The sequence below is a fragment of the Allochromatium humboldtianum genome (assembly GCF_013385175.1).
In the GTDB taxonomy this organism is placed as follows: domain Bacteria; phylum Pseudomonadota; class Gammaproteobacteria; order Chromatiales; family Chromatiaceae; genus Thermochromatium; species Thermochromatium humboldtianum.
On record NZ_JABZEO010000010.1, the window covers coordinates 1 to 56,600 of the forward strand.

At 66.9% G+C, this 56,600-nt stretch carries 57 protein-coding genes (1 of these 57 running past the window's edge); 26 read left to right on the forward strand and 31 right to left on the reverse strand.

Features of this window, described 5'->3' with window-relative positions:
* The first annotated feature begins 251 nt into the window (after window positions 1–251).
* Window positions 252–1,610 carry a tyrosine-type recombinase/integrase gene (locus tag HW932_RS14340; RefSeq protein WP_176977182.1) on the forward strand — a complete coding sequence of 453 codons (1,359 nt, stop codon included), beginning with the start codon at window positions 252–254 and terminating at the stop codon, window positions 1,608–1,610.
* A gap of 26 nt (window positions 1,611–1,636) precedes the next feature.
* On the opposite strand, the gene HW932_RS14345 is transcribed toward HW932_RS14340, so the two are convergent.
* The 28 genes from HW932_RS14345 to HW932_RS14480 form a co-directional block, all read right to left on the reverse strand.
* Window positions 1,637–2,164, reverse strand: coding sequence for an RES family NAD+ phosphorylase (locus HW932_RS14345; protein ID WP_176977183.1), 528 nt, complete (start codon window positions 2,162–2,164; stop codon window positions 1,637–1,639).
* The gene (locus HW932_RS14350; RefSeq protein WP_176977184.1) at window positions 2,161–2,529 is read right to left on the reverse strand and encodes a DNA-binding protein; all 369 of its coding nucleotides are present in this window, start codon (window positions 2,527–2,529) and stop codon (window positions 2,161–2,163) included. Before HW932_RS14350 ends, HW932_RS14345 begins: the two co-directional genes overlap by 4 nt.
* 227 nt (window positions 2,530–2,756) lie before the next feature.
* The gene (locus HW932_RS14355) at window positions 2,757–3,794 is read right to left on the reverse strand and encodes a DUF7146 domain-containing protein (protein ID WP_176977185.1); all 1,038 of its coding nucleotides are present in this window, start codon (window positions 3,792–3,794) and stop codon (window positions 2,757–2,759) included.
* 133 nt (window positions 3,795–3,927) lie between these two features.
* Window positions 3,928–4,434 carry a JAB domain-containing protein gene (locus HW932_RS21895; protein ID WP_425485122.1) on the reverse strand — a complete coding sequence of 169 codons (507 nt, stop codon included), beginning with the start codon at window positions 4,432–4,434 and terminating at the stop codon, window positions 3,928–3,930.
* 320 nt (window positions 4,435–4,754) lie between these two features.
* Entirely contained in the window at window positions 4,755–6,665 is a 1,911-nt protein-coding gene (locus HW932_RS14365; protein ID WP_176977187.1) for a VWA domain-containing protein, read from the reverse strand.
* Between the two features lie 117 nt (window positions 6,666–6,782).
* Window positions 6,783–7,859 carry a DUF3150 domain-containing protein gene (locus HW932_RS14370; protein ID WP_246296848.1) on the reverse strand — a complete coding sequence of 359 codons (1,077 nt, stop codon included), beginning with the start codon at window positions 7,857–7,859 and terminating at the stop codon, window positions 6,783–6,785.
* A gap of 95 nt (window positions 7,860–7,954) precedes the next feature.
* On the reverse strand, window positions 7,955–8,329 hold the full coding sequence (locus HW932_RS14375; RefSeq protein WP_176977188.1) for a hypothetical protein: 375 nt from the start codon (window positions 8,327–8,329) through the stop codon (window positions 7,955–7,957).
* Entirely contained in the window at window positions 8,326–9,279 is a 954-nt protein-coding gene (locus HW932_RS14380; RefSeq protein WP_176977189.1) for an AAA family ATPase, read from the reverse strand. Before HW932_RS14380 ends, HW932_RS14375 begins: the two co-directional genes overlap by 4 nt.
* A 275-nt stretch (window positions 9,280–9,554) precedes the next feature.
* Window positions 9,555–10,652 carry a YqaJ viral recombinase family nuclease gene (locus HW932_RS14385; RefSeq protein ID WP_176977190.1) on the reverse strand — a complete coding sequence of 366 codons (1,098 nt, stop codon included), beginning with the start codon at window positions 10,650–10,652 and terminating at the stop codon, window positions 9,555–9,557.
* Between the two features lie 91 nt (window positions 10,653–10,743).
* Window positions 10,744–11,679, reverse strand: coding sequence for a phage recombination protein Bet (gene bet / locus HW932_RS14390; protein WP_176977191.1), 936 nt, complete (start codon window positions 11,677–11,679; stop codon window positions 10,744–10,746).
* 110 nt (window positions 11,680–11,789) lie between these two features.
* On the reverse strand, window positions 11,790–12,272 hold the full coding sequence (gene ssb, locus HW932_RS14395; protein ID WP_176977192.1) for a single-stranded DNA-binding protein: 483 nt from the start codon (window positions 12,270–12,272) through the stop codon (window positions 11,790–11,792).
* Between the two features lie 646 nt (window positions 12,273–12,918).
* Entirely contained in the window at window positions 12,919–14,238 is a 1,320-nt protein-coding gene (locus tag HW932_RS14400; RefSeq protein ID WP_176977193.1) for a sigma-54-dependent transcriptional regulator, read from the reverse strand.
* Between the two features lie 13 nt (window positions 14,239–14,251).
* Window positions 14,252–15,691 carry an ATP-binding protein gene (locus HW932_RS22130; protein WP_176977194.1) on the reverse strand — a complete coding sequence of 480 codons (1,440 nt, stop codon included), beginning with the start codon at window positions 15,689–15,691 and terminating at the stop codon, window positions 14,252–14,254.
* A complete protein-coding gene (locus tag HW932_RS14410; protein ID WP_176977195.1) occupies window positions 15,688–16,539 on the reverse strand; it encodes a substrate-binding domain-containing protein in 852 nt (283 codons plus the stop codon). The genes HW932_RS22130 and HW932_RS14410 overlap by 4 nt, the downstream gene beginning before the upstream one ends.
* A gap of 49 nt (window positions 16,540–16,588) precedes the next feature.
* On the reverse strand, window positions 16,589–17,488 hold the full coding sequence (locus HW932_RS14415; protein WP_176977196.1) for a hypothetical protein: 900 nt from the start codon (window positions 17,486–17,488) through the stop codon (window positions 16,589–16,591).
* 14 nt (window positions 17,489–17,502) lie between these two features.
* The gene (locus HW932_RS14420) at window positions 17,503–18,018 is read right to left on the reverse strand and encodes a rhodanese-like domain-containing protein (protein ID WP_176977197.1); all 516 of its coding nucleotides are present in this window, start codon (window positions 18,016–18,018) and stop codon (window positions 17,503–17,505) included.
* A complete protein-coding gene (locus tag HW932_RS14425) occupies window positions 18,005–18,736 on the reverse strand; it encodes a beta/alpha barrel domain-containing protein (RefSeq protein WP_176977198.1) in 732 nt (243 codons plus the stop codon). Before HW932_RS14425 ends, HW932_RS14420 begins: the two co-directional genes overlap by 14 nt.
* Window positions 18,737–18,738: 2 nt before the next feature.
* Window positions 18,739–20,886: an Mrp/NBP35 family ATP-binding protein gene (locus tag HW932_RS14430; RefSeq protein ID WP_176977199.1), complete on the reverse strand. Its 2,148-nt coding sequence runs from the start codon at window positions 20,884–20,886 to the stop codon at window positions 18,739–18,741.
* Window positions 20,877–21,158 (reverse strand): hypothetical protein, encoded by a 282-nt coding sequence (locus tag HW932_RS14435; RefSeq protein ID WP_176977200.1) that lies wholly within the window; start codon window positions 21,156–21,158, stop codon window positions 20,877–20,879. The genes HW932_RS14430 and HW932_RS14435 overlap by 10 nt, the downstream gene beginning before the upstream one ends.
* 15 nt (window positions 21,159–21,173) lie before the next feature.
* A complete protein-coding gene (locus tag HW932_RS14440; RefSeq protein WP_176977201.1) occupies window positions 21,174–22,346 on the reverse strand; it encodes an ATP-binding protein in 1,173 nt (390 codons plus the stop codon).
* On the reverse strand, window positions 22,340–22,783 hold the full coding sequence (locus HW932_RS14445) for a methylglyoxal synthase (RefSeq protein ID WP_176977202.1): 444 nt from the start codon (window positions 22,781–22,783) through the stop codon (window positions 22,340–22,342). The genes HW932_RS14440 and HW932_RS14445 overlap by 7 nt, the downstream gene beginning before the upstream one ends.
* A complete protein-coding gene (locus HW932_RS14450) occupies window positions 22,783–23,916 on the reverse strand; it encodes a glycosyltransferase family 4 protein (protein ID WP_176977203.1) in 1,134 nt (377 codons plus the stop codon). The genes HW932_RS14445 and HW932_RS14450 overlap by 1 nt, the downstream gene beginning before the upstream one ends.
* Window positions 23,917–23,940: 24 nt before the next feature.
* Window positions 23,941–24,690 carry a TorD/DmsD family molecular chaperone gene (locus HW932_RS14455; RefSeq protein ID WP_176977204.1) on the reverse strand — a complete coding sequence of 250 codons (750 nt, stop codon included), beginning with the start codon at window positions 24,688–24,690 and terminating at the stop codon, window positions 23,941–23,943.
* 108 nt (window positions 24,691–24,798) lie between these two features.
* Window positions 24,799–27,495, reverse strand: coding sequence for a molybdopterin-containing oxidoreductase family protein (locus tag HW932_RS14460; RefSeq protein ID WP_176977205.1), 2,697 nt, complete (start codon window positions 27,493–27,495; stop codon window positions 24,799–24,801).
* Between the two features lie 18 nt (window positions 27,496–27,513).
* Window positions 27,514–28,401, reverse strand: a complete 888-nt coding sequence (nrfD, locus tag HW932_RS14465; RefSeq protein WP_176977206.1) for an NrfD/PsrC family molybdoenzyme membrane anchor subunit — start codon at window positions 28,399–28,401, stop codon at window positions 27,514–27,516.
* Between the two features lie 13 nt (window positions 28,402–28,414).
* Window positions 28,415–29,137, reverse strand: coding sequence for a 4Fe-4S dicluster domain-containing protein (locus HW932_RS14470; protein ID WP_176977207.1), 723 nt, complete (start codon window positions 29,135–29,137; stop codon window positions 28,415–28,417).
* A 394-nt stretch (window positions 29,138–29,531) separates the two neighbouring features.
* On the reverse strand, window positions 29,532–31,580 hold the full coding sequence (locus HW932_RS14475; protein ID WP_176977208.1) for a methyl-accepting chemotaxis protein: 2,049 nt from the start codon (window positions 31,578–31,580) through the stop codon (window positions 29,532–29,534).
* Window positions 31,581–31,591: 11 nt separating this feature from the next.
* Window positions 31,592–32,431, reverse strand: a complete 840-nt coding sequence (locus tag HW932_RS14480) for a phosphate ABC transporter substrate-binding protein (RefSeq protein ID WP_176977209.1) — start codon at window positions 32,429–32,431, stop codon at window positions 31,592–31,594.
* 143 nt (window positions 32,432–32,574) lie between these two features.
* Between HW932_RS14480 and HW932_RS14485 the strand changes: the two genes are divergently transcribed.
* From HW932_RS14485 to HW932_RS14540, 12 genes are all read left to right on the forward strand, one after another.
* On the forward strand, window positions 32,575–33,120 hold the full coding sequence (locus HW932_RS14485; protein ID WP_176977210.1) for a sigma-70 family RNA polymerase sigma factor: 546 nt from the start codon (window positions 32,575–32,577) through the stop codon (window positions 33,118–33,120).
* Between the two features lie 32 nt (window positions 33,121–33,152).
* A complete protein-coding gene (gene moaA, locus HW932_RS14490) occupies window positions 33,153–34,139 on the forward strand; it encodes a GTP 3',8-cyclase MoaA (protein ID WP_176977211.1) in 987 nt (328 codons plus the stop codon).
* Between the two features lie 739 nt (window positions 34,140–34,878).
* Window positions 34,879–35,814 carry an MBL fold metallo-hydrolase gene (locus HW932_RS14495; protein ID WP_176977212.1) on the forward strand — a complete coding sequence of 312 codons (936 nt, stop codon included), beginning with the start codon at window positions 34,879–34,881 and terminating at the stop codon, window positions 35,812–35,814.
* Between the two features lie 59 nt (window positions 35,815–35,873).
* On the forward strand, window positions 35,874–36,821 hold the full coding sequence (locus tag HW932_RS14500; RefSeq protein ID WP_176977213.1) for a sulfurtransferase: 948 nt from the start codon (window positions 35,874–35,876) through the stop codon (window positions 36,819–36,821).
* A 155-nt stretch (window positions 36,822–36,976) separates the two neighbouring features.
* Window positions 36,977–37,612, forward strand: coding sequence for an FmdE family protein (locus HW932_RS14505; protein ID WP_176977214.1), 636 nt, complete (start codon window positions 36,977–36,979; stop codon window positions 37,610–37,612).
* The gene (locus HW932_RS14510; protein WP_176977215.1) at window positions 37,609–38,355 is read left to right on the forward strand and encodes a sulfite exporter TauE/SafE family protein; all 747 of its coding nucleotides are present in this window, start codon (window positions 37,609–37,611) and stop codon (window positions 38,353–38,355) included. Before HW932_RS14505 ends, HW932_RS14510 begins: the two co-directional genes overlap by 4 nt.
* A gap of 29 nt (window positions 38,356–38,384) precedes the next feature.
* Window positions 38,385–39,335, forward strand: coding sequence for a cation diffusion facilitator family transporter (locus tag HW932_RS14515; protein ID WP_176977216.1), 951 nt, complete (start codon window positions 38,385–38,387; stop codon window positions 39,333–39,335).
* A complete protein-coding gene (locus tag HW932_RS14520) occupies window positions 39,329–39,847 on the forward strand; it encodes a disulfide bond formation protein B (protein ID WP_176977217.1) in 519 nt (172 codons plus the stop codon). Before HW932_RS14515 ends, HW932_RS14520 begins: the two co-directional genes overlap by 7 nt.
* 15 nt (window positions 39,848–39,862) lie before the next feature.
* On the forward strand, window positions 39,863–40,408 hold the full coding sequence (locus HW932_RS14525; RefSeq protein ID WP_222932390.1) for a rhodanese-like domain-containing protein: 546 nt from the start codon (window positions 39,863–39,865) through the stop codon (window positions 40,406–40,408).
* A 15-nt stretch (window positions 40,409–40,423) separates the two neighbouring features.
* The gene (locus tag HW932_RS14530) at window positions 40,424–40,804 is read left to right on the forward strand and encodes a rhodanese-like domain-containing protein (protein WP_222932391.1); all 381 of its coding nucleotides are present in this window, start codon (window positions 40,424–40,426) and stop codon (window positions 40,802–40,804) included.
* 24 nt (window positions 40,805–40,828) lie between these two features.
* Complete coding sequence (locus HW932_RS14535; RefSeq protein WP_246296852.1) at window positions 40,829–41,935, forward strand: efflux RND transporter periplasmic adaptor subunit; 1,107 nt, start codon at window positions 40,829–40,831, stop codon at window positions 41,933–41,935.
* On the forward strand, window positions 41,932–45,021 hold the full coding sequence (locus HW932_RS14540) for an efflux RND transporter permease subunit (protein WP_176977219.1): 3,090 nt from the start codon (window positions 41,932–41,934) through the stop codon (window positions 45,019–45,021). Before HW932_RS14535 ends, HW932_RS14540 begins: the two co-directional genes overlap by 4 nt.
* An 80-nt stretch (window positions 45,022–45,101) precedes the next feature.
* On the opposite strand, the gene HW932_RS14545 is transcribed toward HW932_RS14540, so the two are convergent.
* Window positions 45,102–45,437: a metalloregulator ArsR/SmtB family transcription factor gene (locus HW932_RS14545; protein WP_176977220.1), complete on the reverse strand. Its 336-nt coding sequence runs from the start codon at window positions 45,435–45,437 to the stop codon at window positions 45,102–45,104.
* A 135-nt stretch (window positions 45,438–45,572) separates the two neighbouring features.
* Here HW932_RS14545 and HW932_RS14550 point away from each other — a divergent pair, with 135 nt between their 5' ends.
* The 13 genes from HW932_RS14550 (at window position 45,573) to arsA (ending at window position 55,691) form a co-directional block, all read left to right on the forward strand.
* On the forward strand, window positions 45,573–46,559 hold the full coding sequence (locus tag HW932_RS14550; protein ID WP_246296849.1) for a permease: 987 nt from the start codon (window positions 45,573–45,575) through the stop codon (window positions 46,557–46,559).
* Between the two features lie 13 nt (window positions 46,560–46,572).
* On the forward strand, window positions 46,573–47,850 hold the full coding sequence (locus HW932_RS14555; protein ID WP_176977221.1) for an MFS transporter: 1,278 nt from the start codon (window positions 46,573–46,575) through the stop codon (window positions 47,848–47,850).
* Between the two features lie 169 nt (window positions 47,851–48,019).
* Entirely contained in the window at window positions 48,020–48,193 is a 174-nt protein-coding gene (locus HW932_RS14560) for a hypothetical protein (protein ID WP_176977222.1), read from the forward strand.
* A gap of 208 nt (window positions 48,194–48,401) precedes the next feature.
* A complete protein-coding gene (locus tag HW932_RS14565; RefSeq protein ID WP_176977223.1) occupies window positions 48,402–48,896 on the forward strand; it encodes an arsenate reductase ArsC in 495 nt (164 codons plus the stop codon).
* Between the two features lie 94 nt (window positions 48,897–48,990).
* Entirely contained in the window at window positions 48,991–50,037 is a 1,047-nt protein-coding gene (locus tag HW932_RS14570; protein WP_176977224.1) for a permease, read from the forward strand.
* Between the two features lie 19 nt (window positions 50,038–50,056).
* A complete protein-coding gene (locus HW932_RS14575; protein WP_176977225.1) occupies window positions 50,057–50,299 on the forward strand; it encodes a thioredoxin family protein in 243 nt (80 codons plus the stop codon).
* A gap of 53 nt (window positions 50,300–50,352) precedes the next feature.
* On the forward strand, window positions 50,353–50,766 hold the full coding sequence (locus HW932_RS14580; RefSeq protein ID WP_176977226.1) for a thioredoxin family protein: 414 nt from the start codon (window positions 50,353–50,355) through the stop codon (window positions 50,764–50,766).
* Between the two features lie 5 nt (window positions 50,767–50,771).
* The gene (locus HW932_RS14585; protein ID WP_222932392.1) at window positions 50,772–51,446 is read left to right on the forward strand and encodes a cytochrome c biogenesis CcdA family protein; all 675 of its coding nucleotides are present in this window, start codon (window positions 50,772–50,774) and stop codon (window positions 51,444–51,446) included.
* Window positions 51,447–51,634: 188 nt separating this feature from the next.
* A complete protein-coding gene (locus tag HW932_RS14590) occupies window positions 51,635–51,958 on the forward strand; it encodes an ArsR/SmtB family transcription factor (protein WP_176977228.1) in 324 nt (107 codons plus the stop codon).
* Between the two features lie 65 nt (window positions 51,959–52,023).
* The gene (locus HW932_RS14595) at window positions 52,024–52,458 is read left to right on the forward strand and encodes an arsenate reductase ArsC (RefSeq protein WP_176977229.1); all 435 of its coding nucleotides are present in this window, start codon (window positions 52,024–52,026) and stop codon (window positions 52,456–52,458) included.
* A 4-nt stretch (window positions 52,459–52,462) separates the two neighbouring features.
* On the forward strand, window positions 52,463–53,566 hold the full coding sequence (arsB, locus tag HW932_RS14600; RefSeq protein WP_176977230.1) for an ACR3 family arsenite efflux transporter: 1,104 nt from the start codon (window positions 52,463–52,465) through the stop codon (window positions 53,564–53,566).
* Complete coding sequence (arsD, locus tag HW932_RS14605) at window positions 53,563–53,943, forward strand: arsenite efflux transporter metallochaperone ArsD (protein WP_176977231.1); 381 nt, start codon at window positions 53,563–53,565, stop codon at window positions 53,941–53,943. The genes arsB and arsD overlap by 4 nt, the downstream gene beginning before the upstream one ends.
* On the forward strand, window positions 53,913–55,691 hold the full coding sequence (gene arsA, locus HW932_RS14610) for an arsenical pump-driving ATPase (RefSeq protein WP_343047369.1): 1,779 nt from the start codon (window positions 53,913–53,915) through the stop codon (window positions 55,689–55,691). Before arsD ends, arsA begins: the two co-directional genes overlap by 31 nt.
* A gap of 155 nt (window positions 55,692–55,846) precedes the next feature.
* Here the strand turns inward: arsA and HW932_RS14615 are convergent, their stop codons facing one another.
* Window positions 55,847–56,350, reverse strand: coding sequence for a DoxX family protein (locus HW932_RS14615; protein WP_176977232.1), 504 nt, complete (start codon window positions 56,348–56,350; stop codon window positions 55,847–55,849).
* A 6-nt stretch (window positions 56,351–56,356) separates the two neighbouring features.
* Window positions 56,357–56,600, reverse strand: partial view of a hypothetical protein gene (locus tag HW932_RS14620; RefSeq protein WP_176977233.1) — the 3' portion only. It continues 233 nt past the right edge of the window; the window shows 244 of its 477 coding nt (coding positions 234–477); the start codon falls outside the window, past its right edge — the gene reads right to left on this strand; it ends in the stop codon at window positions 56,357–56,359.

Below are 56,600 nucleotides of genomic sequence, written 5' to 3' on the forward strand. Positions count from 1 at the left end.
TTTTATTGGTCGGGGCGAGAGGATTTGAACCTCCGACCACCTGAACCCCATTCAGGTCAATAGCTGTTTTTTCTTGTTTCACCTTGTTCCTCAATTCTCAAAAAATATATAATTAACAGCATCTTCAGTTGAATCTGTCGCGCATGTTGTTGCATCCGGCTGTACTGAATCGCATGTTTTACGCGACTACAGACGCGACTACAAGAGACCACCTGAATCCACCCTCTCCGGCCCAGCCAGGATGGATCGCTATGCTCAGCGACCGCCAGATCAAGAACCTCACGGCCACAGGCAAACCGTATCGATTGCGCGAGAAGTCGACCGATCCAAGCTTACGCGGGTTCGGCGTACAGGTTTCCGCCGCCGGTACCAAGACCTTCTACGTCGAGTACAGCTTCGGCGGTCAACGAGGACATTTCTATCGCCTGGGAGCCTATCCCAGCCTGTCTTTGGCGCAAGCGCGTGAGCGCTGTCGGGACGTCCGCAATCTCGTCGATCAGGGGATCGATCCCAAGGCCGAACTCGATCGGCGACGCACATCCGAAGTCCTGGAGCGCAAGGCTCAGGAGCAGCAGGCACAGCTGGCACGAGCGACGGCGACTTACGAAGATCTGGTGCGCGTCTATCTGGCATCACTCGACAACCCGACGACGCGCGACGAAATCGAGCGGCTGCTACAAAAAGATGCCCGTCCGATCCTGAAAGACAAGCGCGTCACCGAGATCGAGCCGCGCGATATCCGTGCTGTGCTGGACAGAGCCCGCAAGCGGGGCGCGAAGCGGGTCGTCTTCATGCTGCACAGCTATCTGCATGCCGCCTTCGTTCATGCCATCGGCGAGCAGGAGATCGATGGCCTGCTGTTCCCGTTGACCACGAATCCGGTCGCCGCCGTGAAAAAACCGGATTCCGGTATGACCCCTTGCAGTCGGGTGCTCTCCAAGGAGGAGATCGGCACACTCTGGCAAGCACTCACGATAGAGGCCGATCGCCTGAGTCCCATGACCATTGGGGCCATCCGCCTGATGCTGCTCAGCGGACAGCGTCTACAGGAGATTTTGCGCACACGTTGGGATCAGCTCGATTTTACCGACGGCACTTGGTCGTTCGCGCGTGAGCAGACCAAGACCAAGCGCCCGCACCTAGTGCCTCTGACCCCGATGATTCATGAAACGCTCATGGCGATTCCGCGCTTGGGGCCGCTGGTCTTTCCGCATTCCCGTCCATCTGACAAGACCCCTGAAGCGATAGCGATCATGCCCTTTCGTTCGATTACTCAGGCCATCGAACGTCTCTGCGCACGGCATGCCCTGGAAGCCTTCACGCCCCGGGATCTACGCCGAACCTGCACGACGCATTGGGCACGTCTCGGCATTCAGCCAAGTGTGCGTTTTCTGCTTCAGAACCGAGCCGTGAACGACATCGAGGAAACCCACTACAACATCTACGACGGTCTTCCGGAAAAGCGACAGGCCCTGGAGTGCTGGGAGCAGGAGCTTCGGGGGCTGTTGGATACCGCTTCGATGATCAGCCTGGGTTCGTCGCCGTCGGCCATACAATCGGCATCTGCTCCAAGCCAGGCCGGCCTGACGCCCAGCCGAAACCGAGTCTGAGGTCGTCCTCATCGCCAGAGCGTCGATCAGCGCGACCAGCTGGACAGGTCGCGGGGGAGTCGCCCATCGGGGTCGTTGACAGTGACGGAGTTGCCATCCTTGAGCCGGTCTGAGTAAACGACGACGTTCGTTCCGCCCTCGTGCGCCTGGCTCGGAAAGAGGATGCCGGTATAGCCATGGGCCAGCACCATATCGGCGAGAACCCAAGTCGGGGGTTCGATGTGAAGCTCGAACCTCAGGTGGCGCCAGTCTTCGCGCCAGTCATGCCATAGCTCGTCCCAAGGCTCTCCATGGTGGAGCCGACGCAGGTCGACCAGGTTGCGCAGCGACACGGTGTACGAGCACATCGTGCAGGGCGGAAGGAAGGCTGAGGTCTGCTGGTATTCGCGCAAGGCGGTCATTTCATCCAACGACAGGTACAGCGCCTCGACGCCTTCGCGGTTGAAGCGCCCACCTCGGGCCGCGGCACCGGCGCCGCTGGTCGGCCGGCTGGCCCATTGTGGGGTATGCGCGCGGAATACGGTGGTGTCGGGCGGCAAGTCGGAGAGGATCATCCGACGAACCCGGCGCGGATCGACTCCAGATAGTCAATCGCGTCCTCGGTTCGGCCTTGCTGGACCAGCTGCAACAGGGTCTGGTGACGAAACGCCGCAATAGGCTCGTTCTTGATCAGGAAGATGGCGCGCTGCTGATCCGGCTGTATCGCCGTGGCGGCCGACAGCACACGCATCAGGTCGCGCAGTGCCGATTGCAGTCTCGGCGATTCCGGGTGGGTGCGCAGGGTGTTGCGATGGACGCCGGCCAGCTCGGCCAGATCCTGCTGTTGCAGGCCGAGAATGTGCGCGACGCCTGAGGCTGAGAATCGCGACGTACCCGGTTCCCGCGTCGATTCAAGCACGTCGGCGAAGAGGGCGACCATGGCGTTTCTCCTGAGTGCGCCTATTAGAGATGCACATATTACGCACAGTATAGGCATCGCTCAAGCCCAGTCAGCGACGCCTGGCCGTTTGGACCTCCAGAACCGGCCGACATCGACCGAACCCGCTTCAACTGCATCTGATCTGAAGTCGGACTCCAGCCAAGCACGCCGGGAACGACGGCCCGCTCCAGTCGAGACTGAAACGGGCCGCCCTCGGTGGAGACCGCTCAGGCGGCCTGTGAACGTCCCCGCGTGGCCAACCAGACATCGGCCCAGTCCACACCCGAGCGTTCGGCCGGAATCGGGCCGGGCGGCAAACGCACCTCAGCCTCAATCCCGCGCGCTAGCAGCCGGGCCTGCAGTCGCCCGGCGGCGCGCTGTCCGGCCCCATGGCGATCCCGGTCGGCCCAGATCGTGACCTGGGTGAGGCCGGGTGGCGGGACGAAGCGTTCCAGAAGCGTCGCGTTGAGCGCCGCCCACACCGGTTGTCCGCTCAGGTGATGGGCCGCCAGCGCGGTTTCCACGCCTTCGGCCACACCAAGCGTGGTGGTGGCCGCATACAGCCGAATGGCCGCACCGGCCAGAGGCGCCACCGGCGGCAGCAGCTTGCGCGCACTGGCCACCGGGGCCTTGCCCCGCCCATTGGTGGCCAGATAGGTGCGGTGCAGCGTCAGACGCTGACCGTCCGCGCCCTGCACCACGCTCAGCAGCGCCGGGAACGCTCCCCGGTTATCACCGGCCTCGAAATACGCGAGCTGCGGATGCAGACGCAGGACGTCCGGATCGGTGTCCTCCAGCGTCAGCCCGCGCGCGGCCAGATAACGCCACAGCGGCCAGGCCAGCGCGGCGTTGACCGGGCAGGCGGCCTGCCAGAGACGCTCGATCCGGCGTCGGGCCTGAGCCGATGTGCGGTCAGTAGCGTGACCAGACGGTATGGAACCCTGCTCAGGCGGATACCGTCCGGCGACCGCCTCCAGTCCCAATACCGCACTGACGGCGGCCAGCGCCTGTGGAAAGCGCCAGTCGTACAGCCACATCAGCAGCGCAAAGCCGTCGGGAAAGGCGCCACAGGTATTGCAGATGCCGCCCCCGGTGTCGGCCACATCACGAAACAGCCGAAAGCCGTCCCGTCCGCCGTGACGCGGACAGGGCCCATGCCGTCCGGCGCGGGCCAGAGCCGGTTCCAGGGCGGGGGCCAGGGCAGCCAGCACCGACGGCCAGCGTCCCCGCACCCGAGGACGAATCTCGGTGATCTCCAAACGCATACGAACCTCCAGCCTGTGTCAGGTGTGATGGCCCGCCACCGCGCCATCCCTTATCAGGGCGGCGGGCGCGATGGGGAGCCGGGATGTGGCCCCGGATGACGGGGCCGGTGGTGAGGACGGCGGACGCCGTCGGTCAGAGCAGGCCGCGTTCGGCCAGCGAGAGACAGGTGTCACCGACGATCAGGTGATCGAGCAGCCGGATGTCGACCAGGGCCAGGGCCTCGCGCAGACGCTGCGTCATGCGCAGATCGTCCGCGCTCGGTTCACTGACGCCGGACGGATGATTGTGGAAGGCCAGAGCGGCGGCGCCATTGCAGCGCAGCCCGGCCTTGACCACCTCGCGCGGATAGACCGAGGCGCCATCGATGGTGCCGCGAAACAGCTCCTCGATGGCCACCACCCGGTGGCGGTTGTCGAGCCAGAGTATCCCGAACACTTCGTATTCGAGCTGACCCAGACGCAGTTGCAGGTAGTGGCGCGCCGCGTCGGGCGAGGTCAGCGCCGGTTCGTCGGCGGTGCGCAGACGTTCGGCCAGAATGGCCAGGGCCTGGGCAATGATGGCGTCCTCCTCGGCACGCTGCGGATCATCGGCCTGTGGGTCGGGCGTATCAGTGCAAACGGGAACGGTGGTGGTGTACATGGTCGTCTCCAGAGGCCAGGCACGCCGTCCCCGTGGGGTCCGAACGCCCCGGCGGGTCGGTGGTGGAATCAGCCGTGCAAGGTCGACGGCTGGGGATGACCGGCTGGGCCGGTGGATGGTGCGCGGGGTGGTCATCGCCCCCGCCGGCGCTGGTCGGCGCGTCCCGCTCGGGACAGCACCGGACACCTCTCCGATCGCCACCCCGAGTCCGGGATGGCGGCGGGACAGGCGCCGGGACCACGGGCCCCGGCCGTCGTTATGGTGGGTGGTGGTGGCGCCCGACGACCGCACGCGAGGGGCGCACGGTCGTCGGGACGGACTCAGCCGCTGATCAGCAGTCGTTCAGCCACGCCAAACAGGGCCTGTTGCAGATCCCCCGCGTCCTGGATGCGGAGACTGACCGGAAACAGCCAGGAGACATCGTAGGCAATGCCGACCCCAATCGTTTCCAGACCTTGATCCCGGCACAGCGCCAGGATCTCGTGGGCGGCAGCCCGATCGTTGGGATCGCCATCGGTCATCGCCAGAATCAGGCGTCGGGGTTCAGGCCGCAGCGACAGATCCGCCGCCGCATACCACAGCGCCTGAGCCAGCGGGGTGCCGCCGCGCGGCCCCTGATCGAAGGCATCGGCCCGCCGGCGCACCGACTGTCCGTGCCGGATCAGCCGGCTCACCCGTGTGTCCTCGCCCTGCTGACCGGGAAAGGCCGTGACCGCCACCGAGACGCCGGGAATCGGCTCCAGGGCCAGGGCCACGGCCAGGGCCGCCTCCAGCGCGACCTGGAACGACGGGCGCCCCGCCTCGGTGCGCCTGTTCATCGATCCGGAGAGATCGACCAGCAGATGCAGCGCCGTGTTGGGGGCCGGACGGCGGTGTGGACGCGCAAACAGCCGCGTCTCCCCCAGCCCGACCCGATGCAGCCGTCGTGACAGCAGGGTTCGGCCCTGCCAGGTGGCGCCCGGCCGGTCCATCCGGCTGGCCTGCACCAGTCCCTGGAGCCGGGTCGCCAGCGCCCGCGAGGTGGCCGCGACCCGTTGGCACGCGAGGTGGTTGAGATGTGGATCACTGAAGGCCTCCTCGCCCACCGGCAGCCGCAGGGTCTCGGGGTCATCGGCTCCCGCCGCCTCGGCCAGGGCCTGACGCGCCTGCGCAAACAGATCGCCGGCCAGATCGTCCTCACCGGCCGCCAGCGCCTGCCGGAGTGCCCCGTTCGGTGTTTCGGACGGGTCCAGGACGCTGGCCGAATCGGCGACCGGGGTCGCGGCCTCGGGTGCTGCACCGACCTCAGGTTCCGGGTTCGGGGCGTTGGACTCGGGTCCATCATCAGTCCCCGCCGCCGCCTGTGGCGCGGCGTTCGGATCGCCGCCGGAGTCCGGTGCCTGTGCCGCGCCCGTCTCGTCCGTGGTCGCCGGCCTCGGTGCCTGACCGCCCTCCTCCACCTCCGGCGTTTGGCTGGAGGCTGTCGGCGGATGGACGTCATCGGCCCCGGCACCGTCCCGGGGCGAACCGTCCGCATCCGGGGTCTCGGCACTGGCCGCCCCGTTTGCTTCGGCCTCACCCTCGGCGCCACGTTCAGAGGCCGTAGACGGCGTGGTATCGGGCGACGTGGCCTCAGCGTTCAGCCACTGCTCCAGGCGTTCGGCCAGCGCCGCCGCCTCGGCGGTCGAACCCAGTCGCCGCACCTCGGTGAGCAGTCCCCAGAGCCGATGCACCAGGGAGGCGGAGAAGGTCTGACGCAAGACCTGTTCGGCCTCGTGTGCGGCGGCGGCCAGGGCCGTCTGTCCCAGCACCTGATGGCGCAGCCGCAGCAGCAGCGTGGCCGTCAGGATCCGGGCCGGATGGTCCTCCGTGGCGGGCGGCTGGAGCTGGCCGGTGGCCTGCATCCAGTCGATCACCCGGGCCAGGGTGGTCTCGGTTCCGGGATAATCCTGGCGGATGGCCCATTCGATGCGGATGTCCTCCAGGATGTTGAGCAGCGTGCGCCGCAGCGGCGACTGGGCCTGGACGGCCTCGAAGACGGCCATGTCGGTATGACGCACATGACTGGCTTCATGCGCGAGTAGCCCCCAGGCCACTGGGCGCAGCTCCGAGGCCGCCGGCAGATCGGGCAGCCAGATGGTGTGACCGTCGGTGGCCGCCTGGGCGCCGCCGACCTGAACCTGCACGCCGAAGCGGCGGCCCAGAGCGGTGGCGACGATCGGCATGGCGTGTTTGAGGGTGTGGGTGTACATGATCGAACTCCAGATGCATGGGCACACCCGCCCCAGCGGGGCGAAGCGTGCCCCGGTGGGGAATGGCCGGTCCGCAGACCGGCCGGTGGATGTGGCCCCAACGGGGGCCGGGTGTGATCAGAAGAAGCTATCCTCCACGAACACCTCCAGGTCCATGGGTGGCTCCACCGTCGGCGGGAGTGCCGGCCGGTCGAAGGCCGACAGCGGCTCGGGGACAACAGGCCGCGTCACCGGCGCCGGCACAGCGGCCGCCACGTCATCCGGCAACGGGTCGGTTGAACGCTCCACGTCCGGCTCGCCAGCGGCCTCCAGCGCGTCAAGCGCCTCGGTTGCATCCGCGTCCTCCGGCGGCTCCGCCGCCGTGCCGGCCAGCAGTCCCGCGCCATGGCGGGCCAGCCGGGCCTCATCGCGCAACAGCAGCCACAGCCCGAAGCCCTCGCGGAACAACGCTCCGCTGACGGGCCCCGAGCGCGGCGCCCGCTGCAGGAACCCCTCCAGGGGTTCGAGCACCGGCGGGATGCGCGGATCGACGAACGACAGCACCGCCAGCTTGTCGCGCACGCGGCGGAAGGTGCCGAGCGCACGCTGGCTCAATTGCGTCTGCCCGATCAGGCTCTTCTCCAGATCGCGGGCAATCTGCGTGACCTCGTGGAAGATGGTTCCGCCCAGCTCGGCGGCATCCTCGGCCAGGGTGCCGGGATGGGCCTCAGCGGGACGAATCACCAGCGGGCGATAGCGGAAGGCAAACCGGGTGGCCACGCGGCCGGCCGGTTCCACCGCCTCGCGCAGTTGCCGCTCCCACTGGGGATGACGGGTGATCCAGTCGGCGATCTCGGCGTCATACCCAGCGAGAAAGGCGTCGACTTCGTGCTCGAAGCGGGTCTTGAGTCCTTCGAGTTCGGCACTGAGTCCGGCGACCTGGTCATTGGGCACCAGAAAGCCGCCGAGAAACCGTGTGCCGACCTTGAGACAGGCCCGCTCGGCCTGGCCCTTGAGGGTGTGGAAGATGCGCAGCGCCTCGGGATTGCAGATGCGCTTGGATCCCCAGTGGACCAGATCCGCCGTGGGTCTGTCGGCCGCCGCCAGCCCCAGATCCTCGGGGCGCAGTGTCTTGCGCCCGCCCCAGATCGGGATCGACAGCGAGATCAGGGTCATGGCTTCGGTCAGTGTGATGATGGGTGTGGTGGTGCTCATGGGCGTGTCTCCAGGCCGCGGACACGCCGGCGCCGCCCCGTGGGGACGACGCCGGATGCCCGGCGGCCGCTGGTGGTGGATGGACGGTGGTACGGTCAGAACCAGTCGTCGGCGATGGCACTGTCGATCCGGGACAGATCGATCGCCGGCCGCGCGGCGACAGGTGGTGTCACCGGCGCAGGCGCCGGGGATGGCGGGGCGGGGTTTGGCCACACCCCCCGCGGGTCGAGCAACAGCCCCTGGTCATCGAGTCGGTGTTCCCCGACCCAGCGATAGCCCTTGCGTTGCTTTCCATGCACGGCACGCTTCAAGCGGTCGGCGGCCTCGGCGGGATAGGTCTTGTGCTGAAGCAGCCGTCCGGCCGGTCCCCAACGCACCGTCAGGGTACCTTCGGGATCGCGCCGCCAGGCCCAGTCCTTGGCCCGGCCGTTGCCGTGGTAGAAGCGGTAGAGCTGAAACGGCGGGGTCATGCCGCCGAACTCCCGGTCCACAGATCCCCCATCACATCGGCGGCCACCCGATGGATGGCCTCGCGCTGATCGGGATCGGCCCGGGCGGTGAGCGCCTGCTCCAGGGCAAAGCGGATCGGTTGCGGGGCGCCGCGAAAGGTCAGCGCCAACCGTGCCCAGCGCACCAGGGTGCGGGTGGAGAGCGTGATGGTGAGTTGGGCCGTGCTTTCGCCCTCGCCCACGAACAGCCGTCGCACCTCATTGGCCACGGCGATGAGCTTCTCACCGACCTCCGGCGGCAGGCTCGGCACCGCGCCGGCCAGCACCCCCAGTTCCACCTCGGGTTCCAGATAGCCGACCGGCAACACCCGGAAGCGGTCGAGGAAGGCCAGGTTTTGGCGCAGCACGCCCTGATACAGCCCGGTGGTATCGCCGGCTCCGGCCGAGTTGCCGGTGGCGAATACCCGGAATTTCGGATGGGGTCGGATGACCTCCCCGCCGTTCTGGGCAATGACCAGGGGCTGACCCTCGATCACATCGTTGAGTCCGGCCAGCTCAGCCGGGTCCATCAGGTCGATCTCATTGAGCAGCAGCAGATGCCCCTCACGCAGCGCCACGGCCAGCGGGCCATGGACGAAGCGCGTCGAGCCGTCGATCAGCACGAACTGCCCGACCAGATCGGAGAGTTCCAGGCGCCCGTGACAGGTCACCGACTGCACCGGCCAGTTGAGCCGGGCGGCGACCTGGCACACCAGCGAGGTCTTGCCGCTGCCGGTCGGACCGGTGAGCAGAAAGGCATCGCCGGCCGGATCGCGCAGAAACGCGATGAGCGCGGCCAGCCCCTGGCGAAACACATAGGGCGTGGCCGGTGGAATCAGCGGGTGGTCGGTGGCACTGAAGCCCTCGATGACGAGTCCCGCCGGGGCCTTGACCCCAAAGGTCTGGCCGACATTGAACAGTTGCGTGGTCATGCGTCGTCTCCCGTGTCGTGAGAGGCGACGCCACCCGGTGCGGGGGACGAACTCGCCCCTCGGGGTGGTGGTGATGAAACCGGACGGCGGGTCCGGACGGTGAAGCGCGCGTGCTTGTGGATCGCCCGCGCCGGCGATGTGGTGATCACGCGGTCAGCGTGAGCACGGAAAGCCTCTCCGCCCAGGGTCCGGACGGACCCTCGGGGACAACCCTCCCGTGCCTGGGGATGGTGAGGGAGTGTGGAAGCCGACCGGCTTCCGCACTCCAGGGTGGTTCAGAAGTAGCCGCTGATGACCTCAGCGGTGGAGGCGGTCTCCTCCGGTCCGGGGGCCGCTCCTGACGGAGCGGTGCCGGAGCGGCGCGACCGCTTGGGACGCGCCGTCGTATCCCGAAGGGCGACGGACGCCGCCACGGATGTAGCCGACGGTTCCGGCGCATCCTGCCGCGTCACCCGGACCCGGAGCGTACCGGGTCGCCGGTAGGCCTCCAGGCATTGTGGATCGAGATCCGGGAGCAGCGCCGCCAGGGCCGCGTTGTAGTCGACGCTGCCGCGTTGCTGGTAGCGGCGCAGCCGCAGTCCGGCGTGCTCGGCCAGGAGGTAGTCGCCCATCAGGGCCACCAGTCCCTCCTGCGCCGCGTTCAGTGCGCTCCGGGCCTCCTTGAGCGCCGCGTCGAGCGCGCCGGCTCGTTGCTCGGCGGCCTGATACTCAGCCGCCAGCTGTACCCAGCGTCCACGGGCCTCGCCGTCGGGGACATAGGTGTCGCGCGCCGGGTCGGGCGTGGGTTCCTGACGGGTGCGCACCGCCTCGGCGAAGGCCAGGCAGGCGGGCACCAGTTCCTGCGCAATGAAGGCCTCATCACGCGCGATGACGAACTCCAGCGCCACCCGCCCGGTCTGGACCGGATCGAACACCAGCCAGCCACGGTCGGCCTCGGCGATGAACAGCTGGAACTGCACCTGGATCCAGTAGAGCCGGAAGGCCAGGCTTGCCTCGCCCTCACGCTGGAGCGTCTCCCAGGTCTTGACGGCGGGAACTTTCAACTCAACCGGCTCGCCGGTGTCGGTGAGACCGTCGAAGGAGCAGCGCAGCACCGGATGCCGCGCCGATTCGGCACAGACCGGCAGCAGCCAGGTCTGATGACGGGTCTCGAAGCCCTGACGGGCGGTGTCTTCGTACTGTAGGCCCCGTTGCACGAACGGGTTGTCCGACAGATCCGCCGGCGCACAGAGGCCGGTTTTCTCCGCCCACAGACGCCAGGGGGTCTGATAGGGCGAGCGGCCCAGGATCACGGCCGCTTCCGAGGCGGTGACGCCACGGGCGCGCCAGGCCTGCCACTCAGAACTGCGCTGAACCAGATCGATGATGTGCATGAGGGTGTCTCCTGCAAGCGGAGGGACACCGTCCCGGAGGACGGGCGTCCCCCGGGGGTTGGACCGGCGCGGGCCGGTCGTGGGTTGGGTTTCAGGCGGCCTGCGCCGCCGGGGCGTCGAGCTGTTCGGCCCGGGCCAGTTCGGCCAGCGCGTAGTCGAGCACGGCGCCGGTGAAGCGCTGGCGGACATAGTCCTGGGCCGTGGCCCAGGCTCGACTCTGTCGGGCACGCTCGACCAGATGGGCGATGTGCGCCTGGGTCGCCGCGTCGAGATCCGCGGCGGCCTCGGCCGTCTCGGGGTCAGGTTCGGACACCGCTGTCGCTGTTGTCGATACCGGTGCCGATGCAGCGACCGGCGCCGTCACCAGCTCGGCGTCCAGACTGCGTCCGGCCATCTCCTCGGCGGTATAGCTGGCCTCTTCGGGAAAGGCGGCACGCAGGCTGGCGGCCTTGGCGCATTTGAGCAGCTGACCGCGCGGGCGCTTGACCCACATCGCGGTGGGGACGTCACCGCCGCCCAGGCGGGCGTAGGTCTCCTCCCAGAACACGGTTTCGGTGAAGGGGCAGCGCACGCCGCCGATCAGCCGGTAGACCGTCACCTCACACCAGGCGGGAAAGGTCACGCTGACCTGATGCTCCTGCCACTCCTTCTGAACCTTGACCCGTCCCTGGAAGGTCTGGTTCAGCTCAGGACCGAAGCGCGCCGGGTCCATGCCGGCCCACTGTCCGGTACGCGCGGCGGTGGTCTGCACCTCGGCGATACCGGGCCAGACGGTTTCCACCTCGCGTCCGAGCGCGCGGTTCCACATCGGCACGATGTGCACCGGGCGCTTCATGACATCGAGACCGCGCGCCTGGCAGTAGCGCACCGCCAGTAACACGCCCTCAACCGTCTGGGCGGCGGGGAAGATCGAATCGACCAGGACTTGCCAGCTCGCCGGATCCAGGCCCAGCTCGGTGAGCGCCTCGGGATGGATGGCCAGCCGGCAGGCCGGCAGCGTGCTCGGGGATGGATGGGATGCGTTCATGGTGCCTCCGAAAAGCGGGGCTCCGTTCCCCGGTGTGGGGCAACGAGGCCCCAGGGGGGTTGAAGACGGACAGCGTGTCGCGAGACTCTTCAGGAGCGGGACACGGAGCCTCAGAACGGAATGGCCTCCTCCTCGAAGGCCGGAACCGGTGTCGGGGCGCGTGACGCCACCGGTGTGGCCCGGCGTCCGGTGGGGGCTGTCGCCGGCGGGCGTTCAGTGCTCTGGGCCGGCGGGGTGTTGGCCTCCGGGCGGCTGTCGAGCATCTGCAGGGCGCCGGCGAAATCGACGAGGATCTCGGTTACGCGCCGCTCCGCGCCGTCCTGGGTCTGGTATTGGCGTGTGCGCAGCTTGCCCTCGATATACACCCTGGAACCGGTGTGCAGGTACTGCGCAGCGATCTCGGCCAGACGGCCAAAGAGCACCACACGGTGCCATTCGGTGCGCTCGCGGCTCTCGCCGGAGGCCTTGTCGGTCCAGTGCTCGTTAGTGGCCAGTGACAGATTGGCCACCGACTCGCCACTGGGCAGGGTGCGCACTTCAGGATCGGCACCCAGGTGGCCGATCAGGATGGCTTTGTTGATGCCTCGGGACATGGGTCGGCTCCTTCATTTGGAATGGACGGAGAGACGACCGACCCCGGGCGGGGAACGGAACGCTCCCCGGTGGAGGATGACCGGTAGCAGACCGGTCGGTGATGCGCGGAGGTTTATCGATCGCGTCCGCTCGCGATGGCACGACTCGTCGTTGGGTGAGTCGTGTCGGAAGCCGTGTGGCCGTCTGGTCCGGGCGTGGATCCCGTGATCGGGACGGCGCGCTGGACAGGTCGAACCTGGAAGTACTGTGGCACAGACGGTGCTCCGAGGCGAGGGATCAACGGTCCGCCGGGACGCAGACCGTTTGACCCAAGGTCGGCCACTGGGACTGGATCAAGACATAGTGCGCGCGCAGCGGATCGTCCTGAACCCGCCTCTCCAGCAACGCCAGTGATGGTGAAGCGGTGTGTGGACCGCAATGGGCCGATCTTTCGGATTCCAGCATCCGCCATAGCGTCTGGCCTTTTCCACACTGAAAGATTGAGTGGCGAATCTGGCTGTGCTAATGCGCCAGGCCATGCATGTGTCTGGTGCTATCAGGCAAAGACCCCATGCTTGATGCGCCCCAGCGTGTCCAAGACAGGATCGGCCCCGATTTCGGTGTCCAGCAGGGATGGTGCCAACAGAATGCCGTAAGATTTTCAACTCAACCTGCACCCCCAGGTCGTGACAGTCCATACCGTTTCATCTTCTGCCACAGCGTCTTTCGGCTGATGCCAAGCCGGGCGGCGGTCTGGGTCATGTGGTAGTCCTGCTCGACGAGCGCGGCCAGGATCGCGGCCCGTTCGCCAGCTTCGGCCTGCTGTCTGAGGCCGGTCTCCGCAGGTGTGACGTCGGACGCTTCCAGGCGCAATCGCTCGCCCTGCCCGAGGATGCAGGCGCGCTCCAGGGTATGCTGCAACTCGCGCACATTGCCCGGCCAGGATTGATTCAGCAACCACTGGCGATCTGCAGCCCCGAGCTGGCGACGCTCATCCAGAAAGCGCGCGCCATGCTCGGCCAGGAAACGCTCGGCCAGCCACAGGATATCTTCGGGCCGCTCGCGCAGCGGCGGGATCGCGATCTCCAGCACCCGTACCCGGTAGTAGAGATCCTCGCGAAACTGCCCGGCGCGCACCAGGGCGGCCAAATCGCGATGGGTGGCGCACACCAGACGCGCGGTGACCGCGACCGGCTCGACGCCGCCGATCCGGGTCAGTTGACGCGACTGCACCACCCGCAGCAGACGCGATTGCAGGGCCAGCGGCATGTCGCCGATCTCATCGAGAAAGAGCACGCCATCGCCCGCCTGCTCGAAGACACCTGGACGACGGCGCTCGGCCCCGGTGAAAGCCCCGCGCTCGTGACCGAAGAGTTCGGCCTCGATCAGGGTCTCGGGCAGTGCGGCACAGTTGACCGCAACGAAGGGTGCCTGTGGGCACTGACGCCGATGCAGGGCACGGGCTACGACCTCCTTGCCCACGCCCGATTCGCCGCTGATGAGAACCGGCGTCTGTGGATGACGCGCCAGCCGATCGAGCTCGGATTCGAGGCGGCACATCGAAGGCGAGATCCCCAGGCGTTCGTTCTCGCCGGCCTCTCGGCGCACGTCGCGGGGAGGTGCGTGCGTGGCGGCGAGCGCACGCAGCTTGTCGATGAGCGCGCCCGGATCGAGCGGCTTGGTCAGATAGTCGGCCGCGCCGAGCTTGAGCAGACGCACCGCGTCCTCGATGGTGCCGTAGCCGGTGATGAAGAGCGTGGGCGGCCGCGCGATACGCGACTCGATCAGCCGCTCGAACAGGGCGATCCCGGACAGGTCGGGCAGATTCACGTCGATCACCGCCAGCCCGACCTCGGTCTCAAGCAGCGCCGCCAGGCCGTCCCGCCCCGTGCGCCGCCAGTCCACCTCGAATCCCTCCAGGGTGAGCCGCTCCACCAGCGCCTCGCCCATGATGGCATCGTCCTCGATCAGACAGACCCGTGTCATATCACGCACTCTCTTATGCAACCGGCCGGTCCAGCGGCAGACTGACCTGGAAGGTCGTCAGCTCGCCCTCGGACGCAACCTCGATGACGCCGCCGAGCTGGGAGACGATCTGATAGCAGATCCATAGCCCCAGTCCGCGCGCATGGGGTCGAACCGCCGGATAGGGTTCGAACAGATGGGCGAGCTGATCGGGCGGGATCGGTCGGCCGCGATTGCGCACCCACAGCCGCAGGCGGTCGCCCTCGCTCAGCAGCCGCACCCGCACCGCCCCGCCGTCGCGTGCGGCCTCGATGGCGTTGAGCAGCAGGTTCAGCAGCAACTGACGCACCGGCGTCGCCGGCAGTGTGGTCGCCACATCGAAGGCATTGTGCCAGATCAGCCGCACGCCGGACTTGGCCAATCGCGGTTGAGCCAGGGTGCGCACATCGTCCAGATCGCGCCCTGTCAGCGGACGCGGATCGGCGCGCGCCTCGACCAGCAGTGCCGAGACCGAGTCCTGGATCTGACGCAGTGCGCGCTCCAGCAGATCGAGCAGGCGGGCCGTGCGTGCGTCCAGAGGCTGGGCACAACGATAGGCGTCGATCGCCATCAACATGCCGCCGAGCGGGTTGTTCACCTCATGTGCGACTCCGGCGGCCACCCGCCCGACTGCGGCCAGCCGCTCGGACTGGAGCATCTGGTCCTTCAGCGCCTCCTGTTCGGCCAGGGCCGCGACCATGGCGGCGAACTGGCGTCCAAGCTGACCGATCTCACTGTCATCGCCAGGCAGTGTGCAGTGCAGCCGACGCGGATCCTCCTTGCCGACCCGGCTCATGCAGCCGCTGAGCTGGGTCAGAGGGGCAACCAGGCGCCGTCCCCACAGCCAGCCGAGCGGCAGCAGCAGGGCGAGCACGCCGACCGTCACCAGCACGCCGCCGACCAGGATCTCGCGAAAGCGCGGCAGATAGGGCGTGTCGGACAGCAGGGCGATCAGTTCGCCGACCGGTGTGCCGTCGCTGAACAGCGGCAGGCGCAGCAGACGCTGGGCCTCGGCCTGATCGACCCCGTTCGCCCGTGCAAGCGGTTCGATGCGATCCGGCTCGACGGTCGCCGGCAGCCAGGGCAGCGCCTCGTTCAGCGGCTGATCGAGCCGATAGCGACGCGGCCGGTTGCTGGCGAAGACGCGCCCGGCGGCATCGACCAGGATCCATACGGCTTCCCCGGCTTCAGCGCCTTCGGGACCGCGCAGCAGCGCATAGGCCAGCCAGACATCCTCGTTGCGCAGCGCCTGGATCAGCATCTCGGCCCAGGCATGGGCCAACATTGATGCGTTGCGCCCCTGATCCTCGCGCAGATTAACCAGGGTCTGTCCGCCAAGTGCGAGCGCCAGACAGAACGCGGTCAGTATCGCCGAGACGCTCAGACTCAGCGGCAGGCGGACGCGATAGCTCGCCCAAAAGCGGCTTATGTTCACCCGCTTCGCCCCAATTGGCGCGCCATGGCGGCGATATCCGTGAACAAGGCCGGCTCGGCGGTGACGAAGCCGTCGAGGTTGAGTTCAGCCAGCAGCGCGCGGCCGGCGGCGTCTCCCGCCTGCCCGATCAGGATCTCGCGCAACCGGGTGCGATCCGCCGCCGGCAGGTCACGCGCGGCCACGATCGGCGGAAAACCGAACAGGGGCGAGCGCAGGATGATTTGCGTCTGCCCGGTCAGCGCCGGATCGCGCCGTGCCAGGGTCTCCCAGACATAGCCATCGACCGCCGCGCCGTCGGCCAACCCCTCGGCGACCGCGACCACGCTGCGCGGGTGTCCCCAGGTGAAAAACGTCCGTCGAAAGAAGTGATCCGGATCGCGCCCGAGGCCAGCCAGATGCGACCTCGGGTAGAGATAGCCGGAGTTGGAGTCGGGATCGGCCCAGGCGAAGAGTCGGCCCGCGAGTTCCTCGAAGGATTGGACGCCGCCCTCGGCGGCGGCGATGACATAGGCGCGGTAGAGCGGCTGCCCCTGGAAGGACGGCACCGCGATCAGTTCCAGTGCGTCCTGATGCTGAACATAGGGATAGCCGCAGATCCAGGCCAGATCGAGCTGACCGCCCAGCAGTAGATCGAGGATCTCGCGATAGCGTGCGCGCTGCACGAAAACCACCGGCCGCCCGAGCCTTGCACCCAGCCAGGCCGCCCAATCGTTGAGAAAGCCGACGCGATCATCGAGCATCACGGCGGTGACGCCAAAGCGTACCGGCGAAGCCCCCAACACGGGCCAGGCCGCGCCGAGCGTCGTGGCGACCAGGTGGCGGATGAAACGGCGGCGATTCAGTGTCATCAAGGGTTGTCGATTCGGTGACGGATCCATGAAGGCGCTTTGCAATGAATTATCGCCGATCTGCCGGAACCGGGGACGGCAGATCCAGCTCGACCGCATCCAGCAGCCGGGCGCGCGGATCTGGTGTGGCCAAGTCCCCGGCTGCGAAGCGGTACCAGAGCTCGGCGCGCAGACGGGTCGTCACCGTGTGGGTGGGAAGCGCGATCTCGATCGACGTCGGCGGGCCGGGGGGCAGGGTGCGGTCCTGCCATTCGTTCTCGCCGTGCCGCTCCCAACCGAAGCGCACCGTTTCGCGCCAGACGGTGATGCCCTCGGCATCCAGCCTGCTGACTGTCAGCCAAACCGCGCGTCCCGTGGTTCCGCCCGGCAGGGCGTGGCCGGCGCGGTGGCTGATCCGGATCAGGACGATGGCGCCGTCATTCGGGGTGTGGCGGAGCGACAGCCGCAGCCGGGCAACGTCGTCCAGGAAGCCGGCGACCGAAGGGCCGATAAAGCCATGCCCAGCCTTGGCTCCACCCGGCGGCAGGTGGCAATCCAGACAATCCTTCCCCTGAAGCGCGGCCGGGTGCTCGCGAAAGCGGCGAACGGTACTCTCGCCGGGAGCATCGTGACAGCGGGCGCAGATGTCGGGTACCTGGAGTCTGGGATAAGGGTGCCCTGCCCGGCCATGACAGTCGTTGCAGCTCAAGCCGGCACCTCCGGAGGGCGCGTGGCAGACGAGACAGCCCTCAGGCGTGCCTTGCTCCATCCATTCACGGCGGAAGACCTCGCCCTCGGCCCCCTGCGCCATCCGGGTCGCGGCGAAGGTCTGCACGATCGCTGCGTGACAGTCGGCGCAGGGGCGCGACTCGCGATCCGTCACGTCTGAAGCGGCCACGCCAGGAGACAAGACGGCCAGCAGCCATAGGATCGGCGGAAGCGGCCCGATTCCATCGACCAGAGGACTCACGAGCGTCCTGATGCTCAATGGAACCGATCGGCCGGGGTGTTCATCTCGCACAGTCCGCGCGGGATGACGAAAGGGCGGCTGCCGGGTATGGCGAAGCCGGCCTGTGGATTCACGACCGGCAGGCCGGCGGCGCGCCAGGCAGGCAAACCGCCGGCCAGTACCTCGACTCGATAACCGAAGCCCAGGAGCCGGTTCATCCAGGGCGCCGGGTCGGTGCCGGGTTCGACGATCAGCACCGCGTTTCCACCACGGCTGTCGGGCAGATAGCCGGCAGGGTCGGTTCCGGCGTCCAGCGCGCCGGGGATGGTGCCTGTGAGGTAGGCCGTGCGGCCACGGGTGTCGAGCACCAGCGGCGGTTCGTTCTGGACGAGCCGGCTCGACAGCGTCTCGGGGCTCAGGGCCGGTGTGGGCGGCCCACGGTCCTCGCCTGCCGTGCCGACGATTACATGGACGAGCGCGGCGACCGCGACCATCAGCCGCCACTGTCGCCACGGCGAGCGTCCCCGGCCGCGCGCCTCAGACGGCTGCATGATCCGAACGAGGCATCAAGGCGACAGACACCTCGGGCGGACACGGTGGGGCCAGGGCCGCCAGCAGTGCCTCCACACCGACGGCTTGGAGCAGGTCGAGCCCGATCACCACCCCGTCCGCCCCGCCCTCGCGGCTGAGGTTTTCAAGATGGCGCGCTTCGGTGGCTCCCCCGGAGAGCCAGAGCCCCTCGGGATACTCGGCCCGCGCTCGCTCCAGAAGATCCAGATCCAGCCCCCGGCCGCGTCGCTCGGCCTCGCGGGCGTGCAGCCAGATCCGCTTGAAGCCCAGGTCACGGGCACGCCGGAGGGTCGGAATCAGCAGCCGGTCGCCGTCCGTGACCCGATAGCCGTGGATGGTCGCCGCGTCCGGGGTAAAGAACTTGAAGCCTTCGCCGCTGTAATTGGCCATGCGGTAGCTGACCTCCTGCGGGTAGACGGTCAGGCGCGGCAACCAGTTGCGCTCCGGCTGGGCGTCGCGCAGGGCGGCGCAGGCATCCAGTCCGGCATCGACTACGCACGCCGGAGCGGCATCCGCGTCCCAGTCCGCTTGCGCATCCGCACTCGGAGCGCAGAGCGCGGCGACTGGGGCCGGCAGGGCGCCGGCCTCGCGCGGACTGAGACAGCCGCCCTCCACCACCAGGCCCGCCAGACCGGCCAGTCGTTGCGTGTCAAACCCCTCGGGTAGGGGGCCGGTCAGATGCAAGTACAGTTCAGTCATTCTCAATCCTCGATCAATCGTTCCCAGAAGGCGGCATGGGCGGCACGGGTGTTGGGATCGGCCTCACGCAAGGTCGCCCGAGCTTCCCGCTCCAGCGCGGCGCGGAGCTGGTGCGCGAACTCCTGGAAGATCCGGGCGGCGGCGCTCTCGGGTAGCGCCTCGACCAAGGGCCGGCCGGTGTCGGCGAGCGCCTGTCCGGCGGGATCGAGCGGCAGGCGGCCCAGATAGGGGACGTGGCGGCGGCGGGCGAGCGCGCGCACGTCGGCGTCCGGAAAGAGCGGCATGGATTCGCCGCAGCGCGGACAGACCAGATGGCTCATATTCTCGATCACCCCGAGCACCGGAATATCCAGCTCATGGAAGAGCGCGATGCCGCGCTCGGCGTCGACCTGGGCGAGCCGCTGCGGCGTTGTCACCAGCACCGCCCCGCTGACCGGCAGACGCTCCAGCAGACTGAGCTGGACATCGCCGGTGCCGGGCGGCAGATCGACCAGCAGCACATCCAGATCCGGCCAGGCGACGCCATAGACCATGTCCATCAGGGTCTGAGTCACCAGCGGTCCCTTCCACACCAGGGCCGCCTCGGGCGGGATGCGCTGGGCGATCGAGAGGCTGTGGACGCCGTGGCCGACGGCGGGGATGGCGCGTCCTGACGCGTCCTGCTCCAGCTCGGTGTCGGTGCCGAGCATCCGCGCGATGGAGGGGCCATAGAGATCCGCGTCCAGCACGCCGACGCGCAGACCCTGGGCACGCAGGGCGCAGGCCAGATTCACCGTCACCGTGGACTTGCCGACCCCGCCCTTGCCGCTGGCGACCAGGACGACATCGCGCACACCGGGGATGGGCTCGCCGGGCTCGGCATAGCGCGGGGCCGTATCGGGCTCCGGGTTGATGGGGGCTTGACTGGTGCCGGAGCGAACCGGGATGGGGATCGGCGGCTCGGTCCGTGGCATGGTGTCCGCGCGACAGTCCATCGGCCCGGTCTCCTCGGGGGACTGCACTGGCACGGCTTCCGCCGACACAGTGCGTCGGGCACGCATGGCATACCCTTCTGGTTGGTCCGCCTGATCGAGACCCAGCCTCCCGGCGACTCGCCCAGCCAGCGCCTGGAACCAGGCACTCGCCGCCGTCTCCGGACTCGCCACCAGCGGCGGACGTCCGGCATCGGACGCCTCGGCGAGCGCCGCATCGAAGGGCAGCCGCGCCAGCAGCGGCAGGCCGGTCAGCGTCGCCAGCTCCGCGCCACCGCCCGCGCCGAACAGGGCGGTCTCGGTCCCGCAACGACCGCAGACCAGACCGGCGAGGTTCTCGACGATCCCCAGACAGGGCACCGCCAGATCCGCGAACATCTCCATTCCGCGCCGCACGTCATCCACCGCGACCTGTCCCGGCGCGGTGACGGTGAGGATGCCGGCCAGCGGGGCCTGGCGCGCCGCCTCCAGATGCACATCGGAAGTGCCGGGCGGCAGGTCGATGAGCAGCAGGTCCAGTTCGCCCCAATCGACCTCGGTGAACAACTGCGCCAGCCCGCGCTCGACCAGCGGACCGCGCCAGATCAGGGCCTTGGTCTCCGGCAGCAGGAAGCCGAGCGAGACGACCTTCAGGCCGTGCCGTTCCAGCGGGCGCACCCGCGTCCCATCGGACGTAGTCTCCATCCGCCCTTCGATCCCGAGCAGGGTCGGCGCCGAGGGGCCGTGGACATCGGCATCCAGCAGACCGACCTGGAGTCCGCGTGCGGCGAGTGCCAGGGCCAAGTTGACGGCGACCGTGGATTTGCCCACCCCGCCCTTGCCGCTGTGCACGCCGATCACGCGGCTGATCCCCGGCAGCTCGGAACGCAGACAGATCGAGCGCGGACGCGGCTTGACCACCAGGCGTTCGACGCCCGGCTCGTCCGCGAGCAGCGTCTGGATGGTCTCGGCCAGGGCGGACTGGGCCGCCTCGCTCGGGAAGCGCTCGGGATCGAGCAGCACCCGCACCGCGCCGCCCGTGGCGACCACGGCATAGACCTGGCCGTCCGTCACCACATCGAGGCCGTGCGCGGCGTCCTGGATCTGACTCAGGATAGTCAGCAGGCGCTGCTCCAGGCGCGCATCCGCGTCTGGATCGTTCCGCGACCGTTCCGGTGCAGCGATCTGGCTCAAGGGCATATGAGAGACTCCTCCAAATAGCGGCGGATGATGACCGCCTCTTCTTCATCGATGACCTGATCGGCCTCGTGCAGACGCCGCATGGTGTCGACGATGGCCGGGCGCTGCCGGGGCGCGAACTCGCACAGACGCTCAACGCGCAGCGCGTGGCAGGCGGCACAGCGGGTCTTGAACAGCGCCTCGGGCGTGCGCGGGCGACTCAACCACGGATAGCCACCGAGGAGTGCTCCAAGCAGGCCGAGACTGAGCAGGGGGCGGATCAGCCACGGCACGCGCCCAGCCAACCCTCAAGCACCCAATAGGTCCAGCCAGTCCTCATCCAGTGCGTCCTCCTTGGCGCAGATGGGACAGTGCTTCGCGTCCGGTGTCTCCGGCTCGAAACCATCGCCGCAGCGCGCGCAGACCGTGAGTCGGCGCATCATGAGGGTCGCACGCGGCGCGGCTACCTGGCTCACCCGATGCGCCGGCTGGATCGCAATGGCCTCGACCGGGCAAAGCGCATTGCAGAGACCGCAGTCGGTGCAGAGCGTCGGCTCGAAAGAGATCGCCAGCGCGGTGCGTCCCTCCTCATGCGCGAGCAGGGCGCCGGTCGGACAGCGCTGTCCGCACACCAGACAGCCGGTGCAGTGCGCCTCCAGGGTGCGCAGCCGCCAGGGCAGCGGCCGCTCGGCGGCCCAAGGCAACTGCTCGACCCGCGCCGCCAGCGGCACCTGATAGGGATGCGGCCGACGGACCTCGGTGATGTCGCCCTGGAAGAAGGGCAGATCCGTGCCCGCCTCGTCGTCCTCCTCGACCGGCGCCAGCCAGCACGCCGCCTCCAGCGAGGCGCGCGCCCCGGCGAAGCGCAGGAAGGCGCGGCGGCTGAGCTGGGGCTGATCCTGACGGGCGCGCGGCCCGGCAGCGGCCGACTCGCCTGGCGTAGCCTGGTACAGGCGGGGCGCAGACTCCCCGAGACGTCGCGACAGGCGGCGGCCAACGCGCGCGAGCCACTCCAGCGCGCCGCCGTGCCGACAGCCGGTGCACTGCTCCAGACCGTGCAGATGCAGCGTCTCGACCCCGTCGGCGCGCGCGGCGGCCAGCAACCGCTCGTCGAGCACCCTGAAGCAGGGGATCACCACCCCGCCGCCGCCATCCCGGCTCGCCCCACAATGGAGATGCACTTCGGGCGCACCATCGAGCGCGGCCAGGAACCGCGCCGGTGAGAAACCGCTCAGACGCAGCGCCCCGGCCGGGCAGACGGGCACGCAGCCGCCGCAGCCGGTGCAGCGCGTGCGGTCGACGTCCAGGGCATCAGGCGATAGTGAGAGGGCATCGGCATGACAGGCGGCGGCACAGCGGCGGCAGTGCTCGCCACGTCCGCGCAGATTGAGACAGAGGGTTTCCTCCTCCAGCAGCTCGCGACCCTCCAATAGGGCCAGCGCCGCGCCACGGTTCGATGGAGTCGGCATCGCGTTCAGCATGGCAGGACGCCCTCGCCGGCGTCGAACTCCAGGCGGCCCGCACGCCCTGACTCCAGGCGCCGCCCCAGCCAATGCGTCAGCGCAACCGCGCCGACCATGTTGGTGGCAAGCGGGACGTTGTTGAGGTCGCAGGCGCGATAGAAGGGCGTGATGTCGGGCTCGTCCAAGCGATTCGTCTCCAGGTCGCGGAGGAAATAGACGGCGCGGATGCTATTGGTGCAGATGAGTCCGCAGAGCTGGATTTCCCCGCCCCGGCGCCCGGAGAACAGCGACGTGACCTCCAGCCCGGTTTCGGCCTCGATGGCCGCGCCGGTCTCCAGCGTGGCGAGCAGGCGATAGTCCGCGAACACCGCCCGGCGCTTGCGCACCAGCTTCACCAGGTCCGGCAGACGGGCGGTGTGGGCGATCAGGATCAGGGTCTTACCGGCGCCGGACATCAGAGTCCTCCAGCGAGCGGCCGGCTCACCGTCGCGGCCGGAATCGATCGGCTCCCCGCGCGGACCTCCAGATACAACAGACGGTGCCCCTCGGCGAGTCGGGTCATGGCGACACGGACCGGCTCGCAGGGTCCGCGTTGGGCGGCGAGCGCCGTTCGATCCGCGACCAGCCCGAGCAGTCGTTCCGCCAACAGCTCGGGTTGATCGTGCGGATAGGTCTGTCCCTGCCAACCCTCGCGGAAGCCGGTTCCCTGCACCCGGTCGGAGCGCAGCACCGGCACGCCGAAGGCCGCCGCCAGATCGGTGAGCGGACTCTTGCAGCGCTTACGGTAGGGCATGACCAGGAGATCGCCGGTCGAGAACAGATGCTTGACCTCGGGCGGGCGCAGATAGCGGTCGATCACTGTGATCCGCAGCCGCGCGCGAGCCGCAGCGAGCAGGTGAGGATCGATCCCGGTCAGAACCCCCTCCCCCGCAACCACCAGATGCAGGTGCGCCGGCCAGGGTCGGGCGGCCAGCACGCCGAGCAGCACGTCCAGCCCCTTGCGGGCCGAGCCATGGCCGAAGAACAGCAGCCGCAACTCTTCGTCCCGGGCCTTGGCCAGCTCCGGACAGGGCTGTGTCGGGAAGCTATCGAGCGCCATGGGGTTGGGGCTGCCGGGTAGATGAGCAAGCCGCTCCTGGGGCGTGTCGAGCAGTTCCTCCAGCGCCCAGCCCATGTGCTTGTCGCGCGCGACCACGCGATCGACGCGCCGATAGAGGGCGCGAAACAGCGGCAGGCTCAGCCAGCGCCGCTCGTGCGGCAGGATGTTGTGCGGGGTGTAGATCACCGCGATGCCGCGCGCCCTGGCCCAGTGCAGGAAGGCAAGCGCCGCCAGCGGGCGATTGATCCATTGCAGATGCACCACGTCCGGTCGGTATTCACGCACCTCGCGGCACAGACACAACCAGCCGGCCAGCCCATCGGCGAGACAGGCCCGCTTGTCGAAGGGCGCCGACCAATCGGCCAGCTCGTCACGCGCGCCGGTCAGGAGCCGCACGGCTTCGCCGGCCTGGTGCAGACCCGAGGCCAGGGCATGGCTGTAGTGACAGAGGAACCCGCGGCCCGAGCCCTCGACGATCAGGATGCGCATGAGTGGCTCACCTCCATCATCCGCCTAGAGACCCGATGCCTTGCGGAAATCGGCGTTGTAGTCGAGCTTTTGGGGTTCGCGCCGGTTCTTGGCCAGCAGCTCCTTGAGCCCACGCCGGTCGGTGATCTCGGCCAGCGCCTGCCACAGGAGCTGCTCGGTGAACTGGAGCACCTGGCGGTAGAAGGGGTGCAGCGCCGCGCGCGCGGCGCGCTGGCACCAGCCGGGCGCCCAGGGTCCAAGCTGCTCCAGTAGAAAGCGGTCATAACGCTGTCTGGCCTGCTCGGCGGCCTCGGTGTCACCCCGGCGCAAGGCTTCCGCCTCGGCCTCGGCGAGATGGCCGAGGAAGCCGAGCAGGGTGCCGATGTGGTCCGGGAACTCCCCGCTCAGGCGCCGCCGGTAGTCGAAGCCGGCCTCGCGGTAGGCCGCTGCCGCACGGTCGCAGGGCTCGCGGAAGAGCGCCCCGGTCTCGAACACCGAGGCGTGGGGGTTGACGCAGCCGGGAGCGACCAGGAGTCCGGTGTATTCCTCGGCCAGGACTTCGAGCAGGGTGTCTTCGGCGGTTGCGAAGAAGTCGGCATCGAGTGTCCAGCCCGCGGCGCTCAGTGGCTCGCGCAGTGCGCCGCGCAGCAGGCGCAGTGTCTCGCGGTCGAGCTCCTCTTCGAGACAGCGCGCAATCAGCTTGTACAGACCTGACAGCGCGGCGCGCTCCTCGATGGTTTCATCGGACGCGACCGGCCTGGATGACTGGGTCGCGGTCTGGTGATGTGTCTGCATTCCTCGAATTCCTCGTTTGGATAGGGTACGCATCGCGTACCATTCCACCAGCGACGGGTTCCGTCAGGGTTGGCGGATGCGTTCGGTACGCGATGCGTACCCTACAGATCAATGCCCGCCGGCGTGCAGTGCCGGTTGCGGCAGATGATCCCAATCGATGTCCACTTCCTTGTGATTGATCCGGTGCAGGTCGCCGGTGTAGGCCAGCCGCAGCGTCTGCTCGTAGTCCTTGATGGAGACTTCGACACTGGTCTCGACGTCGCCGTAGTGGTCGCCCGGCTCGGCCTTGTTCACCCGCACCAGGGTGTCGTACCAACCCTGAGAGCCGCCGATGGGGTCCACCGAGAGTCGGATGATGGGATTGGGATGCACGCCCTTGTCGTCCCACCAGACGTTGTGGGTGATGTCCGGATCGCCGCCCTGCGCCCACTCTTCAGCGGCTTCTTTCTGCTTGAGCTGCGACAGACGCCCGTAGGCTGAGTGGCCGCAGGCGGTGGAGACGGCGACGACATCGGGATGGATGCCCTCGGTGATATGAGCGCGGGTGACGATGTGACCGACATCCGAGGTCACGCGGATCAGATCGCCGTCGGCGATGCCGCGCGCGGCGGCGGTCTTGGGATTGATCCAGACCGGATTCTTGTGATACAGCTCGGCCAGGTACTTGATTGAGGCCGTGCGGCTTTGGGTGTGGACGTTGACCTTGAAGGTGGTCAGCACCAGCTCGTCGGAGCGCTTGTCGCGCGAAGGCAACCGCTTGTAGACCGGCAGCGGGTTGAAGCCATAGTCCTTGAAGCTCTGCTTGTAGAGCTCGATGCGGCGCGAGGGGGTGCCGAAGCCGACATAGCTCTGATCCCCGATACGCACGCCGATCGCCTTGCCGTCCTTGCGGATGGTGCCATCCTCGCCGACCTCCGCCCCCTCCAGATCGGCGGCGGGCACCGGCTTTTTGTAGAGTCCGTACTCCGGCTCGACCTCGTTGCCGTTCTTGTCGACGAGCTTGGCGGTGGTCTTGTCGACCTGGCCGTAAATGGGCCAAACGCCCTTGCGCTTCATCAGATCCCAGCCGCCCTCGTCCTTGAGTCCGGGGATGGCGTCGAAGTGGGCGCGCATCCAATCCTCGACGCTGTTGAAGGCGAAATATTGCTGGATCCCGAGCGACCCATCCGGGTCGACCTTCTTGATCACATCGATCAGGGTCTGGCGGAACTCCTGGGTGCCGCCTAAGGGCTTGACCACCGGCTGGCGGATGGACAGACAGGGATAGAGTCCGCTCGGCATGGACTCGGGATCGTGGCGTTCCAGATAGGTGACGTCGGGGATGATGAGATCGGCCAGCTCCGTGGTCTCGGACATATAGGGGCTGAAGGAGACCACGAACGGCAGCAGCGCCTCGTCCTTGAACAGATGCGCCCAAACGTGGCTGGACGGATAGGTGTAGACCGGGTTGTCGTAGAGATGCATCCACACCGACACCTTGGCCTCGCCTTTCATGATCATGTAGGGCACATGGGTCGAGACGTGGTGCGAGGCCAGCGGATAGAGCGGCGGCGCGGCCAGCAGGCTCGCCGTCTTGCCCTTGGGCGGCTCGGGCTGGGGCTGAGGCCAGTCCATGCCGCGCGGCAGACAGTAACCGCCCTTCTTCTCGACATTGCCGGTGATGACATTGAGCATGTGGATGGCGGCCTCCTGATAGGCGCCATAGACATGCTTGGCCGGGCCGCGATAGGAGAAGGTGGTGGCCGGCTTGGTGGTGGCGAACTCGCGGGCGATGCGGCGGATGTCGCGGGCCGGGACGGTCGACTCCTGCTCGGCGAACTCCGGCGTGTAGGGCTTCAGATGCGCGATGAGCTGCTCGGCCGTGACATTGGTCCAGTCGCGGATGAAGGCGGCATCGTAGAGCCCCTCGTTCATGATCACATGCGCCATGGCCAGCGCGATGACCCCATCGGTGCCCGGATAGGGAAAGTACGCCTCGTCGGCAAAGCCCGAGGTGTTCGACAGGCGCACATCGAAGGAGACCAGCTTGGCCTTGTTGCCCACCACGCCGTCGACCAGGCGCTGGGCGTTGGGGTTCATGAAGTAGGCCGTCTCCAGCACATTGGAGCCGAAGTTGATGATGTACTTGGTGTTGGCCCAGTCACAGGACTCGATGTCCGGTCCCCAGGAGGGTTCCAGCCCGACCTTCTTCGAGGACTCGCAGATGTTGGTGTGATTGATCATGGTGTTGGAGCCGAGCGCGTGCATAAAACGATGCACGGCCCCGCCGGTGCGGTTGCGGCCCCATTTGAAGACGATCTCATTGAGGATGGCCTCGTCGCCCTCGGACTGCGCGCGGTCGATCACTTCACGCAGCTTCTTGGCGAGCAGGCTGGTCGCCTCGTCATAGGAGATACGTTTCCACTTGCCCTCGCCGCGCTTTCCGGTGCGCAGTAGCGGGGTCATGATGCGGTCGGGGTCGTAGACGTGCAGGAACCCCGAGTTGCCCTTGGCGCACAGCTTGCCACGGGTGTTGGGGTGGTCCATGTTGCCTTCGAGCTTGACAATGCGGCCGTTCTCGACGAAGGCCACGCCGCCGTCCTCGATGTTGCAGGCCAGACAGGTATAGGGCACGGACTGGCGCTGGGCGCCGGTGACGGCAGAGATGTCGTCGCCCCCCAGTTCCTGCTCCATGGCCATCAGCCGGCGGCTGCCGAGTGACAGGGTACCGGCGGCGGCACCCACGGCGGCGCCGAGCTTGATGAAGTCGCGGCGGCTCAGGCGCCCGATATCGCCCTCGGTGTTTCGGGTTGCGAGATCGCTCATGATGTCGAGACTCCGGGATCAGTAATAGATCTGAGTGAGCTGACCGGCGTAGATCAGCACGCTACGAAAGAAAAAGGCGCCGACCGCCGCCAGCACGGCGGCCAGGGTCAGCACCCAGGCACTCTTCCAGTAATGGGTGACGATCATCAGCAGGAAGGGCGCCAGGATGCCGAGTCCAAAGGTCATCACCCAGAACTGCACCCAGAAGCGCTCATTGATCAGTGTCCAGGCCTGTTGCAGCTCCTCGCTGCCGTAGAGCAGCGTCACCAGCTCGCCGAGGAACAGCGCCAGGGTGGTTCCCAGCGCCACATAGAGAAACCAGTGCAGGAACTCGAAGGTGCGGTCATCGAACTGACCGCGCGCGAGCTGAATGACGCTGACCAGGGCGGTGCCCGAGCTGACCGAGAGGATGACGAACAGCACCGGAATGGTGGGGTTGCTCCAGAGCTCGCGGGTCTGGTGCACCATCAGATCCAGACCTGTATAGAGCGGCATGGAGAGACTCAGCAGCATGCCGAGGATGCCGATCGGCTTGAGCAGCTGGGGCCGGTTGAACCAGAGGGCGGCCAGAAAACCGACGATGCACAGCCCGAACAACGGCAGGAAGAGTGCGCCCCAGGACAGCGGTGAAGTCCAATGGAAATGCAGGATCGGATAGAGGAAGCGCTCCGGTGCCCCCAGATCGACGATCAGCAGCGGACCGGAGATCAGCAGCAGCAACAGCGCCGCCAGCATGCCGGTTTTCTGGAAGGGCTCCATGGAGCGCGCGATGCCGCCGAAGACATTGCCGAAGACCGCCGGCGCCGCCGCGTAGACATAGGTCATGGCCGCCGTGCCGATGAGGAAGAAGTAGACCGTGATCTCCCAACCCCAGGGGGCGATGTTGAATTCAGAGTACTCGAACATGGCTGTATCCCCCTCAGAGCACGCCGGAGAAGAACTGGGTGCCACGGTTGTGGCGGTAGAAGGCCTCCGCGTCGGCGCGGGCCGCGTGTGACACCGGCCGGCTCAGAACCTGCTCGGTGTGGACGCGGTCGGGCTTGATGTAATAGACCTGCGGGGCGGTGCCCTTCTCGGGCTTGAGTGTGACCACGCTGTGGCGCGCGACCAGGCGCGCAACCTCGCTGTTGGGGTCGTTTAGATCGCCGAAGATGCGCGAGCGCCCGAGACAGGTCTGCACGCAGGCCGGCACCAGATCGGCGGCCACCCGGTGATGACAGAAGGTGCACTTGTCGATCACCCCGCCGATCTTCACCCGGTCGCGGTTCTTCGGCAGCACATGCCGGGCGTTGTAGGGACAGGCCGCGATGCAGGTGCGGCAGGAGATGCAGCGCTCGTAGCGCTGGAGCACGAAGCCTTCTTCATGCTTATAGGTCGCCTCGGTCGGACAGTTGCGCACGCACGGCGGGTTGTCGCAGTGATTGCACAACCGCGGCATGAAGTGGCGCTTGGTGTTGGGATAGCTCCCGGTGTCCTTGACCTTGACGATGGTGCGCCACACCCCGAGCGGCACGTCGTACTCGGCCTTGTCCGCGCAGACGCAGGCCATGCAGCCGATGCAGCGGCGCAGGTCGATGACCATCGCCCAGCGCTTCTTGCCCGGCACCCCGAGCGATGGTTGGGCTTGTAACCCGACTGGCATGATGTCTCCCCTCCTCCGGTGAGCCCCATGAGGGGCCGATGAACCGGGCCGTCATGGCGACCCTCTTGTTCGGATCGCATAAGCAGGGTGCATACCTGACTATTTCAATACGAAGAACAGGGGATTGATTGGATTGACAATTATCAATGCGAGCGGGATGGCGTTGGGAGGCGATCCGGGCGTCCGGCACGGCAGGCGTTACAAGAACGTAACGCCAGAATCGGGCAAATATGCCTATTTGTCTTGCAATTCAAAAACTTGAATTCGAGGTAACACATCCGGCCAAACGTTACCCAAGCGTAACGCCTCAACCTCGCTCAAGCCGGATGCGAGCAACCGGCCTTGGCGGTGCGCCGCCCAAGTGTCGGCGCGCTCGATTCCGCCCAGGCCCGGTTCACAGAGCTTCAAGCCTCGGCACTCTGTGCGGCGCGGTCAGCGCGGCCTGCGAACTCCCCAACCGGAACTGTCCCACCACCGTCTCCAGTTCCCCGGCCTGCTGCTCCAGACTCTCGGCAGCCGCCGCCGACTGTTCGACCAGCGCCGCGTTCTGCTGGGTGATGGCGTCCAGCCCGGCGATCGCCCGCGCTACTTCCTCGACGTCAGCGTTCTGCGTACCGCTGACTTGGGCGATCTCGCCGACCAGTCCGCTGACGCGCTGGAAGCTTGTGACCACCTCCTCCATCGCCGCCCCGGCCTGCCGGACCAACTGCTCACCGCCGCCGATCTGCTCAACCGACTCGGCGATCAGGGTCTTGATCTCGCGCGCGGCCGTGGCGCTGCGCTGGGCGAGCGCGCGCACCTCGGCGGCAACCACGGCGAAGCCCTTGCCCTGCTCACCGGCCCGCGCGGCTTCGACGGCGGCATTGAGCGCCAGGATGTTGGTCTGGAAGGCGATCCCGTCGATGACCTCGGTGATGTCGGCGATACGGCTCGATCCGGACTGGATCTCGCCCATAGTGGCAACAGTGCGCCGGACCAGCTCACCACAACGCTGCGCGGCGGCATTGGCGCCCTGGCTGAGCGTCTGGCACTGACGGGCGTTGTCGGCCGTCTGGCGCACGGTTCCGTTCAGCTCGTCCATGCGCGCGGCGATCTGCTCCAGACTGCCGGCCTGCTGCTCGGTGCGCCGCGAGAGATCGAGATTGCCGACCGAGAGTTCGCGCGCAGCGGCATGAATCGACAGCGTGGACTCCTGGATGCGTTGCACTACCTCGTGCGTGGCCTCCAGCGTGGCATGGGTATCGTCGCGCAGCCGACCGAAGACGCCGCCATGATCGGTCGTGATGCGCTGGGTCAGATCACGCTCGGCCATCGCCTGGAGCACGCGCGCCACGTCTTCGAGTCCGGCCGAGACCAGCCCGGAAAGCTGATTGAGTCCTTCGGCGATCTGGAGGAAGACACCCTGCTTGCCCTGAGTCTGGAGCCGCTGCTCGAACCGACCCTGGGCGGCGGCCTCGACCACGGCGCGGATCTCCTCGACGGTTTCGCGCAGGGTCTCGACCGTGGTGTTGACGCCGCGCTGGGTCTCGCCAAAGATGCCCGGATACTCGCCCTCGATACGCTGGCTCAGATCGCCCTGGGCCAGCGCCGCCGTCACCCGCATCACGTCGTGCAGCCCGGCGCGGGTGATGCCGGTCATCTGGTTGATCAGCTCGGCGAGTTCGCGCGCCACGCCCTGCAATTGGTCGCTGTCGAGACGTTCGTCGAAGCGACCTTGCGTGGCCTGGCCGACGATATCCTTGATCCCGGTCAGCAGGAGACGCAGGGCCTCGCGCATGGTCTGGAGCGCGCGCAGCAGATCGGCGATCTCGTCGTTGCCGCTGACCTGGATGGTCCCGGACAGATCGCCGGCCGCGATCGCCTCGGCCACCTGGGCGGCACGACCGATGGGCCGCGCGACCGTGCGCACCACCAGCATCGCCAGCCCCACCAGGATGATGATGATGGCGACCAGGACCACGCCCTGCACCACCCAGGCCAGTGCGGCCATGTGGTCGCGTTCCTGCTCAGCCGCGCCCAGGCGCTGGGCGATGGTGACGTCGATGCGCCGCTCCTGTTCGCGCAGTTGATCGAGCCGGCGCGCGCCCTCCTCGGTGCGGTTCTCCAGATAGACCGAGTTGATGGCGACCATGGCGGCGAAATAGTCCTGGAAGGGCGCGCGCAGATCGGCGCCCGTGGCGCCCAGGTCGCCGATCAGGCCATCGGTGCGGCGCGCGACCTGCGCGATCTCGATCGCCAGCGATTCCTGCCGGGTCAGTATGCCGGTCTGTACCCGCGCGGCGATCTCACGCACCGCCGAGCCGATACCGAGCAGCGCGCGCTCATGCGCGGCCACCGACTGGCGTTGCAGATCGAAGACGAACAGGACCGACAGCAGGGCCAGTACCAGTCCGCCCAGCAATCCATAGGGGGCGATGATCTTGGTGGTCAATGTCAGGCGCATCCAGATTCCCCCTAGCGGTCGACGCTCAAAAAGCCGAGTGATTTCACCACGTCCTGTCCGCGCGGACTCAGGGCCAGCGCCAGGAAGGCCGAGACGCTCGGCGTCGGTTCGCGGTAGACGAGATTGAGCGGGCGCACGATCGGATAGCGCCCGTCGGCGATGGCGGCGTTGGACGGCTCCACGCCGTCGAGCACCAATACCTTGACCGGCAGGCCGGCCTCAGCCATCGCGTGCGCGGTGCCGACCGAGACATAACCGATAGCGCCGGGCAGACCGCCGACCAGGGTCAGGGCCTCCAGGTTCGAGCCGATGACATAGGCTTTTTGACTGATGCGCGGGGTGTCGCTCGGTGGGCGATCCGGGCTTTGCAGTCCGGTGAAGTGCTCGAAGAGTTCCAGGGTGCTGCGTCCGACTTCCTTGCTCACCCTCACCACGGCCAGGTCCGGGCCGCCGAGTGCGCGCCAGTTGTCGATCCGGCCGCTATAGAGTTCGACGAGCTGGGACTTGGTGATCCGGTCGAGCGGATTGTCGCGGTTGACGATGATCGCCAGGGCATCGAGACCGATGGTGGTGTGGCGCAGTTCGGTCCGTTCCTCGGACTTGAGATCGCGCGAGACCATGCCGATCTGGCTCGCCCCGCTGAGGGCGTTCTTGACTCCGGCGCCGCTGCCGCCGCCGGCCAGTTGCACAGGCTCTCCGGTCTGTTCGGTAAAGACGGAAACCAGTCGCTCGACCACGGGCTGGACCGTGCTTGAGCCCGAGATGTCCAGGGCCGCCAGGCCCGGACTGGTCAGGCTCAGCACGAGCGCACCGCCGGTCAGGTACAGGGGAAATCGCTTGAAGAGGGGCATGTTGTTATTGTGTGCTCATTTGGTGGTCGGACGGTTGGGCTTGGCCGCGCCCAAAACCCCAACAATAATCGGGTTGGCGTTGTCGGCCAACCCTGGATTATAAGTCGCTCCAAGCACGCACTCTCGGACAACCAGATTCCAACATGCACCACACGCCCCCCTGTCTTCTGAACGCTTGGTCGAGTCATGCGCCCGAGCTGAAACGCTACCTCGATCATCGTCTGGGCGATGCCGATGAAGCGGCGGATCTGCTCCAGGACGCTTTCATCAAGGCGCTGCGCCAGGGCCGGGGATTCTGCGCGGTCCGCAATCCGCGCGCCTGGCTGTTCCAGGTCGCACGCAACACCCTGACCGACCGTCTGCGCGCGCAACGCGAACACCTCCCGCTCAGCGAGGATCTCCCCGCGCCGGCCGACACGCCCCCGTCGCCGTTGGATCGACTCGCGGAATGTCTGCCGCGCGTGCTCGCCGAGCTGTCCGAGGCCGATCGGCTGGCGTTGACGCTCTGCGACATCGAGGGCCAACCCCAGCAGGTACTCGCCGACCGACTGGGCCTGTCGCTGCCTGGCGCCAAGTCGCGCCTCCAGCGTGCCCGGACGCGCTTGCAGCGGCGGCTGGTCGAAGCCTGTCAGGTCCGTTTCGACGAACAGGGTCGCGTCTGCTGTTTCACGCCACGCGATACCGAGTGACAGTCAAAATCATAAGAAGAGGACACCCGAGGATGAGTCACGCCCCATTGACCGACCCCTTCGGTCGCCGCATCGACTATCTGCGTCTCTCGGTCACCGACCGTTGCGATCTGCGCTGCGGCTATTGTCTGCCCAAGGGCTTCAAGAGCTTCGAGGAACCGGCGCACTGGCTGAACTTTGATGAGATCGAGCGCGTGGTCGCGGCCTTCACGGCGCTGGGCGTGCGTCGGGTGCGACTGACCGGCGGCGAGCCGCTGATGCGCCGCGGCCTGACCGAACTGGCCGCGCGTCTGTCGGCCCTGCCCGGTCTCGACGATCTCTCACTGTCGAGCAATGCTACCCAGTTGGAGTCGCTCGCCGATCCGCTGGCGCGCGCTGGTGTGCGGCGGCTCAATGTCAGTCTCGACAGCCTGAATCCCGAAGTCTTCCACCAGATCACGGGCGGCGATCTGGGGCGGGTGCGGCGCGGCATCGCGGCGGCGCGGGAGGCCGGCATGGAGCCGATCCGCGTCAATACGGTGGTGATGCGTGGAGTCAACGATGCCGAGATCGAGGACATCCTCGACTACTGCGCCACCCATGGTTTCACCCTGCGTTTGATCGAGACCATGCCGATGGGGGCGACCGGACAGGCGGCGATGAATGCCTTCGGCGACCTGGAACCGATCAAACAGCGGCTGGAGCAGCGGTTCGAGCTGATCCCGGACATCCTGCCCGGCGGTGGTCCGGCTCGTTACTACCGGGTGGCCGGAACCGAGACCCGGCTCGGCTTCATCACGCCCATTTCGCAGCACTTCTGCGAGACCTGCAACCGGGTGCGTCTGACCGTTGAGGGCACTCTCTATCTGTGCCTGGGTCAGGAGCACAGCTACCCGCTGCGCGAACTACTACGCGGGGGTATCGACGACGCGGGTCTGATCGAGCACATCCGCCGCGCCATCGCACTGAAACCGGAGCGCCATGTGTTCAAGGAACGCCCGGGGCAGGTCATCCGCTTCATGTCGATGACCGGCGGCTGAGCGCGGCGAGGAACCGTCGCAGCGTTCCAGTGCGCGCCGGATGTCCCAGCGTTCACACTCGGCGAGGTCCTCGCGTAATCCAGATGGCGCCTCGCGGGCGTTTGGAAGCCCGGCGAAGTGATTGAGCGTGCTAAAGCTGGAGGATTGGCCTCAAGCGGCCTTTTCGACCTCGACCGCCAGGCGCCGTCCCACGGCGAGTTCCCTTCCAGCAGCGCCTCATCGAAGGTCTTGCCTTTTGTCTGAGATGAGTTAAGCGGCGACGCCTGACCCGGTCCCCGAGCCGAACAGCCTGCGCCGAATAAGGACTGAGCGATAGCGAAGGCCGCATTGGCATTCCGGCGCTCGTGCTTGTCGGTCCGATGGGGGTATTCACAGGATGAGAGAGGCAAAAGGCAAGACCTGACACCATGCCGCGCGGCCAGAACCGCAACGGCGAGGTTTACGGCAAAAGGACTGGGACAACTGGAGCCTGGACCTCAAGTACGCCCTAACCAAGCGCTCGGAGCTGCTGGTCGCCTGGGATCAGCGGATCAACGACACCGGCGACCAGGATTTCAGTACCCTCACACTGGGCCTGCACGCCAAGTTCGGGTACTGATCCATCCCCCGCCCCAGGGCGCCGCCCCCAGCCGCTCGGCCATTGGGGGCGGCTCGGGGCCTTCACTGGGAGACACACATGTCCAATCGATCGCTGCCAGCCGGCCTACCCGACCGGACGGGCCGTCGGCCCCTTCCTTCCATGCCTCGGCCAGGGCGGCTCGCGCGCGCCGGTCTCGCCCTGCTCGCGCTCCTCGCCGCTCCGGTCGGCGCTTGGGAGATGGCCACGGTGCTGGTCGCCGAGCGGGTTTACGCACTCATCGGGCCGCTGGAAGGCCGCACGCCGGAGAATCTGGCGCTCAACGCCAACCTGGGGTTCATCGTCACCGACGCGGGCGTGGTGCTGGTCGATAGCGGCGCGACCGCCAAGTCCGGCCCCTTGATCGAGCAGGCGGTCGCGGCCGTGACCGACCAGCCCATCCGCTGGGTCGTCAATCTCGGCAGTCAGGACCACCGCTGGCTCGGCAATGGCTATTTCGCCGAGCGCGGCGCGCGCCTCATCGCCCTGCGGCGCACCGTGGAGACCCAGCGCACCCTGGCCGAGTCCCATCTGGCGTGGCTGCGCGAGACCATCAGCGACGCTGTCGACGGCACCGTGCCGATGACCGCGCCGGAGCCGCTCGCCGGTGACCGCGAGACCCTGGAGCTGGGCGGTACGCGCATGGAGCTGCTGTGGCTGGGCGACGCCCACTACCGGGGCGACGCCCTGCTCTGGCTGCCCGAGTCCGGCGTGCTCTTCAGCGGCGATCTGGTGTTCATGGACCGGATGCTCGGCGTCTGGCCGTACAGCCCGGTTCGCGACTGGCGCGACAGCTTTCAGGCGATGACGGCGCTCGCGCCCAAGATCATCGTCCCTGGCCACGGGACTCCCGGAGACCTGGCCAAGGCCAGGCGCGATACCGGCGACTATCTCGACTGGCTGGTGCGCGAGGTCGAGGCGTCACTGGCCAACTGGGAGCCGATCGACGAGACCCTGGAGCGCCTGGCGCGGGCACCCGCTTTCGAACACCTGGAGCACTTCGCGAGCTGGCACAGACGCAATGTCCATCAGACCTATCTACAGTTGGAAGCCAACTGAAGACCGCTGAGAAGCTGTCCATTTTCGACCGAACCACCACCCATCCGGAGGACACCACGATGTCACGCACCCAGCTCCAGGGGCTCCGCGCCCTCTGGCTCACCGCCCTGCTCCTTCTCGCGCTCCCCGCCCTGCCGACCCGTGCCGCCCCCGCCTTCCTGGTCGACGCCGACTGGCTGGCCGAACATCTGGAGGACGACAACCTCATCGTGCTGGAGGTGCGCTACCACCCGCACCGCTTTTTCACCGTCGGCCACATCCCCGGCGCGGTGCAAGTTCAGCGCTTCAAGGATCTCGGCGACAACCAGGCCAGCCCCATCATGCGCTTCCCATCGCGCGCGGCCTTTCAGGAGACCCTGCGCGGCTGGGGCGTGAACGACGATTCCACCCTGGTCCTCTACGACGACTCCAGCACCGCGCTCACCTCCCGGCTCTACTACCTGCTGGAGCTGTACGGATTCGACATGGCGCGGGTCAAGATCCTCAACGGCGGCGCGCTCGAATGGACCGGATTCAACGAGTTGACGAAGGAAACCACGCTCGCCCGCCCGCGCGGAACGGTCACGCTGAAGGAGGCCAACCCGGACCTCTTCGTCGAATGGACCCAGGTCTACGACGACGTGGTCGCACGGCGCGACCCGAATGTCGTCCTGATCGACGCCCGTCCCCACGACATGTACAGCGGCGAGGTGATCCGTCACGCCATCATGGGCGGACACATCCCCGGCGCGGTCAATGTCGTGAGCCTGGAGGGCACCGACGGCCAGACCGGCAAATGGCGTGATGACGCGGCGCTCAAGGCGCTCTATGCGTCCATCCCCAAGTACACGCGCATTTACGTCTACTGTCACGACGGCTTCCGCATGGGCCTGGCCTATCTCCAGCTCAAGCACCTCGGCTACCCGGACGTGCGTCTCTACAACGGCGGCTGGTCGCACTGGGGCAACGAGCTGACCCTGCCGGTGGTCGAGGGGGCGGAGCCGCTGGGGGGCGATTTCGCGTTGTAAGCGCTCCGCGCGCCGACGTGCATATGCACTGATTCATGGGAGCCTACGCATGGCGTATGCACGGCTCCCTGCATCCTTTTGCGCTCAACCACGTCTCCTGATGCGTCGGGGCCGATTCACATCGGCGATCTTTCACACAGACAGGATAACGATCCATGATTCAAGCGCACGATTTCTATGAGCACGGCCTGGCCTTGCACGGTCACAAATGCCCCGCGATGCCGATGGGGCTGCGGGTCGGCGCGGCGGCCCTGAATGCACTCGGTGTCGAACGGGCCGCCGACGGCCAACTGCTCGCACTCCTGGAGCTCGGCGAGGATCACTGCGCGACCTGCTTTGCCGATGGTGTGCAGATGGTCACCGGCTGTACCTTCGGCAAGGGCAACATCAAGAAGCTGCACTACGGCAAATGGGGCGTGACCCTGATCGAGGTCGCCAGCGGACGCGCGGTGCGGGTCACACCCAAGGCAGAGGCGATGCTGGCCAACAAGCAGACCGCTTTCTTCACTGACTATCGTGAGAAGGGCATTCCGGCCTCGAAAGTGCCCCTGGAGGTCGTCCAGCCGCTGGTCGATCGGGTCATGAGCGCCCCGGATGAGCAGCTCCTCACGGTTGGTCCGATCTTCGAGCATCCGATCGAACATCATGCGCACTCCTTCGCCGGGTTGGTGTGCGAAGCCTGCGGCGAGATGGTGGTCGAAGGCTACGCGCGCCTGGCCGGCGAGCAGCGGGTCTGCATCCCCTGTCATGAGCGGATCACCGGAATCCGCGAGCCGCAGTCGGCCGCATGACTCTCCTCGTTCTCACCGCCCTGATCACGCTCGCCCTGACCACGCTGTTCAGCATGGCCGGGGTGGGCGCGGCGCTGATCCTGATCCCGGTCTTCCTCGCCTTCGGCATCGAGCTGCACACCGCCATGGCCACTGCACTGCTGCTCAATGCGCTCGGGATGACGGTCGCCTCCATCACCTTCATGCGCAAGGGCTTGGTGGAATGGCGGCTGGTCGCGCCCATGCTGGTGCTGGCGGTCGGTCTGTCGCCCGTGGGCGTCTGGGCCGCCCACGGACTCGACCGGACGCCGTTGCTGTGGCTGTTCGTGGTCTTTCTGGTCTTCGCCGCCGGCATGATGCTGTTCTACCAGCCCAAGCCGCGTTCGAGCCGGGCCAAGACAGCGGCCACACTGGCACTGGGGCTACCGGTCGGCGGCGTGGCGGGCTTCATCGGCGGGCTGCTCGGCGTCGGCGGCGGCAACATCATCGTGCCGGCGCTGGTGGCGTCCGGGCTGGAACCCAAGCGCGCCTCAGCCAGCGCGTCCTTCGTGGTGATCTTCGCCTCGCTCAGCGGCTTCCTGGCGCATGTCCAGGTTGCGCGCATCGATCCGGCCCTGCTCGGTGTCACAGCCGTCGCGACCCTGGCCGGGGCGGCGCTCGGCGCCTGGCTGGCCACCGAGCGTCTCAGCGGCCATCAATTGAAGCGCCTCATCGCCCTGGTGCTGCTCGCCGTCGCGATCAAGACCGCCTGGGGACTGTTGTAACCAAACGCCGCCGCACGGGTGATCCAGCCATGACACATGACCATCACCACGCCCATCCTTCCAGCGCCGACAACGGCCGCATGCTGATGCTGGCGACCGCCTTGACGCTGGGCTTTGCCGGCGTCGAGGCCACTGTGGGACTGTGGGCCGGATCGCTCGCCCTGGTGGCGGACGCCGGGCACATGGTCAATGATGCCGCCGCGCTGGCCTTGGCGGCGGGCGCGGCCTGGTTGGCAAGACGCGGGGCCTCGGCGCGACACAGCTATGGTTTGGGACGCGCCGAGTTCCTCGCCGCCCTGATCAATAGCGCCGCACTGTTGGCGCTGGTCGCCTGGCTGGTGATCTCGGCGATCACGCGGCTGCACACGCCCCAAGCGGTGCAGGGCGTGGCTGTTTCCCTGACCGCCGCGTTGGGTCTGGCACTCAATCTGGCGGTGGCCTGGATGCTGACGCGCGGTGAGAAGACGCTCAATACCCGCGCGGCCCTGCTGCATGTTCTGGGCGATCTGCTCGGCTCGGTGGCCGCACTCCTGTCCGGCCTCATCATTGCCGTCAGCGGCTGGACCCCCATCGATCCGCTGCTGTCGCTGGCCATCGGCGCGCTCATCCTGGTCTCCAGTCTGCGCCTGTTGCGCGAATCCGTTCATGGCCTGATGGAAGGCGTCCCGCCGCATCTCGATCCGGCGCGTGTCGGTCAGGCCCTGGCGGCCGTGCCGGGCGTCGCCTCGGTCCACGATCTGCATATCTGGTCGGTGCGTTCCGATCTGCCGGTGCTGACGGCCCATCTAGTCATCCCTGATCTGGCCGCCTGGGAGGAGATCCTGGAGCGAAGCCACGCGCTTTTGAAGCATGACTTCGGTATTACCCATGTCACCCTGCAACCCGAACCCATGACACGCCGGGTTCGGTGGAGCGACCGCTCGCCCGTCTCCGGTCAGCGGTCGCACCGACCTGAAAACAAGGACGCGTCCACATGCTGACCCCTGCCCCACGTTCGCTCTGGACACTCCTGGCCCTGATCACGGCCGCTATCGCGCTCGCCAGTCTGGTGCTCACACCCTGGCTGGAGCTGGAACCCTGCCATCTGTGCATCTTCCAGCGCACGCTGTTCATGTTGATGGCGCTCCTGGCGGCGCTGACGGCGGCGCTGTCGTATCCGGATTGGCGACGGCTCGGCGCACGGCTGACCGCCGTCCTTTTTCTGGCACTCGCCGTCCTCGGCAGCGGCGTAGCCGCTTATCAGAGCTGGCTGCAATGGCAGCCGATCGATGAGGTCTCCTGCATCGGCGGGCAGCCCGGTCCGATCGAGCGCCTGGTCGAGTGGCTCGGCCAGCAGTCGCCCGCACTGTTCATGGCCAGCGGCTTTTGCGAGGACAAGCAGTTGGTGATCCTGGGTCTATCGCTGGCGAACTGGGCCTTCCTGGTCTTCATCGGCGCGTTGGCGGCAGGCGCCTGGGCGCTGTGGCGGAGCCGACATCCACTCCATTCGTAACGAGAGACGACACCAATGCTCAAAAACGTGCCTTCCACACGCCCCTTCGTCGTCCGGCTGCTCACCGGAACCCTGGTCGCGCTGACCCTGGCCGGCGTTGGTGGCCAGACCCGCGCCGATTCCCCTGACACCACCACTCCACCGAGGTCCATGTCCATGAACGACATCCCCTTCGCCGACTATCTGCGCCGCTTCGACTACGACGAGCGCGTCGCGATGAAGATCCAGCTCCCCGAGCTACTGAAGCTCTACGCCGAGGGTCAGGTACAGCTGATCGACATTCGTTTCAACGAGGAATACGCGGCTTGGCGCGTCGGCATTGGCCGGCACATCCCGCTCAATGAGCTGCCGGACCGGCTCGACGAGCTGGATCCGAACAAGACCATCGTCACCATGTGCCCGCATTACGACCGTGCCGAGATCGCGCGGCTGTTCCTGACCCTCAAGGGCTACCAAGCGCGCTATCTCACCGACGGTATGCTCGGACTCGCCGATTATCTGCGCGGGGACAAGGCACGCGACTACATGGCACGGATCGCCACCGAAACCAACACCGACTGACTCAGGAATCGAACCATGAACGATCCACTCGACGATCTCGCCGCCGGTATCGACCCGGCGCGGATGGGCCAGGCCAAGATTTCCATCGATGCCTTCATCGCCGCCCATAACCAGGGCGAGGCCGAACTGATCGATATCCGCGTCGCCGAAGAGACGGCGGTCTGGCAGGTCAACATCGGCCTGCGCATCCCCGGCCCTGAACTGCCGGCGCGGCTTGACGAGCTGCCGAAGGACAAGCTGCTGGTGGTCGCCTGTCCGCATACGGACCGCTCCAACATGGCACGCAGCTATCTGGTCGCCCGAGGCTTCAACGCCAAGTACCTGCAAGGCGGCTTGCTCGGTCTGGTCGACCGCCTCAAAGGGGTCGGGGCGCAAGACATCTGTCTCGATCGCTGACCCGAGGCGAAGCGCTTGAACACCATGACCCGCACCCTGAGCCGGTTCAAGCCGGAAGCCGCGACGCGCACGCTCGCTCGCCTGGCGCTGCTCGTACTCGTCAGCGGCGTCGCGGCGGCCGAGCCCCCCAACCCGCCCAAAAAGCCGGCCCCGGCGGTCAGCGTCGAGACCCTGGCCCCGCGCCTGTTCGAGCAGCGCCTGGCCCTGACCGGCAGCGTCGAGCCGACCATCGTCGCGGCACTGTCCTCGCCGGCCGAAGGGCCGGTGCAGGACTGCCGCATTCGTGAAGGCGATCGGGTGCGGGCCGGACAGACGCTGCTGGCCATCGGGCGAGAATCCTCGGTGACGGCCAACGTCACCGCCGCCGAGGAGGAGCTGGACCGTAAGCAGCGCGATTTCGACCGCTTCAGCGCCCTGGCGACGCGCAACGTGCTGGCCGCCGACGAGCTCGACCGTGCCCGTGCCGAACTGGAGCGCGCCCGCGCCGCTCTGACCCAGGCGCGTCAGTCCGCCGCCGACTATGTGCTGAAAGCGCCCTGGCCTGGGATCGTCTCGGCGGTGCATGTGGCCGACGGCAAGTACGTCGCGCCCCGCACCCCGCTGGTCGATCTGTTCGATCCAGCCAGCCTGGTGCTGCGCTTCCAGATCCCGGAGCAGCACGTCTTCGCCATCCGGATCGGCGATCGGGTCGAGGCGCGCTTCGACGCCGCCCCGGACCAGCCAAGGACCCTGACCATCACCCGCGCCTTCCCCGAGATCGACCGGCGTCTGCGTACCCGCACCTTTGAGGCCGCGCTGCCGCTCGACCAGGCTGAGTTCGCCCCCGGACAGTTCGCACGTCTCAGCGTGGCGCTCCTGACACGACCGGAGGCCATCAGCATCCCGGTCGAGGCGCTGACGACCGGCGCCGACGGACGGCCGCAGGTCTTCACCGTCGCTGACGACGGCACCGCCCGCGCGGTCGTCGTCACACCCGGCCCCGAGCAGGACGGCCGTCGGCTCATCACCGACGGACTCGCGCCCGGCGACCGACTCATCGTCAACGGCATCGAGAAGGTGCGCAACGGCGAGCCGGTGCGGGTCGCCTCGCCGAACTCGCCGCCGACAGCGGACGGAACCCCGACCCCATGATTCGCACCGCCATCCAACGTCCGATCTCGACCCTGGTGCTGATCCTGGGTCTGGCCCTGTTCGGGGTGACTAACCTGACGCGGTTGCCGGTCGATTTCCTGCCCGACATCACCTATCCGCTGATCAAGCTCTCCATCGCCTGGACCGGCGCGACGCCGGAAGACATCGACCGCAACCTCGCCGACCCCATCGAACGCCAGCTCGCCGCCGTCGATGGGCTGGACTATCTGTCTTCCAGCGCCATCGAAGGGCTCTATCAGCTCGACGTCAACTTCCGCTACGGCGTGGACGTAGACACCGCCTATCAGGACGCGCTGGCCGCCTTCGCGCGCGCCCAGCGCGATCTGCCTGCGGACATCGAGCCGGCGATCATCATCAAGGCCGATCCGTCGCAACTGCCCGTGGTCCAGGTCGCCTTCGAGTCCGAGCGGCAGGATCTGACCCAATTGCGTACCTGGGTCGACAACTGGCTGACCGACCGGCTGCTGGCCGCCGGCGGCGTGGCCGGCGTCGATGTCGCCGGCGGACTGGAGCGCGAGATCCGCGTCCTCATCGATCACGTCGCCCTGGAGAAGTACGGCCTGAGTCTGGAACTGATCGAGCGGCGGCTCAAGGAGGAGAACCTGACCCGGCTCGGCGGGCGCGTGACCGGCGCCAACCAGGAGACCATCGTCCGCACCCTGGGCGAATACCAGGATCTGGAGACCATCCGCGACATCTTGATCGCCCGCACCGAGACCGGGCGGCTGCGGCTGCGCGACATCGCCCGCGTCGAGGACAGCCACGAGGAAGCGCGGCTCATCACCCGGCTCGACGGACGCCCGGCGGTCAAGGTCAACATCATCAAACAGGCCGACGCCAACACGGTCGAGACGGTGCAGGCGGTACGCGCCCGGCTCGCCGAACTGGAATCGGCCTTCCCGGCCGGGATGCAGTACGCGCTGCTGGAGAATCAGGCCGACTATATCGAAAGCTCGATCCGTGGGGTGCGCAACACCGTGGTCGAAGCGGCGGTGCTGGTCGTGCTCACGGTGCTGGTGTTCCTCGGCAGCCCGCGTCAGGTGTTCATCATCGCCGTGGTGATTCCGATCACGCTGGCGATCAACGTGTTCGTGATGCGTCTGGCCGGGTTCTCGCTCAACATCTTCTCGCTCGGCGGCATGGTGATCGCCATCGGCATCATGCTCGATGCCGGCACCATCGTGCTGGAGAACATCACCCGTCTGCGCCGCGCGCATCCCGATGAGCCGGCCGCCGAGATCGCCTGGCGCGCCACGCGCGAGGTCGGCGGCCCCATCACCGCCGCGATCCTGGCCTTCTTCGCACTCTTCCTGCCGTTCCTGCTGGTGCCGGGACTGATCACACTGCTGTTTCGCGAGCTGGTGCTGATCATCCTCAGCATCATCGGCATCAGCCTGCTCAATGCGCTGCTCCTGGTGCCCATGCTGTCGGCCCTGTTGATCAAGGTTGAAGCGCCGGGCAAGGCGAACCTGAGCGAGCGGCTCAACGACTGGATGCGCCGGCACTACGGGCGCAGTCTCGGCTGGGTGCTGCGTCATCGTCTGCCGGTGATTGGGCTGTTCATCGCCTTTCTGGTCGGCGGCGTCCTGGCCTTCAAGCAGTCCGGCGGTGAATTCCTGCCCGCTGTCGATGACGGGCGCGTCATGGTCAAGGTGCGCATGCCGGCCGGCGCCGCGCTGGATCGGCTCGACCGCATCAACCGCGCCATCGAGTCCCTGGTGCGCGACGATCCGCGTGTCGCCTCGGTGTTCGCCCTGACCGGTGGGGCGGTGCGCGGGCTCTATACCAACGCCATCGGCAACGAGGGGCAGGTCGATATCGAGTTGGTTCCGGCTGAGGAACGCGACATCACGACCACCGCCTACATCGCCGAACTGCGGCCCAAAGTGGCCAAACTGCTCGCCCCCGGCGCGAGCCTGATGGTGACGCAGAAAAAGATGCGCGGCATCCGTCAGGTCGGCGAATCCGAGATCGAGGTCGAGATCAACGGCGCGGAGATCGACACCCTGTTTCGCACCGCCCAGCAGGTGGCAGAACGGCTCGGCGAGCGCCCGGAGCTGACCAACGTCCATTTGTCGCTGGATTACTCCAAACCGGAGTGGCAGGTCGAGATCGATCGGGTCAAGGCCGGCGAGCTGGGGCTGACCGTCACCGGCATCGCCGACACCCTGCGCGGCTATATCGGCGGCCATGTGCCGACCCGCTTTCGCGACGGCAACGATCTGTTCGACCTGCGGGTGATCGTGCCGGAGCGCGAGCTGGCGAGCCGCAACGATGTCGAGGATCTGGTGCTCGCCGTCCCCGACGGCGGCTATGTCCGGCTGCGTGACGTGGCGAGCGTGACCCGCGCCGCCGGGCCGGTCGAGGTCATCCGCAAGAATCAGGTCAAGCAGGTGATCGTGCGCGCCGACCCGGCCGGGGTCGATCTGGCGGCGGCGCAGACCGCGACCCGCGCGGCGCTCGCCGAGGTCGCCTGGCCTACCGGCTACGCCTGGACCCTGAGCGGCAAGGGTCAACAGATGGTCGAGATGCAGGCGGTGGTGCGCGAGGTGCTGGGACTGGCGCTGTTTTTCTCGTTTCTGGTGCTAGCGGCACAGTTCAACAGCCTGCGTCTGCCGCTGGTGGTGTTTCTGGCCGCGCCCTTCTGTCTGGCCGGCATCGGCTATGCGCTCCTGCTTGGCGGCCAGCCGTTCGGGGCGACCGTCATCATCGGGGTCATGGTGGTGCTGGCGACCAACGTCAATGACGGGGTGTTGCTGATCGAAACCGCCGAGCGGTTGCGCGCCGAGGGGATGGAGCGCATCAAAGCCACCCAGCGCGCCGCCGAGCTGCGGTTGCGCCCGCGCCTGATGATCACCCTGCCGGTCTCGCTCGGCTTCGTCCCGCTCGCCTTCGCCCTGGAGCCGGGCGGAGAGTTATTGCGCCCGCTGGCGGTCGCGGCCATCGGCGGACTGCTCGCGGCGGTGCTGGTCGCGCTCTATCTGGTGCCGGTGCTCTATACGCTGGTCGCGCGACGGGATGGCAGGCTCAAACACCCATCGACGACAAGCATCGACAACGCTTAGGGCGCGGCCCATCAGCCGAGCTGTTTGCGACGGACTGAATGCCGGGAAATCAGCGCACATAACAAGCGCCCGCACGGTACTCAGTCGCCGTCGCATTCAACCGGCAGAGCCGGCGATGCCGCCATATCTCCATGGCCCACACAGCACTCTTGCTGGAGGAACGCCAACAGCCCGGCCAGATGCGCGTAGTTCGGCACGCACAGGATCGCCCTGCCGTGCCGGGTCTGATCGATCAGGCCAACGTGTGCCATCCGCGATAGATGGTGCGACAAGGTCGATAGCGGAATCCCGAGCGCCTGCTGGATCTCGCCGACACTGGCTCCGCCCGGCCCGGCCTTGACCAGATACCGGAACACGGCCAGACGGTGACGATTGCCGAGTTCGGCGAGCGTGGCCGCCGCTTCATCATGTTTCACGGTGCGAAATCTCCTGATGTTTCGACATCACTAAAATGATCGTTGCTCCAGGCAGTATGACCGATTATCCTATATTTCGATTAAACTAGAAATTACGGATTGTCGATGTCTGAAACAATATTGGACACTCTGGGGATGTTCCTCTTTCTGGCGTTGGAACTCTCGCTACTGTTCCTCGCCGTGAGCTTCCTCGTCGGTCTGCTGCGGCGACGCCTGTCCGAGACGACCATTCAGCACTGGCTGGGTGACGGACGGCCGCGCGGCTACCTGTTGGCCGCCGGCCTCGGCGCGATCACGCCCTTCTGTAGCTGTTCGACGATCCCCATGCTGAAAGGGCTGATCGACGCGCGTGCCGGCTTTGGCCCCATGATGGTGTTTCTGTTCACGTCGCCGTTGCTCAACCCGATCATCGTCGTGCTACTGGCGGTCACTTTCGGCTGGTCATTGACAGGCATCTACTTCATGGCCGCGCTGCTGTTCTCCCTGGTCGCCGGATGGCTCCTGCAGCGCCTTGGTTTCCGCCGCGAGATCCGCGCTGAAACGACGACGGTGGGCGGGGAATGCTGTGCTGGAACAGCGGGTGGCGTCGTCGTCGCACCGCCCTCCTGCGGCGGTGTCTCGGAGACCTCAGGTTCGCAAGCCTGCACCCTTGAACTCACCACACCAGAGGCCGCTGTGACGGGCAGTGATGGCCGCGCACGGGGCAAACCCGATCTGCGCGGCATCCGACAGGAGACCTGGGCGGATTTTCGGCGCGTGTTGCCCTACCTCATCCTCGGCGTGGCCATCGGCAGTTTGATCTATGGCTTCGTGCCGTCCGGTCTGCTGGAGCAGTACGCCGGGGCGCAAAGCCCCTGGTCGGTGCCTGTGGCGGCCGTGATCGGCATCCCGCTGTACTTGCGCGCCGAAGCCCTCATTCCCATTGCCGGCGCGCTGATGGAAAAGGGCGTCGCCGCCGGCGTCGTGCTGGCCCTCATCATTGGCGGCGCCGGCGCGAGCCTGACCGAACTGATTCTATTACGCGCGCTGTTCACCTATCGGCTACTTGCCGTGTTTGTGCTGGTGATCCTGCTGATGGCGATCGCCGCCGGCTTCTTCACACTCGCCGTCTTCCCGAACTAGGTGACTGATCAGAATGAACGAGCACTCACCGCCCAGACCTTGGCCCAGACCCTGGCGGACCTTGATCGCCGCGATGCTGCTCAATGGCGGATTGGGCACGCTCTACGCCTGGAGTGTCTTCCTCGCCCCGTATGAAGCCGCACTCGGACTGACGCGCGATCAGACGAGTCTGGTCTTTTCGACCGCCACCTTTTGTTTCGTCGCCGCGATGTTGAGCGCCCCCTGGATACAAACCCGGCTGACAGCGTCGCGTGTCGCCGTATTGAGCGGGGTCATGGCGTCGGCGGGTCTAGCGCTGGCCGGAGCAGCACAGACGCTGGCGATGGTCATCGCCGGCTATGGGTTGCTCTTTGGTGCGGCGAACGGATTCGGCTACGCGCTGGCCTTGCAGGTCGTCGGACGCGCCTTCAGCACGCGACGCGGACTGGCGATGGGCGCTGTCGTGGCGGCTTATGCCTTGGGGGCCGCCATCGCCACACCCTGGTTGACCTGGAGCTTGGCGAGCCTCGGTCTGCGTCTCACCCTGTTTGCACTTGCCTTCAGTGTGCTGGTGTCGGCACTGATCGGCGCGGTCTTGCTGCGGGGAGCAGGTCGAGTCGGCCTGAAAGCGGCGGGTCGGTTCACTTGGCCGCTACGAACCGGCGAGTCAGGCCGTTTCGCCCGGCTGTGGCTGGGCTTCGTGCTGGGTGCGTCCGCCGGACTGTTGATGATCGGTCATGCGGCCGGCCTCGTCGAAACCGCCGGCGGGACGCTGACGCTGATCGCGCTGGGGCCGGTCGCCGTGAGCCTGGGCAATGGCGCCGGTCGAATCGCCGCTGGCTGGCTCGCCGATCGGTTCCCGATCCGCTGGGTGATGACCGGTGCCACGACGTTGGGCACGGCGGCCCTGTGTGTGAGCGCGCTCAGTCCAACGGCGTCGACGCTGGTGGCGGGACTGGCCATCATCGGAACCGTTTACGGCGTCCTGGCCGCCGCCTATCCGATCGCTGTGGCCGAGTATTTCGGCGCAGATCGCGTGGCGGCGGTCTTTGGCGTCCTGTTCACGGCCTGGGGTGTCGGCGGTGTCCTTGGACCCTGGGCCGGCGCCTGGGTCTACCGTCTGATGGGTTCTTACGAGACCGCGCTACTGGCCGCCGCCGTGGCGGCTGGATTGGCCACGCTCTGCTCGATCGGTCTGCCCGCTCAGGGGCCGCGACACCAAGCGGATACTGAGCGACTGGCCCAGGGCGCCGATTCGCCCTCTGGGGTCGAACGGGAGGCCCTGGCGTCGGCCGGCGTCAGGAGCGGCTGACTGCCTAGCGCTCGTCGCCTTCTATCCGGCGGGGTGCTCTATACTCGATTTCAGCAGACCTCGCTTGAGGTTGTTGCCGGCATGGCGACTCATCGTATCGGATCTGCTCCGCCGCTTGCGCCGATGCGCAAGCCATCCAGATGACCAACCTGAGCCTGGGAGAGACGACATGGCAACGAGCTTCAAAGACGCCCTGGAAACTCTGGTCAACGAACGCATCGCCGCCGGGGAAGATCCCGCCGATCTGTTCGATGAGTTGCATCGCGAGGCCAACCTGGTCTTCGGCCATTACAACCTGGAGTATGAGCTTGGGATGATGTTGCGAGAGGAGAAACAAGGCTGAACAGTCATGGCCTGGTTCACGGGCGCCCCTGTTCGAGCGTGCGAACACCACGATTGGATACACCTTGCGGCACAAAATTTTGGGATCTACCCCATCCATCGTGGTGCGTCCGAGACTGTCATGAAAACTTCACTTGTTCTTCAGCTTGAGTCCCCGCCAATATTCTGAACTTCCGCGACACGACAATTTTCAGACATCCATTGGCATCATGACCGACACGCCTTTCAATGTTCTCTTTCTCTGTACGGGGAATTCCGCCCGCAGCATCCTCGCCGAGCGCATCATCGAGCGCTGGGGCGCGGGGCGCTTTCGCGGCTTCAGCGCCGGCAGCCACCCGAGAGGTGAGGTGCATCCCCTGGCGCTGGAGCTGCTGCAACGCAACAACTACCTGACCGACGGACTGCGCAGTAAGGATTGGGCGGAGTTCGCCGAGCCGGACGCCCCCCGGATGGATTTCGTCATCACCGTCTGTGACAAGGCCAAAGGCGAGATGTGTCCGGTCTGGCCCGGCCAGCCGATGACCGCCCATTGGGGTAGCGAAGATCCCGCCGCCGTGGAGGGCGACGAGCTGGCCCGGCTCAATGCCTTTCGCACCGCCTTCCGCGAGATCGAGAACCGCATCAAGATCTTTGTCGCACTGCCCTTCGCCTCGCTCGATCGACTGCGGCTTCAGCATGAACTCGACCGCATTGGTACGACCTGAAACGCGGTAGCGACCTCTCGCTCCGACGGAGCCTGGTGCATCCTTTTTGGGGTTGGCTCGTCTTCAGTGTCATTCGGACCGATGCGATAGACACATGAACCCAACCGTCACGACTGAACCCCAACGCCTCGCCCCCTGGCTCGTCGGCCTGCCCATCGCCGCTGCGCTCTGGGTGCTGAGCTATACCCATCTCACCGAACTCGCCGATCTGGCGATCGCCGGCCTGGGCCTGACCCGCACGACCCAGTTCGGCGAGGCGGTGCATTTCTTCCTCTACGACACGCCCAAGGTGCTGCTCCTGCTGACCGGCATCGTCTTCCTCATGGGCGTGATCCAGACCTTCTTCGCCCCGGAGCGCACCCGTGCGCTGCTGGCCGGACGGCGGCTCGGGGTCGGCAACGCCCTGGCGGCGAGCCTCGGTATCGTCACGCCCTTCTGTTCCTGCTCGGCGGTGCCGCTGTTCATCGGCTTCGTCTCGGCCGGGGTGCCGCTGGGTGTGACCTTCTCGTTTCTGATCGCCGCACCCATGGTCAACGAGGTGGCTCTGGCGCTACTGCTGGGGCTGTTCGGCTGGAAGGTGGCGCTGCTCTATCTGGGGCTGGGACTGCTGGTGGCCATCGTCGCCGGACTCGTCATCGGCGAACTCAAGATGGAACGCCATCTAGAGGACTGGGTGCGCGCCATCCATCTGGGCGAGGCGACGGCGGCGTCCGGCTCCGATCAGCGTTGGCCGGAACGCCTGCATGCCGGCCTCCGGCATGTGCGCGAGATCGTCGGGCGGGTCTGGCCCTATGTGCTGGTCGGCATCGGACTCGGCGCGCTGATCCACGGCTATGTGCCCGAGGACTTCATGGCCGCCTTCATGGGCCGCGATGTCTGGTGGGCAGTGCCGACGGCGGTGGTGCTGGGCGTGCCGATGTACACCAATGCCGCCGGCATCATCCCCATCGTCGAGGCGCTGATCGGCAAGGGCGCGGCGCTCGGCACCACCCTGGCCTTCATGATGAGCGTCATCGCGCTCTCGGCCCCCGAGATGCTGATCCTGCGCAAGGTGCTCAAATGGCCGCTGATCGCGACCTTCGTCGCCGTGGTCGCCACCGGTATCCTGCTGGTGGGCTATGTTTTCAATTTCGTTTTATAACACGCATGGAGTCAAACACATGAAACACGTCAAGATCCTCGGCACCGGCTGCCGCAACTGCCAGACCACCCTGAGCCTGGTCGAGGAGGTCGCCCGCGCCCAGGGCGTCGAGATCGAACTGGAGAAGGTCGATCAGATCCAGGACATCATGCAGTATCGCCTCATGGCCACACCCGGCGTGGTGATCGACGAGGAGGTGGTGCACGCCGGCGGCGTGCCGGATCGCAAAAAGATCGAGCGCTGGTTCGCCCCCTCGGCCTGATCCGCGTGTCCGGTCTCACCACTCATCCATTCAACGAACCCCGTCCACTGACCATGACACATACCACGCTCTTGCCGCGCCTGGCCCGAATCGGCCTGATGTCCGCCTGCCTGCTGCTCGCCGCGCCCAGCGCCTCCGCCGCCGAGCTGCCCTCGGCCAGCCCCGAGACGGTCGAACAGGCCCTGAATTCCGGTCGACCGACGATTCTCGATCTGGGCGCACGCGCCTGTATTCCCTGCAAGCGGATGGCGCCGATCCTGGCCGGACTCGCCGAGACCTATCGCGAGCGTGTCCAGGTGCTCTTCATCGATCTGCATGAGGATGAGCAGGCGATCAAGACCTGGCGCATCCAGATGTATCCGACCCAGATCTTCTTCGATGCCCAGGGCCGCGAGGTCAAGCGCCATATCGGTTTCATGGACGAGGCGGCGCTGGTCGCCGAGCTGGCCGCCCTGGGGGTGGAATGAGCGGGTTGGAGAACCTCGATCAACTGTTGGTCGTCTATCCGCTGTTGGCCTTCGGGCTGATCTTCCTCGCCGGGGTCGTCTCCTCGGCCTCGCCCTGCGTGCTGACCACCATCCCGCTGGTGGTCGGCTTCGTCGGCGGCTATGCGGACGGAGACCGGCGCAAGGCGTTTCTCTATTCGTTGAGCTTCGTCGTCGGGCTGTCGCTGACCTTTACCGCGCTCGGACTGGCGGCCGGGCTGTTCGGCACCCTGTTCGGGACGCTCGGCGGCGGCTGGTATCTGGCGGTGGGCGCGCTGGCGCTGATCATGGGCGGACAGATGATGGGGTTGTACACCATCCCCTTTCCGGTCGCGCCCCAGTATCGACCCAAACAGAGCGGACTGATCGGGGCCTTTCTGCTTGGACTCTTCTTCGGCGCGGTCTCCTCGCCCTGCGCCACGCCGGTGCTGGTGGTGATCCTGTCGTTCGTCGCCACCCAGGGTGAGGTGCTGTATGGCGCGGCGCTGCTGTTCGTCTATGCCATCGGGCACTGTCTGCTGATCCTAGCGGCGGGGACGTCCATCGGCTTCGTCGAGGCCTTAGCCAAGCGCCGGGGGATCGTGGATCTCTCGGCCTGGACGCGCCGTGTGGGCGGGGCACTGGTGGCGCTGGTGGGTGGTTATCTGGTGTGGAGTGCTTGAGCGCTGATGACAGCGGTGGGGTGGAGAGCCGTGCCGCCTTTGTCAGCGACGACTCCCAAATCACATCGAATCCGAAGCAGGCGATGTCTGTTGACTGAAATATATTTATTTGCGCTTTTAAATATGCGCTTAATCAAATATTATCCGGCAGCATCAGCCACAGTCGCCCGGTTACGCCGATTCGCCCCATGCTCGACCACCAAGCCTTCTTCGACGCCCTCGCCGATCCCATTCGCCGCCGCATCCTGGCCAGGCTGCTGGAGGCCGACGAACTGTGCGTCTGTGATCTGCACAGCACGCTCGATGCGCCCCAGCCAAAAGTCTCGCGTCATCTGGCCGTGCTGCGCGGGGCGAATCTGGTCCTGGCCCGGCGCGACGGCACCTGGATGCGCTATCGCCTCCATCCGCAACTGCCGGCCTGGGCGCTGCGCATTTTGATGCACATGCGCGATGGGATGGAGAGCGAACCGATCGCGCCCGCGCCATCCGTCTGTGAAAGCTGTGAGTCCTGATCACCGACCGAGACCCAGCGCCGTTCAATCCCATCGCCCTCCAGTCAGCTTGCGAGAACTCACGCATGAACACAGCCCCCAAAACCGTCCTGGTCCTCTGCACCGGCAATTCCTGCCGCTCGCAGATGGCCGAAGTCCTGCTCAACCATGATCTGGCCGGCCAGGTGCGCGCCCTGTCGGCCGGCACCCGGCCTCAGCCCAAGGTCGCGGATGGCGCCATCGCGGCGCTGCAAGCGCTCGGCCTGCCGACCGATGACCTGCATCCCAAAGATATCGACGCCGTGCTCGATGAATCCATCGATCTGGTGGTGACGGTCTGCGATAACGCCAAGGAAAGCTGCCCGGTCTTCCCGCGTCCGGTCAAACAGATCCATCTGCCGTTCCATGACCCGCACGGCGAGCCGCTGGAGTCCTTCATCGCGGTGCGCGACGACATCCGCGCGCGACTGATTCCAGCCGTGGCTGAAGCGCTGAGTCTCGATCTGGCCCCATCGGAGTAAACGCATGTCGGTTCAATGTGAAGTTACCGCCAAACAGGCGGCCGGTGCCGCCATGAACGTCTTTGAGCGCTGGCTGAGTCTGTGGGTCGCGCTCTGCATCGTCGTGGGGATCGCGCTGGGTCAGTTCCTGCCCGCGCCCTTCCAGTTCCTCGGTGAACTGGAAGTGGCTCAGGTCAATCTGCCCGTGGGCCTGCTCATCTGGGTCATGATCATCCCGATGCTGATCAAGATCGACTTCGGCGCCCTGCATCAGGTGCGCGATCACTGGAAGGGCATCGGCGTCACGCTGTTCGTCAACTGGGCGGTCAAGCCGTTCTCGATGGCGCTCCTGGCGTGGCTGTTCATCCGTGGCCTCTTCGCCAACTGGCTGCCGGCCGAGCAGCTCGATTCCTATGTCGCCGGACTGATCCTGCTCGCCGCCGCGCCCTGCACCGCCATGGTGTTCGTCTGGAGCCGCCTGACCGGGGGCGATCCCTATTTCACCCTGTCGCAGGTGGCGCTCAACGACGCCATCATGATCGTCGCCTTTGCGCCGATCGTGGGGCTGCTGCTGGGGCTGTCGGCGATCGTCGTGCCCTGGGACACGCTGCTGATCTCGGTGCTGCTCTATATCGTCATCCCGGTCATCGTCGCGCAGGTCTTACGCAAGATCCTGCTGGCCCAGGGGCAGGCGCGCTTCGACGCCGTGCTCGACGCGCTGGGGCACGCCTCGATCGTCGCGTTGCTGCTGACGCTGGTGCTGCTGTTTGCCTTCCAGGGCGAGCAGATCATCGCCCAGCCGCTGATCATCGCCCTGCTGGCGGCGCCGATCCTGATCCAGGTGTTCTTCAACTCGGCGCTGGCCTACTGGCTCAACCGCGTCGTCGGCGAGAAGCACAGCGTCGCCTGTCCCTCGGCGCTGATCGGGGCCTCGAACTTCTTCGAGCTGGCGGTGGCGGCAGCGATTGCGCTGTTCGGCTTCCAGTCCGGCGCGGCGCTCGCCACCGTGGTCGGGGTGCTGATCGAGGTGCCGGTGATGCTGCTGGTGGTGAAGGTGGTCAACCGAAGCAAGGGCTGGTATGAGGCCGGCATTCCCATCGATCAGAGATACGCGGAGGAACACAGATGAAAACACTCGAAATCTTCGACCCGGCCATGTGCTGCTCGACCGGCGTCTGCGGCGTCGACGTCGATCCGGCCCTGGTGCAGTGTCAGGCCGATCTGCTGTGGCTGGCCGAACAGGGGGTGCGGGTCGACCGTCACAACCTGTCGCAGAATCCACAGGCGTTCACGGCCAATCCGGCGGTGATCGCGGCGATGGAGGCCGGCATGGAGTGTCTGCCGCTGACCCTGATCGATGGCCGGATCATCGCCCGCGGCGCCTATCTGTCACGCGCCGAGCTGGCCGAACAGCTCGGTCTGAGTGCGACCCTGCAGAACGCCAATCCCTTCCGGGTTCAGGCCGGCGGCGAAGGGTGCTGCAAACCGGGCAGCGGGTGCTGCTGATGGCGCTTCCGGACACCCGAACCCGCCATCTCTTCTTCACCGGCAAGGGCGGCGTGGGCAAGACCTCGCTCGCCTGCGCCACCGGACTGGCGCTGGCCGATGCGGGCCGGCGCGTGCTGCTGGTGAGCACCGACCCCGCGTCCAATCTGGATGACGTGCTCGGGGTCGCGCTCGGCCAGGCGCCGACCGCCATCCCCGGCGCGCCGGGTCTGTTCGCCCTCAACATCGACCCCGAGGCGGCGGCGCGTGAATATCGTGAGCGCATGGTCGCGCCCTATCGGGGCCTGCTGCCGGCGGCGGCCATCGCCAGCATGGAGGAGCAATTCTCGGGCGCCTGCACGGTGGAGATCGCGGCCTTCGACGAGTTCTCCAAGCTGCTCGGCGCGCCGGAGGCAACGGCTGACTTCGACCATGTCCTCTTCGACACCGCCCCTACCGGTCATACCCTGCGCCTGTTGACCCTGCCCTCGGCCTGGAGCGAGTTCATCGGCTCGGCGACCGGCGGCGCCTCCTGCCTCGGACCACTCGCCGGACTGGAGCAGCAGAAGGCGCTCTATGCCGCGACTCTGGCGCGTCTCTCCGACCCCGCTGAAACCAGTCTGGTGCTGGTCAGCCGTCCCGAAGCCGCCGCGCTGCGCGAGGCCGAGCGCACCCGTGGCGAGCTGGAGGCGCTGGGCGTGCGTAATCTGCATCTGGCGCTCAATGGCGTGCTCGACGCCGGGGACTCGGATGACCCCGTCGCTCGGGCGATGGCGCAACGCGGGCTGGCGGCACTGGCTGAAATGCCGGCTGGTCTCAGTCAGCTCCCCGTGACCACCACACCCCTGCTGCCGATCGCCACGCTGGGACTCGCGGCCCTGCGTCGTCTGGCCGATCCGGAGGCCGCCGGCCCGATCCCGGTCGCGGCGGAATCCGACTGTGAATGCCCGGAACGGATCGCCGGCCTGCTCGATACGCTGGCGAGCCAAGGTCACGGCGTGATCCTGACCATGGGCAAGGGCGGCGTCGGCAAGACCACTCTGGCGGCGGCCCTGGCGCTTGGGCTGGCCCAACGCGGTCATCCGGTGCATCTGTCCACCACCGACCCGGCCGCGCATGTGGCCGAGGCCATCGGGTCGGGCGTGCCGAACCTGACCGTCAGCCGCATCGACCCGGAGGCTGAGGTCGCCGCCTACCGGGCCGAGGTGCTGGAAACGGCCGGCGCCGGACTGGACGCCAACGGCCGCGCCCTGCTGGAGGAAGACCTGCGCTCGCCCTGCACCGAGGAGATCGCGGTGTTTCGCGCCTTCGCCCGCGCGGTCGACGGCGGCCGGGACAGTTTCGTCGTGCTCGACACTGCGCCCACCGGGCACACCCTGCTGCTGCTCGACGCCGCCGAGGCTTATCATCGCGAGGTCAGCCGCACCCAGGGCGAGCTGCCCGAATCGGTGCGCCGTCTGCTGCCGCGTCTGCGCGATCCGGCGTTCTGCCGGGTGCTGATCGTGACGCTCGCCGAGGCCACGCCGGTGATCGAGGCCGAGCGTCTGGCCGCTGATCTCCAGCGGGCGGGCATCGAACCCTATGGTTGGGTCATCAACCAGAGTCTCCAGACCAGCGGCACGCGCCATCCGGTGCTCGCCCAGCGGCGCGCGGCTGAGGCTGAGTTCATCCGCCGCGTGAGTGAGGTTCCGGGACGCCTCAGCGTCCTGGCGCCCTGGGTGATGGAGCCGCCGGTGGGCGTGGAGGGATTGGGCCGGCTACTGAAGTGAGACGACGGCACGAGCGCCGGGCCGGCCAGTGGCCCGAGCGCTTCCGGACATCGTCCGACAGGTCGAGCGCCTCATCGAAGCGCAGTCCACCCACGTCGGATGCCAGGCCCTGCCGCCTGTGAGGTCCGGGCACGGTTCCGATGTCGGGCGACAGTTCAGCGAACCGGCGCCATGCCGGTCCGGGCCAACACGCGATCACAGGACCAGGGACCGGCGCCGGCCAGCAGCACATAGAGCGCCCCGAGCAGCATGGCCCAATCGGTGCGCGTCTCGTGCGCGAAGCTCCAGAATCCATAGCGATCCAGGGGACGGACATGGAAGATCAGCCAGTCGGAGCCGATCAGGATCGGCGCCTTGGTCGTCAGGATGGCGACGATCATGATGACGATCAGCGGAACCGCCGCGTAGCGGCTGAACAGCCCGATCAGGATCAGGGCGCCGCACAGCAATTCGACCACGCCGACGAACGGCCCCATGGCCTCGGGCCAGGGAATACCGATGCGCGTGAAGCGTCCGGCCCCGAGCAGTTCGGGAAAGACCAGCTTTTGCCAGCCCTCCAGGACGAAGACCCCGGCCAGCATCAGCCGGATCAGAAGCGCCAAGGGCGACTGTCCGGGCGAAAACCACCAGGGATGCGTCAGAAAGGTCGGTATCCGCATCTCGTTTTACCTCGTTGCCTCGATCAGAGCGTCTGCGCCGAGACATTCCCCCAGTGCGGCCCGCGTCCGCTGGGCCAGGAAGTCGCCCGAGAGACGCCGCTCGGCGAACAGCAGATTGTGATGGGCCGCCTGGTCCAGATAGAGCACATCTGCCGGTTCCGGAGCAAAGGGGCGGCGGCTGACGCGGGCGATCCGTCCCAGGTTCACGCCACGCCCGTCGTCGAGCAACAGCAGATGCGGGGTCAGGCCG

Coding starts and splice junctions, on each gene's coding strand:
- HW932_RS14340 (WP_176977182.1), top strand. CDS start 252: ATGCTCAGCGACCGCCAGATCAAGAACCTCACGGCCACAGGCAAACCG.
- HW932_RS14345 (WP_176977183.1), bottom strand. CDS start 2,164: ATGATCCTCTCCGACTTGCCGCCCGACACCACCGTATTCCGCGCGCAT.
- HW932_RS14350 (WP_176977184.1), bottom strand. CDS start 2,529: ATGGTCGCCCTCTTCGCCGACGTGCTTGAATCGACGCGGGAACCGGGT.
- HW932_RS14355 (WP_176977185.1), bottom strand. CDS start 3,794: ATGCGTTTGGAGATCACCGAGATTCGTCCTCGGGTGCGGGGACGCTGG.
- HW932_RS21895 (WP_425485122.1), bottom strand. CDS start 4,434: ATGTACACCACCACCGTTCCCGTTTGCACTGATACGCCCGACCCACAG.
- HW932_RS14365 (WP_176977187.1), bottom strand. CDS start 6,665: ATGTACACCCACACCCTCAAACACGCCATGCCGATCGTCGCCACCGCT.
- HW932_RS14370 (WP_246296848.1), bottom strand. CDS start 7,859: ATGAGCACCACCACACCCATCATCACACTGACCGAAGCCATGACCCTG.
- HW932_RS14375 (WP_176977188.1), bottom strand. CDS start 8,329: ATGACCCCGCCGTTTCAGCTCTACCGCTTCTACCACGGCAACGGCCGG.
- HW932_RS14380 (WP_176977189.1), bottom strand. CDS start 9,279: ATGACCACGCAACTGTTCAATGTCGGCCAGACCTTTGGGGTCAAGGCC.
- HW932_RS14385 (WP_176977190.1), bottom strand. CDS start 10,652: ATGCACATCATCGATCTGGTTCAGCGCAGTTCTGAGTGGCAGGCCTGG.
- bet (WP_176977191.1), bottom strand. CDS start 11,679: ATGAACGCATCCCATCCATCCCCGAGCACGCTGCCGGCCTGCCGGCTG.
- ssb (WP_176977192.1), bottom strand. CDS start 12,272: ATGTCCCGAGGCATCAACAAAGCCATCCTGATCGGCCACCTGGGTGCC.
- HW932_RS14400 (WP_176977193.1), bottom strand. CDS start 14,238: ATGACACGGGTCTGTCTGATCGAGGACGATGCCATCATGGGCGAGGCG.
- HW932_RS14410 (WP_176977195.1), bottom strand. CDS start 16,539: ATGACACTGAATCGCCGCCGTTTCATCCGCCACCTGGTCGCCACGACG.
- HW932_RS14420 (WP_176977197.1), bottom strand. CDS start 18,018: ATGCAGCCGTCTGAGGCGCGCGGCCGGGGACGCTCGCCGTGGCGACAG.
- HW932_RS14425 (WP_176977198.1), bottom strand. CDS start 18,736: ATGACTGAACTGTACTTGCATCTGACCGGCCCCCTACCCGAGGGGTTT.
- HW932_RS14430 (WP_176977199.1), bottom strand. CDS start 20,886: ATGCCCTTGAGCCAGATCGCTGCACCGGAACGGTCGCGGAACGATCCA.
- HW932_RS14440 (WP_176977201.1), bottom strand. CDS start 22,346: ATGCTGAACGCGATGCCGACTCCATCGAACCGTGGCGCGGCGCTGGCC.
- HW932_RS14445 (WP_176977202.1), bottom strand. CDS start 22,783: ATGTCCGGCGCCGGTAAGACCCTGATCCTGATCGCCCACACCGCCCGT.
- HW932_RS14450 (WP_176977203.1), bottom strand. CDS start 23,916: ATGCGCATCCTGATCGTCGAGGGCTCGGGCCGCGGGTTCCTCTGTCAC.
- HW932_RS14455 (WP_176977204.1), bottom strand. CDS start 24,690: ATGCAGACACATCACCAGACCGCGACCCAGTCATCCAGGCCGGTCGCG.
- HW932_RS14460 (WP_176977205.1), bottom strand. CDS start 27,495: ATGAGCGATCTCGCAACCCGAAACACCGAGGGCGATATCGGGCGCCTG.
- nrfD (WP_176977206.1), bottom strand. CDS start 28,401: ATGTTCGAGTACTCTGAATTCAACATCGCCCCCTGGGGTTGGGAGATC.
- HW932_RS14470 (WP_176977207.1), bottom strand. CDS start 29,137: ATGCCAGTCGGGTTACAAGCCCAACCATCGCTCGGGGTGCCGGGCAAG.
- HW932_RS14475 (WP_176977208.1), bottom strand. CDS start 31,580: ATGCGCCTGACATTGACCACCAAGATCATCGCCCCCTATGGATTGCTG.
- HW932_RS14480 (WP_176977209.1), bottom strand. CDS start 32,431: ATGCCCCTCTTCAAGCGATTTCCCCTGTACCTGACCGGCGGTGCGCTC.
- HW932_RS14485 (WP_176977210.1), top strand. CDS start 32,575: ATGCACCACACGCCCCCCTGTCTTCTGAACGCTTGGTCGAGTCATGCG.
- moaA (WP_176977211.1), top strand. CDS start 33,153: ATGAGTCACGCCCCATTGACCGACCCCTTCGGTCGCCGCATCGACTAT.
- HW932_RS14495 (WP_176977212.1), top strand. CDS start 34,879: ATGCCTCGGCCAGGGCGGCTCGCGCGCGCCGGTCTCGCCCTGCTCGCG.
- HW932_RS14500 (WP_176977213.1), top strand. CDS start 35,874: ATGTCACGCACCCAGCTCCAGGGGCTCCGCGCCCTCTGGCTCACCGCC.
- HW932_RS14505 (WP_176977214.1), top strand. CDS start 36,977: ATGATTCAAGCGCACGATTTCTATGAGCACGGCCTGGCCTTGCACGGT.
- HW932_RS14510 (WP_176977215.1), top strand. CDS start 37,609: ATGACTCTCCTCGTTCTCACCGCCCTGATCACGCTCGCCCTGACCACG.
- HW932_RS14515 (WP_176977216.1), top strand. CDS start 38,385: ATGACACATGACCATCACCACGCCCATCCTTCCAGCGCCGACAACGGC.
- HW932_RS14520 (WP_176977217.1), top strand. CDS start 39,329: ATGCTGACCCCTGCCCCACGTTCGCTCTGGACACTCCTGGCCCTGATC.
- HW932_RS14525 (WP_222932390.1), top strand. CDS start 39,863: ATGCTCAAAAACGTGCCTTCCACACGCCCCTTCGTCGTCCGGCTGCTC.
- HW932_RS14530 (WP_222932391.1), top strand. CDS start 40,424: ATGAACGATCCACTCGACGATCTCGCCGCCGGTATCGACCCGGCGCGG.
- HW932_RS14535 (WP_246296852.1), top strand. CDS start 40,829: ATGACCCGCACCCTGAGCCGGTTCAAGCCGGAAGCCGCGACGCGCACG.
- HW932_RS14540 (WP_176977219.1), top strand. CDS start 41,932: ATGATTCGCACCGCCATCCAACGTCCGATCTCGACCCTGGTGCTGATC.
- HW932_RS14550 (WP_246296849.1), top strand. CDS start 45,573: ATGTTCCTCTTTCTGGCGTTGGAACTCTCGCTACTGTTCCTCGCCGTG.
- HW932_RS14555 (WP_176977221.1), top strand. CDS start 46,573: ATGAACGAGCACTCACCGCCCAGACCTTGGCCCAGACCCTGGCGGACC.
- HW932_RS14560 (WP_176977222.1), top strand. CDS start 48,020: ATGGCAACGAGCTTCAAAGACGCCCTGGAAACTCTGGTCAACGAACGC.
- HW932_RS14565 (WP_176977223.1), top strand. CDS start 48,402: ATGACCGACACGCCTTTCAATGTTCTCTTTCTCTGTACGGGGAATTCC.
- HW932_RS14570 (WP_176977224.1), top strand. CDS start 48,991: ATGAACCCAACCGTCACGACTGAACCCCAACGCCTCGCCCCCTGGCTC.
- HW932_RS14575 (WP_176977225.1), top strand. CDS start 50,057: ATGAAACACGTCAAGATCCTCGGCACCGGCTGCCGCAACTGCCAGACC.
- HW932_RS14580 (WP_176977226.1), top strand. CDS start 50,353: ATGACACATACCACGCTCTTGCCGCGCCTGGCCCGAATCGGCCTGATG.
- HW932_RS14590 (WP_176977228.1), top strand. CDS start 51,635: ATGCTCGACCACCAAGCCTTCTTCGACGCCCTCGCCGATCCCATTCGC.
- HW932_RS14595 (WP_176977229.1), top strand. CDS start 52,024: ATGAACACAGCCCCCAAAACCGTCCTGGTCCTCTGCACCGGCAATTCC.
- arsB (WP_176977230.1), top strand. CDS start 52,463: ATGTCGGTTCAATGTGAAGTTACCGCCAAACAGGCGGCCGGTGCCGCC.
- arsD (WP_176977231.1), top strand. CDS start 53,563: ATGAAAACACTCGAAATCTTCGACCCGGCCATGTGCTGCTCGACCGGC.
- HW932_RS14615 (WP_176977232.1), bottom strand. CDS start 56,350: ATGCGGATACCGACCTTTCTGACGCATCCCTGGTGGTTTTCGCCCGGA.